At 63.5% G+C, this 55,985-nt stretch carries 57 protein-coding genes and 7 pseudogenes; 30 read left to right on the top strand and 34 right to left on the bottom strand.

Going from position 1 to position 55,985, the window contains the following annotated elements:
• The first annotated feature begins 259 nt into the window (after positions 1-259).
• The 7 genes and pseudogenes from FHJ30_RS17640 (at position 260) to FHJ30_RS17610 (ending at position 6,231) form a co-directional block, all read left to right on the top strand.
• Positions 260-700 (top strand): hypothetical protein, encoded by a 441-nt coding sequence (locus tag FHJ30_RS17640; protein ID WP_139030549.1) that lies wholly within the window; start codon positions 260-262, stop codon positions 698-700.
• 168 nt (positions 701-868) lie between these two features.
• Positions 869-997 carry a hypothetical protein gene (locus tag FHJ30_RS21890; RefSeq protein WP_257223682.1) on the top strand — a complete coding sequence of 43 codons (129 nt, stop codon included), beginning with the start codon at positions 869-871 and terminating at the stop codon, positions 995-997.
• Positions 998-1,116: 119 nt separating this feature from the next.
• A complete protein-coding gene (locus FHJ30_RS17630; RefSeq protein ID WP_139030548.1) occupies positions 1,117-1,449 on the top strand; it encodes a hypothetical protein in 333 nt (110 codons plus the stop codon).
• 19 nt (positions 1,450-1,468) lie between these two features.
• A pseudogene (locus tag FHJ30_RS21770) lies at positions 1,469-1,654 on the top strand (hypothetical protein); the annotation flags it as partial.
• 94 nt (positions 1,655-1,748) lie between these two features.
• Entirely contained in the window at positions 1,749-2,942 is a 1,194-nt protein-coding gene (locus tag FHJ30_RS17620; RefSeq protein WP_139030547.1) for a tyrosine-type recombinase/integrase, read from the top strand.
• Positions 2,939-5,650, top strand: coding sequence for a site-specific integrase (locus tag FHJ30_RS17615; protein ID WP_139030546.1), 2,712 nt, complete (start codon positions 2,939-2,941; stop codon positions 5,648-5,650). The genes FHJ30_RS17620 and FHJ30_RS17615 overlap by 4 nt, the downstream gene beginning before the upstream one ends.
• A complete protein-coding gene (locus FHJ30_RS17610) occupies positions 5,647-6,231 on the top strand; it encodes a hypothetical protein (protein WP_139030545.1) in 585 nt (194 codons plus the stop codon). Before FHJ30_RS17615 ends, FHJ30_RS17610 begins: the two co-directional genes overlap by 4 nt.
• Before the next feature lie 40 nt (positions 6,232-6,271).
• On the opposite strand, the gene FHJ30_RS17605 is transcribed toward FHJ30_RS17610, so the two are convergent.
• The 11 genes and pseudogenes from FHJ30_RS17605 to FHJ30_RS17555 form a co-directional block, all read right to left on the bottom strand.
• The gene (locus FHJ30_RS17605; RefSeq protein WP_139030544.1) at positions 6,272-6,748 is read right to left on the bottom strand and encodes a universal stress protein; all 477 of its coding nucleotides are present in this window, start codon (positions 6,746-6,748) and stop codon (positions 6,272-6,274) included.
• A gap of 160 nt (positions 6,749-6,908) precedes the next feature.
• A pseudogene (locus FHJ30_RS17600) lies at positions 6,909-7,329 on the bottom strand (low molecular weight phosphatase family protein).
• Positions 7,326-8,000 (bottom strand): arsenate reductase ArsC, encoded by a 675-nt coding sequence (locus FHJ30_RS17595; RefSeq protein WP_139030543.1) that lies wholly within the window; start codon positions 7,998-8,000, stop codon positions 7,326-7,328. The pseudogene FHJ30_RS17600 and the gene FHJ30_RS17595 overlap by 4 nt, the downstream one beginning before the upstream one ends.
• Positions 8,001-8,033: 33 nt before the next feature.
• A pseudogene (locus tag FHJ30_RS17590) lies at positions 8,034-8,986 on the bottom strand (FAD-dependent oxidoreductase); the annotation flags it as partial.
• 42 nt (positions 8,987-9,028) lie between these two features.
• Complete coding sequence (locus tag FHJ30_RS17585) at positions 9,029-9,406, bottom strand: helix-turn-helix transcriptional regulator (RefSeq protein ID WP_139030542.1); 378 nt, start codon at positions 9,404-9,406, stop codon at positions 9,029-9,031.
• A complete protein-coding gene (locus tag FHJ30_RS17580) occupies positions 9,390-10,652 on the bottom strand; it encodes an MFS transporter (protein WP_139030541.1) in 1,263 nt (420 codons plus the stop codon). Before FHJ30_RS17580 ends, FHJ30_RS17585 begins: the two co-directional genes overlap by 17 nt.
• 320 nt (positions 10,653-10,972) lie before the next feature.
• Positions 10,973-12,472: a multicopper oxidase family protein gene (locus FHJ30_RS17575; protein WP_139030559.1), complete on the bottom strand. Its 1,500-nt coding sequence runs from the start codon at positions 12,470-12,472 to the stop codon at positions 10,973-10,975.
• Entirely contained in the window at positions 12,472-12,735 is a 264-nt protein-coding gene (locus tag FHJ30_RS17570; RefSeq protein ID WP_043471836.1) for an SHOCT domain-containing protein, read from the bottom strand. Before FHJ30_RS17570 ends, FHJ30_RS17575 begins: the two co-directional genes overlap by 1 nt.
• A gap of 100 nt (positions 12,736-12,835) precedes the next feature.
• Complete coding sequence (locus tag FHJ30_RS17565) at positions 12,836-13,162, bottom strand: hypothetical protein (protein ID WP_139030540.1); 327 nt, start codon at positions 13,160-13,162, stop codon at positions 12,836-12,838.
• A 17-nt stretch (positions 13,163-13,179) separates the two neighbouring features.
• The gene (locus tag FHJ30_RS17560) at positions 13,180-13,596 is read right to left on the bottom strand and encodes a DUF302 domain-containing protein (protein WP_139030539.1); all 417 of its coding nucleotides are present in this window, start codon (positions 13,594-13,596) and stop codon (positions 13,180-13,182) included.
• A 58-nt stretch (positions 13,597-13,654) separates the two neighbouring features.
• A complete protein-coding gene (locus FHJ30_RS17555; protein ID WP_014923376.1) occupies positions 13,655-13,912 on the bottom strand; it encodes a metal-sensitive transcriptional regulator in 258 nt (85 codons plus the stop codon).
• Positions 13,913-14,043: 131 nt separating this feature from the next.
• On the opposite strand from FHJ30_RS17555, the gene FHJ30_RS17550 reads away from it, so the two are divergent.
• The 9 genes from FHJ30_RS17550 to lgt all read left to right on the top strand — a co-directional run bounded on the left by FHJ30_RS17550 (position 14,044) and on the right by lgt (position 21,051).
• Entirely contained in the window at positions 14,044-14,664 is a 621-nt protein-coding gene (locus FHJ30_RS17550) for a rhodanese-like domain-containing protein (RefSeq protein ID WP_139030538.1), read from the top strand.
• Complete coding sequence (locus tag FHJ30_RS17545; RefSeq protein WP_139030537.1) at positions 14,661-15,419, top strand: sulfite exporter TauE/SafE family protein; 759 nt, start codon at positions 14,661-14,663, stop codon at positions 15,417-15,419. The genes FHJ30_RS17550 and FHJ30_RS17545 overlap by 4 nt, the downstream gene beginning before the upstream one ends.
• A gap of 45 nt (positions 15,420-15,464) precedes the next feature.
• Positions 15,465-15,806, top strand: coding sequence for a rhodanese-like domain-containing protein (locus tag FHJ30_RS17540; protein WP_139030536.1), 342 nt, complete (start codon positions 15,465-15,467; stop codon positions 15,804-15,806).
• 30 nt (positions 15,807-15,836) lie between these two features.
• On the top strand, positions 15,837-16,133 hold the full coding sequence (locus FHJ30_RS17535) for a rhodanese-like domain-containing protein (protein WP_014923372.1): 297 nt from the start codon (positions 15,837-15,839) through the stop codon (positions 16,131-16,133).
• A 64-nt stretch (positions 16,134-16,197) separates the two neighbouring features.
• On the top strand, positions 16,198-16,560 hold the full coding sequence (locus tag FHJ30_RS17530) for a co-chaperone YbbN (RefSeq protein ID WP_139030535.1): 363 nt from the start codon (positions 16,198-16,200) through the stop codon (positions 16,558-16,560).
• A gap of 112 nt (positions 16,561-16,672) precedes the next feature.
• On the top strand, positions 16,673-16,918 hold the full coding sequence (locus FHJ30_RS22045; RefSeq protein ID WP_373683156.1) for a hypothetical protein: 246 nt from the start codon (positions 16,673-16,675) through the stop codon (positions 16,916-16,918).
• A 150-nt stretch (positions 16,919-17,068) separates the two neighbouring features.
• Positions 17,069-18,472 carry a rhodanese-like domain-containing protein gene (locus FHJ30_RS17520; RefSeq protein WP_139030534.1) on the top strand — a complete coding sequence of 468 codons (1,404 nt, stop codon included), beginning with the start codon at positions 17,069-17,071 and terminating at the stop codon, positions 18,470-18,472.
• Positions 18,473-18,564: 92 nt separating this feature from the next.
• Positions 18,565-19,851: an MFS transporter gene (locus FHJ30_RS17515; RefSeq protein ID WP_139030533.1), complete on the top strand. Its 1,287-nt coding sequence runs from the start codon at positions 18,565-18,567 to the stop codon at positions 19,849-19,851.
• A 243-nt stretch (positions 19,852-20,094) separates the two neighbouring features.
• The gene (gene lgt, locus FHJ30_RS17510; protein WP_139030532.1) at positions 20,095-21,051 is read left to right on the top strand and encodes a prolipoprotein diacylglyceryl transferase; all 957 of its coding nucleotides are present in this window, start codon (positions 20,095-20,097) and stop codon (positions 21,049-21,051) included.
• Positions 21,052-21,160: 109 nt separating this feature from the next.
• Here lgt and FHJ30_RS17505 read toward each other — a convergent pair whose 3' ends face one another.
• The 5 genes and pseudogenes from FHJ30_RS17505 to FHJ30_RS21765 all read right to left on the bottom strand — a co-directional run.
• Positions 21,161-21,571, bottom strand: a complete 411-nt coding sequence (locus FHJ30_RS17505) for a four-helix bundle copper-binding protein (RefSeq protein ID WP_139030531.1) — start codon at positions 21,569-21,571, stop codon at positions 21,161-21,163.
• Positions 21,572-21,693: 122 nt separating this feature from the next.
• Positions 21,694-22,566: a F510_1955 family glycosylhydrolase gene (locus FHJ30_RS17500; protein ID WP_139030530.1), complete on the bottom strand. Its 873-nt coding sequence runs from the start codon at positions 22,564-22,566 to the stop codon at positions 21,694-21,696.
• 82 nt (positions 22,567-22,648) lie between these two features.
• Positions 22,649-23,287: a DUF305 domain-containing protein gene (locus FHJ30_RS17495; protein WP_139030558.1), complete on the bottom strand. Its 639-nt coding sequence runs from the start codon at positions 23,285-23,287 to the stop codon at positions 22,649-22,651.
• 156 nt (positions 23,288-23,443) lie between these two features.
• Positions 23,444-23,914 carry a hypothetical protein gene (locus tag FHJ30_RS17490; protein WP_139030529.1) on the bottom strand — a complete coding sequence of 157 codons (471 nt, stop codon included), beginning with the start codon at positions 23,912-23,914 and terminating at the stop codon, positions 23,444-23,446.
• Between the two features lie 84 nt (positions 23,915-23,998).
• Positions 23,999-24,254 (bottom strand): annotated as a pseudogene (locus FHJ30_RS21765) (heavy metal translocating P-type ATPase); the annotation flags it as partial.
• 5 nt (positions 24,255-24,259) lie between these two features.
• Between FHJ30_RS21765 and FHJ30_RS21760 the strand changes: the two are divergent.
• Positions 24,260-24,442, top strand: a pseudogene (locus FHJ30_RS21760) (GNAT family N-acetyltransferase); the annotation flags it as partial.
• 212 nt (positions 24,443-24,654) lie between these two features.
• On the opposite strand, the gene FHJ30_RS17475 reads toward FHJ30_RS21760, so the two are convergent.
• The 6 genes from FHJ30_RS17475 to FHJ30_RS17455 form a co-directional block, all read right to left on the bottom strand.
• The gene (locus FHJ30_RS17475) at positions 24,655-25,170 is read right to left on the bottom strand and encodes a hypothetical protein (protein WP_139030528.1); all 516 of its coding nucleotides are present in this window, start codon (positions 25,168-25,170) and stop codon (positions 24,655-24,657) included.
• A 65-nt stretch (positions 25,171-25,235) separates the two neighbouring features.
• Positions 25,236-25,382 (bottom strand): hypothetical protein, encoded by a 147-nt coding sequence (locus FHJ30_RS21435; protein ID WP_171059115.1) that lies wholly within the window; start codon positions 25,380-25,382, stop codon positions 25,236-25,238.
• 9 nt (positions 25,383-25,391) lie between these two features.
• Positions 25,392-26,108 (bottom strand): SOS response-associated peptidase, encoded by a 717-nt coding sequence (locus FHJ30_RS17470; RefSeq protein ID WP_139030557.1) that lies wholly within the window; start codon positions 26,106-26,108, stop codon positions 25,392-25,394.
• A gap of 403 nt (positions 26,109-26,511) precedes the next feature.
• Positions 26,512-29,073 (bottom strand): DEAD/DEAH box helicase, encoded by a 2,562-nt coding sequence (locus tag FHJ30_RS17465; protein ID WP_139030527.1) that lies wholly within the window; start codon positions 29,071-29,073, stop codon positions 26,512-26,514.
• On the bottom strand, positions 29,073-31,193 hold the full coding sequence (locus tag FHJ30_RS17460; RefSeq protein WP_139030526.1) for a DNA methyltransferase: 2,121 nt from the start codon (positions 31,191-31,193) through the stop codon (positions 29,073-29,075). Before FHJ30_RS17460 ends, FHJ30_RS17465 begins: the two co-directional genes overlap by 1 nt.
• Before the next feature lie 159 nt (positions 31,194-31,352).
• A complete protein-coding gene (locus FHJ30_RS17455) occupies positions 31,353-31,673 on the bottom strand; it encodes a hypothetical protein (protein WP_240793751.1) in 321 nt (106 codons plus the stop codon).
• A gap of 121 nt (positions 31,674-31,794) precedes the next feature.
• On the opposite strand from FHJ30_RS17455, the gene FHJ30_RS17450 reads away from it, so the two are divergent.
• A complete protein-coding gene (locus FHJ30_RS17450) occupies positions 31,795-32,640 on the top strand; it encodes a hypothetical protein (RefSeq protein ID WP_139030525.1) in 846 nt (281 codons plus the stop codon).
• A 495-nt stretch (positions 32,641-33,135) separates the two neighbouring features.
• Here FHJ30_RS17450 and FHJ30_RS17445 read toward each other — a convergent pair whose 3' ends face one another.
• Entirely contained in the window at positions 33,136-34,077 is a 942-nt protein-coding gene (locus FHJ30_RS17445) for a toll/interleukin-1 receptor domain-containing protein (RefSeq protein ID WP_139030524.1), read from the bottom strand.
• A gap of 200 nt (positions 34,078-34,277) precedes the next feature.
• On the opposite strand from FHJ30_RS17445, the gene FHJ30_RS17440 reads away from it, so the two are divergent.
• The 3 genes from FHJ30_RS17440 (at position 34,278) to FHJ30_RS17430 (ending at position 37,538) form a co-directional block, all read left to right on the top strand.
• On the top strand, positions 34,278-35,162 hold the full coding sequence (locus FHJ30_RS17440) for a GIY-YIG nuclease family protein (RefSeq protein ID WP_139030523.1): 885 nt from the start codon (positions 34,278-34,280) through the stop codon (positions 35,160-35,162).
• Positions 35,163-35,261: 99 nt separating this feature from the next.
• Positions 35,262-36,101: a GIY-YIG nuclease family protein gene (locus tag FHJ30_RS17435; protein ID WP_139030522.1), complete on the top strand. Its 840-nt coding sequence runs from the start codon at positions 35,262-35,264 to the stop codon at positions 36,099-36,101.
• Between the two features lie 819 nt (positions 36,102-36,920).
• On the top strand, positions 36,921-37,538 hold the full coding sequence (locus FHJ30_RS17430) for a hypothetical protein (RefSeq protein ID WP_171059117.1): 618 nt from the start codon (positions 36,921-36,923) through the stop codon (positions 37,536-37,538).
• Between the two features lie 199 nt (positions 37,539-37,737).
• On the opposite strand, the gene FHJ30_RS17425 is transcribed toward FHJ30_RS17430, so the two are convergent.
• The 4 genes from FHJ30_RS17425 to FHJ30_RS17410 all read right to left on the bottom strand — a co-directional run bounded on the left by FHJ30_RS17425 (position 37,738) and on the right by FHJ30_RS17410 (position 39,646).
• Positions 37,738-38,367 (bottom strand): recombinase family protein, encoded by a 630-nt coding sequence (locus tag FHJ30_RS17425; RefSeq protein ID WP_171059116.1) that lies wholly within the window; start codon positions 38,365-38,367, stop codon positions 37,738-37,740.
• Positions 38,330-38,755, bottom strand: coding sequence for a DsrE family protein (locus tag FHJ30_RS21755; protein WP_240793750.1), 426 nt, complete (start codon positions 38,753-38,755; stop codon positions 38,330-38,332). Before FHJ30_RS21755 ends, FHJ30_RS17425 begins: the two co-directional genes overlap by 38 nt.
• A 182-nt stretch (positions 38,756-38,937) precedes the next feature.
• Positions 38,938-39,354: a DUF302 domain-containing protein gene (locus FHJ30_RS17415; RefSeq protein ID WP_109864065.1), complete on the bottom strand. Its 417-nt coding sequence runs from the start codon at positions 39,352-39,354 to the stop codon at positions 38,938-38,940.
• A 34-nt stretch (positions 39,355-39,388) separates the two neighbouring features.
• Positions 39,389-39,646 (bottom strand): metal-sensitive transcriptional regulator, encoded by a 258-nt coding sequence (locus FHJ30_RS17410; RefSeq protein ID WP_109864066.1) that lies wholly within the window; start codon positions 39,644-39,646, stop codon positions 39,389-39,391.
• Positions 39,647-39,855: 209 nt separating this feature from the next.
• Between FHJ30_RS17410 and trxA the strand changes: the two genes are divergently transcribed.
• From trxA to FHJ30_RS17380, 6 genes are all read left to right on the top strand, one after another.
• The gene (trxA, locus tag FHJ30_RS17405; protein WP_109864071.1) at positions 39,856-40,218 is read left to right on the top strand and encodes a thioredoxin; all 363 of its coding nucleotides are present in this window, start codon (positions 39,856-39,858) and stop codon (positions 40,216-40,218) included.
• Positions 40,219-40,224: 6 nt separating this feature from the next.
• Positions 40,225-40,680 (top strand): rhodanese-like domain-containing protein, encoded by a 456-nt coding sequence (locus tag FHJ30_RS17400; protein ID WP_139030520.1) that lies wholly within the window; start codon positions 40,225-40,227, stop codon positions 40,678-40,680.
• A gap of 48 nt (positions 40,681-40,728) precedes the next feature.
• Entirely contained in the window at positions 40,729-42,135 is a 1,407-nt protein-coding gene (locus tag FHJ30_RS17395; protein ID WP_139030519.1) for a rhodanese-like domain-containing protein, read from the top strand.
• An 87-nt stretch (positions 42,136-42,222) separates the two neighbouring features.
• On the top strand, positions 42,223-42,492 hold the full coding sequence (locus FHJ30_RS17390; RefSeq protein ID WP_306669392.1) for an SHOCT domain-containing protein: 270 nt from the start codon (positions 42,223-42,225) through the stop codon (positions 42,490-42,492).
• A complete protein-coding gene (locus tag FHJ30_RS17385) occupies positions 42,489-43,979 on the top strand; it encodes a multicopper oxidase family protein (protein WP_139030517.1) in 1,491 nt (496 codons plus the stop codon). Before FHJ30_RS17390 ends, FHJ30_RS17385 begins: the two co-directional genes overlap by 4 nt.
• 291 nt (positions 43,980-44,270) lie before the next feature.
• Positions 44,271-45,479, top strand: coding sequence for an MFS transporter (locus tag FHJ30_RS17380; RefSeq protein ID WP_139030554.1), 1,209 nt, complete (start codon positions 44,271-44,273; stop codon positions 45,477-45,479).
• Positions 45,480-45,579: 100 nt separating this feature from the next.
• On the opposite strand, the gene FHJ30_RS17375 is transcribed toward FHJ30_RS17380, so the two are convergent.
• The 6 genes and pseudogenes from FHJ30_RS17375 to FHJ30_RS17350 form a co-directional block, all read right to left on the bottom strand.
• On the bottom strand, positions 45,580-46,191 hold the full coding sequence (locus FHJ30_RS17375; protein WP_139030516.1) for a recombinase family protein: 612 nt from the start codon (positions 46,189-46,191) through the stop codon (positions 45,580-45,582).
• Positions 46,192-46,292: 101 nt separating this feature from the next.
• Positions 46,293-47,495, bottom strand: a complete 1,203-nt coding sequence (locus FHJ30_RS17370; protein WP_139030515.1) for a TniQ family protein — start codon at positions 47,493-47,495, stop codon at positions 46,293-46,295.
• Positions 47,492-48,400 (bottom strand): TniB family NTP-binding protein, encoded by a 909-nt coding sequence (locus FHJ30_RS17365; protein WP_139030514.1) that lies wholly within the window; start codon positions 48,398-48,400, stop codon positions 47,492-47,494. Before FHJ30_RS17365 ends, FHJ30_RS17370 begins: the two co-directional genes overlap by 4 nt.
• 2 nt (positions 48,401-48,402) lie before the next feature.
• On the bottom strand, positions 48,403-50,091 hold the full coding sequence (locus FHJ30_RS17360; protein ID WP_139030513.1) for a Mu transposase C-terminal domain-containing protein: 1,689 nt from the start codon (positions 50,089-50,091) through the stop codon (positions 48,403-48,405).
• A 194-nt stretch (positions 50,092-50,285) separates the two neighbouring features.
• Positions 50,286-50,780, bottom strand: a pseudogene (locus FHJ30_RS17355) (AAA family ATPase); the annotation flags it as partial.
• Between the two features lie 390 nt (positions 50,781-51,170).
• Entirely contained in the window at positions 51,171-52,112 is a 942-nt protein-coding gene (locus FHJ30_RS17350) for a GlxA family transcriptional regulator (RefSeq protein WP_087136509.1), read from the bottom strand.
• 107 nt (positions 52,113-52,219) lie between these two features.
• Here FHJ30_RS17350 and FHJ30_RS17345 point away from each other — a divergent pair, with 107 nt between their 5' ends.
• The 3 genes and pseudogenes from FHJ30_RS17345 to trpS form a co-directional block, all read left to right on the top strand.
• Positions 52,220-52,531, top strand: coding sequence for a putative quinol monooxygenase (locus FHJ30_RS17345; protein WP_033107114.1), 312 nt, complete (start codon positions 52,220-52,222; stop codon positions 52,529-52,531).
• Between the two features lie 107 nt (positions 52,532-52,638).
• Positions 52,639-53,949, top strand: a complete 1,311-nt coding sequence (locus FHJ30_RS17340; RefSeq protein WP_139030512.1) for an ISL3 family transposase — start codon at positions 52,639-52,641, stop codon at positions 53,947-53,949.
• Positions 53,882-54,597: pseudogene (gene trpS / locus FHJ30_RS17335) on the top strand (tryptophan--tRNA ligase); the annotation flags it as partial. The gene FHJ30_RS17340 and the pseudogene trpS, both read left to right, overlap by 68 nt.
• A gap of 66 nt (positions 54,598-54,663) precedes the next feature.
• On the opposite strand, the gene FHJ30_RS17330 reads toward trpS, so the two are convergent.
• Entirely contained in the window at positions 54,664-55,857 is a 1,194-nt protein-coding gene (locus FHJ30_RS17330) for an alcohol dehydrogenase catalytic domain-containing protein (RefSeq protein WP_026821179.1), read from the bottom strand.
• Between the last annotated feature and the right edge of the window lie 128 nt (positions 55,858-55,985).

Here is a 55,985-nt window from a genome sequence, read left to right as displayed (position 1 = left end):
ACCACAGCAACAAAGCCATACCCGCCTCCCCCGGGTAGCCACGACCCTACAACGGCCACGGAACCACCCGTCAACACCATAAGGACAGCAGCCAAAAACGTCGTAGACAAGACAGGGCCAGGGGTCCGGAGCTCTGCGACGGCACGCCCTGGACCCAACAGCCGGCCGCGCCAGCGGACGCCCATATGGGGGTGAGCCCTGGCGAACATCACCCGGACTTTCGCATTCAGTGTCCGGCCCTTCTGGTAGCTTGCGGGGCATGGAGCTGAAACATCTGAAACATTGCGGAGCTTGCGGTGAAATGGTCGATCCCAGCGCCGGCCCTCACACCCATGAGATGAAAACATGCAAAGGGAAGTGCGGAAAGCTGAAGCCGGCAGATGCTTTTGGGCTCCATCAGTCCAGCACTGACGGACGCCGGCACGTCTGCCTCGAATGCGTTGCCGACTCATCCGCGGCGGGCAGGGTGCATCGGGCTGTCGAAAAGGACAAGCAGTTCCGCGATGACAAGGAAAAGCTCAAAGAACATCGCTACCGTTGGGCGCGGAGGGTCGTTCAGCCCGGACCTGATCCTGTCTTTCGCTGGGCGTTGCTGGATCCGCAGGGGCATGAGGTAACAAAGGAACAGGCCCTGCGGGATATCGAGATTGCGGAGAACCCTGAGCCCGACGACTACCCGATTCACTACGAGGAGACTTAACTTTGGGACTGCGCGAATTTTTTGGTCGGCGACGGACACCAACTGCGGCTGAGTCCTTCTCTGCGGCCTCGGCCACGGAGACGGAGCGCGCCGCCGCTGACACCGGCCGAGCTGGCCGATCTGGAAGAGGCTTGGGTAGAGCTCCGACAGGCTTCCCAGGAAGCCGGCGTGAAGTCATTTCGTGCTTGTACGCGTGACGGCAGCCGCTGGGAAGACAACCCGGAGTCGGTGCGGGCCATGACGCGCATGATCAAGGACACGCATAAGTACACAGTCGAAGGTCCAAAGGACGTGTAGGGACTGAGGGGGCAAGTCCTATCGGTAACCCCCCTCCCCCCAAGATAAAAAGGATGGCGGCCGTTCCTGGCCGCCACTTTTTGGCGTGTCTATTCGAATATATATTCTAAGGTTATGGTATATCCTCCGAAGAGTTTGCGGCCGCGCTCCAGGCGCAGTACGCGCGGCGGGCCGGCCCGATTGGGTTGACCGTGGAAGAGCTTGATTTCGAGCACTTCCCAGCCAAGAACGGGTATCCGGGGATCCCGGTGAAGGCGTGGATCCGGTTCCCGAACTGCGCCGAGCTGGTGGACGGCGAAGTGTTCGCCTGGACAGCGAAGGCAGCGGAAGTGACGTGGAAGGACGGGCCGGTCACGTACCGGACCTGGGTGTGGAGCTCGGCGGTCACCCGCCGGGAAGAAATGATGAACAGGAATTTGGGAGAGCGGACCCGTGGCAAGAACAGCAACTGACAAACCCTTGGACGTGCCGGTGCAGGTGCGGTTCACCGCGGCCGGCACTCCCCTAGCCGTCAGATATGACGGACGGATCTGGGCCGTGGCCGCCGAGCCGGTGCGCTGGTTTACCCGCGCGGACTGGTGGAACACCGCCAAACGAGCCCCTGTCGGCTGCGGGGACCTGGTCAGTATTGAGCACTGGCAGGTCCAAGTCCGCCTTATCTGCCCGCAAGTGGGGTTCACAGGCATGTAAGTTTTGAACTAGGGTCGTCTCGGAACGCACGGATTATCTACCCTTGACGAGGTACGTCCGCATGGCGCAGTCACCGGTCCCGTTTCCGTCAACCTACCAACCGAATCCCTCGATTTCGCGGCAGTGGATCGCGTTCAAGGTCATCCATAAGACCGGCGGCCCCTCCTGGGCCGTTGTGGATGCTTTCACCTATGATCTGCACCCTGAAGCCAGCTCGTACCTGCACTACCTCTTCGGCTCTGCCCGCTCTACGAACACCATCAGGGCGTACGCTCAGCGTCTGGCCGCTTTCTTCACATGGCTCGGTCCGGCACGGTTGAACTGGGCCGATGGCGTGCCCGTCGTTTCTCGGTTCATTCGGGAACTGGCTGTTTCTGCCTTGCCCGCATCTGAACAGGACACGGCATATCGTGAACCGCGCTACCGGAGCGGGAAGACATTGAACCAATACGCCGCAGCCCTGACCCAGTTCTATATGTGGGCCGCGCGCAGCGATCTGATCAGTGAGAAGACTGCCGCGGGCTTCTATGAGACCCGGATCGCGTATGGCTTTTCCGGCGACAGGCTCCTACCGGGCAAGGTTTCCAGGTCACGTGCAGTACGAGTCAAAGAAGTCGAAGAAGCCCCCAAGTTTCTCGATGAAGAGGGTGCCGGGTCACTGCTGGCGGCCACCGCGAACCGCCGCGATCGTTTCCTGGTGGCGCTGATGCTTGAAACGGGCCTCCGGATCGGCGAGGCGCTGGGGCTGCGGACCGAGGATCTGCATCTCTTTCAGGACTCGCGCGCCGTCGGGTGCGCGACCGCCGGACCTCACATCCATGTTCGGCGGCGCCAGAACCCCAACGCCGCCCTGTCCAAGTCCGCCACTCCGCGCAGAGTCCCGGTCACTGAAGCAGTGTGCACCCTGTACCACCTGTACGTTGAGGACCGGATCGACCGCTTGGCCGTGGACTCCAGCCCCATGGTCTTCGTCAACCTGTACTCCCGGTCCCACCTCGGGGAAGCGCTGAAGTACTCCAACGCCATCAAAATGTTCTACCGCTCTTCGACCCGTACCGGCCCCCGGGTTAACCCGCACATGACACGGCACACCGCGGCGACCCGATGGAAACGGGCGGGAGTGCCGGGACCGGACGTGCAGGAACTGCTCGGGCACCGAAGTGCCACATCGCAGCACGTGTATGAGCACGCCACCGACCAGGACCTTAGGGACGCCATCGAGGCTGTCCGCCCCATACCGAGAGGGCAATTATGAGCCGTGGACAAGCACTGGCCAGTGATGAGGCCGGTGTTCCGGCGTCGGCGGAACCCGTCGACCCGTCCCTTGACCTCTCCGCATTCCAGCAGTGGCTGGCCCGGGAGATCCACGATGACTGGCGCCCGAACGAATGGGACAGCGCGGCTTGGGTTTTCACCGGCACTCCCGGCCATCTGGGCACCCTCGTTGACGCATGCAGATTTCCCGGATGCTCCGGCCCATCCTTCACGCGCAGCAGCGGACTGTGCAGTGTCTGCCACGGACGCTATTCCCGGCACACCAAACGCATCGGTGCCATGAGCGCCGAGGACTGGATTGCCGGAGCAGTCCGGCTGCAAGGAACGAACTGGACACCGCAGATCGTCCCGATCCTTTGCTCAGTGACGAACTGTACGAACCGCAGTAAAGGCCTGGGTGTGCCCCTGATGGCTGCTACGGAGGGGAACCCGAGGAGATGGCATCAAAAGAAAGCACGGCTGCCTCCGCTGTGTCTGGGTCATCATCCGATCCGCACCGTCGAAGACATTGCCGCGTGGGTGGTTGCCCAGGAGGCTAAGCCTGTTCGGGCGCCAGAGTACTGTTCCGTTCCCTGGTGCGGCTACAAACGGCACCCCGGTAACGGGATCGGGATCTGCCGGCTGCACGCCCAGCTCGTCATCGACCGCGCCGAACTGGCCCTGCACTTGGAACGGGAAGCAGTCGTTTCACTCGAGCCCGACGGCTACCGGGAAATCCACGCTCCCCCGGCCCGAATGGGCAGGTACGAACTCAGCTTTGCCCCGCTGCGCCGGCGGCAGCCAGGACTTGCCACGGAGCTGCTGTGGGCACTTCAGCACCAGGACCGTATCGGCTTCCCGATCAACCTCGTCACGACCAAGACGCTCATCCAGTCAGCGCTGAATTTCCCGCCAGGCACAAGATCCTTCCTAAACGCCGACACTCGGGCACTCACTGCAGGCAAGGTCATGCGTTCGGCTAATGCCTGGTCGATGTTCCGGGTCGTACGCGCACGACTGCTGGAACGCTACGTCCCCTGGTCCACCGGGGGCGATCTTCTCAAGTCAGACCTCATTCCCTTTGGCCTGCTGACGACCTCGTCGAACAGATCGGGCTCCGCCCGATCAATGGCTGCCCTGGACTTCCGACCCATCCCTTTCGAATGGGCACGACAAATGACGAAGCTATGGATTCTTGAAAAATCCACCACGGAAACTTCCTCGACCACGCTCATCACCCACATCGCACGGCTCTGCACCGGCTTCAGCATGCAATGCACCGCCCGCTCGCTTTCCCTGCCAGCCGATGCTTCCGCACTAACCCGCGAACATGGCAAGGTGCTGGCACAGGCCCTGGCCGCTCTGACCAGGATCGACGGCAAGCCCCTCCCCAACGATTACAAGCGCTTCCTCGGATCGACCGTGGCGGGAATGATCGACTACGCCCGGAAGCGCTCGGACCTGTTCGAGAAGACAACCCTCTCCTTCTCCCTCGACTATGACCTGAACATCCCCATCGAAGATGCCCCGGGAACAGATGAAGACGACGAAACTGGTAGGGCAATTCCCGAACCTGTCATCGAGTACCTTTTCTCCCGGTTACCCACGGCGCATGTCTCCAGCCCAGTTTCAGCCGCAGTCCCAAACGGCGTCTACAAAGCAGCCTTCACCTGCTACATGACGCTTTTGCGGGACGCGGGGAGACGGCCCAGTGAGATAGCGAAGCTTGGACGCGAGTGCCTTAGCTACGACCACACCGGTCAAGCCACCCTGTTGTGGCACAACGACAAAGGCAGGCGCAGGGGCAGGCGCCTCCCCATTTGGGCTGAAACTGCCGAAGCTATGGAAACGTGGTTTGCCGTCCGGGACCAGCACATCCCTGCCATGCCAGCAGGTCAGCAGGACTGGCTCTTCCCCACTTTCCGTTCCCGTGCCAGGGACAATCACTTAAAGACCATTTGGTTCAACCAACGGCTTAGGGACTGGATAGATCTCCAGCTCCCGGACCTGCCCGGACCGACCGACGGTCCTGGAGCAGGAAGCGCGTTCGACAAGAGGAATGTCTTCGCGTACGCCTTCCGACATTCCTACTGCCAACGGCTGGCAGATGCAGGAGTTGCCCAGGAAACCCTGCGCCGCCTCATGGATCACCGCTCCGCGGACACCACGGCGAGGTACTACACGGTGACCAACGCACGAAAACGCAAAGCCATCGAATCGGTCAAAAGGTTCTCCTTCGACATGCAGGGCACCCACGCCCCGGTGGCCGAAGACCTGTACTCCATGGCGGCCGTGGCCGTCCCGTTCGGCAACTGCACCGAACCGGCCAACATCAAAGCGGCAGGCAAAGCCTGCCCCGCCCGTTTCCAATGCGGCGGCTGCACATTCTTCAGATCCGACCCTTCCCACCTTCCTGACCTCAAGGCGCATCTGGAACGGATGAAGGAAGACCTCGCCTGGCAGGTCGCCCAGAACCTACGGCCCTCACTGATTGCCGACACGCAGAATGAGATCGACGCGTTTACCGCCCTCATCACCGCCCAGGAGTCGCGCGTGGCCGACCTGCCCGGCAGCGAAAGAGAGTCACTGGCCGAGGCAGCTGCGGTGCTGCGCCGCCTCCGCGCCAGCGTCCCGACCGCTGTCGAGAAACCCTTCATTCCGGTCGGAAGCCTAAAAATCAGGACCGACACAACAGGGGACCAGATGTGAGCGCGGGTTCAAAAACGGCGGCGATGGTGCAGCAGAGGAAGAACGACAGCAGTGCCAAAAGACGGGCAGTCCTCGCCACCATCCAAGCAATGAAAGCGACCAATACTCCGATTACGGTTGCGGAGATTGCGCGTCGCGCCCATGTCAGCCCGTGGCTGGTCCGCCAGCAACCCCTCCTTGAACACCTCAGGAAAGCGCAAGCCTGCCAGCTCGCAGGCGCCCAGGGGGGCGAGATACCCGCGAACTCAACCGCGGGCTCGCTCCTGGTCGAACGCGATCTTCTGCGCAAGGAGAACCAGCGGCTCCGGCACGACCTGCAGAACCACCGACGCCGCATCTCCGAATTGCTCGGGGACCAGATAGACGGCACCGACGCCCAATCACAAAGCGTTCGCGTCCAGGAACTGACGGATCAAAACTCCATCCTTGCGGGGCAGGCCGGCGATGCACTTCAACAGGTGCACCACCTTCGCCAGAAGACAGATGAGCTCGCATCCGACCTGGCGGCAGCCCACCGGGTCAACCGTTCCCTCATGGCAGAACTCAACCGCACTAAAGGACACCTGCCCAGCCAATCGTGACTTCCAGAGCGTCCCCCACGGCCGGTCCCATCGGACTTCGCTACCTTTGGTCAGGAACGATGAGGACCGGACGTTGTTGTCTGTGAGTCAGGAATGATGAGACAGATCCTGCAAGGAACCTGTCCACCCTTGCCAGGGGTCCGGGGCGGTCGGCTCCAACGATGATTAATGAAGCCCCGGTGTTTTCGGCCAGACGGCACAGCGCCTTGGGAACGTCTCCGTTAAGCACGCGGAAGGACCACTGCTTTCCAGGTCGCCCCAGAAGCGCTTCGCGGCGGTGAAGCAGTTCATCTGCCGGGTACTCCGCTTCTTCATTGGTGGCCGGATCGAGCGAATGTGCGTCCCGCGACGTGTCCGGTTCCCATTCTGTGAGGTACCCGGCCGGGTCCACGAAAGCGCAGACCAGGTGTTGTCCCAGGGCGGTCGCGAGCTCCGCTGCGGTACGGATCAGATGTGGTGAGAACTTCCACTCAACACCGAGCACAATCGGGCCGGACGTCCATCCTTTAGTGGGCATGTGGGACTTTCGGCCGATGCGGCGGTAGCCAGCAGCGCGTAGTAGAGCACGCCCCAACCGGTGATTTGGATGATGCACAGCGTGGTGAGTCCATTGCGCGGTGCACCCTCCGCGGTGCACCCTCCGCGGCCAGTGTCGTGACGGCGCCGGGGCGGCATGGCTAGTTCCCGGTGAGCTCCGTGTAGAGCGTCTGGACCCGGGCCTTGATGTCGTCCCGGACCAGGCGCATCCGTTCCATCCCTTCGACCCCGCGCTCGGAGGGCTCGTCCGTTTCCCAGACCTCGAAGCGTTTGCCCTCAACCGGTTCCAGCTTTGCCTCTGTGCCAAGGACGATCACGGCATCCACGGTGTCCAGGACCTCGTCGGTAACTGTTTTGGGGTATTCGCCGGTGACGTCGATACCCAGTTCGGTCAGGGACTCCAACCGCCTGCGGGTTCAGGTCTTTCGCCGGCTTGGTGCCGGCGGAATAGACAGCAATTTTGTCTCCCGCGAGGTCGCGCATAAGTCCTGCGGCGAGCTGGGATTTGCCGCCGTTCTTGCTGCAGACGAACAAAACGGACGGAGTCGTTTCCTGGGTCATGAGGAGGTTGTTTCCTTTTCGGGTGAGACAGCGGTCAGTGAGGCGACGAGGGTTTTGACCCGTTCGTGGATCTGGTCCCGGATGTCCCGGACGGTGTCGAGGGGCTGGTCGGCCGGGTCGGGCAGGTCCCAGTCCTCGTAGCGTTTGCCGGGGTAGATGGGACAGGAGTCCCCGCACCCCATGGTGATGACGACGTCGGATGCGCGGACGACGTCATTGGTGAGGGGCTTGGGGTAGTTCTTCGTCAGGTCCAGGCCCATTTCAGACATCACGGTCACGACGCCGGGGTCCAGTTCGGCCGCAGGCAGTGACCCAGCGGACCTGACATGGATCCTGCCTTTGGCTTCGACGGTGAGCAGCGCTGCTGCCATTTGGGAGTGTCCGGCGTTCTGCACGCAGACGAACAGGACTTCGGGAACTTCTGACCCAACGGCTCCCTTGGACCTGACAAGGGCTGCCAGCCGATCGTTCGCAAAATGCTCGGTGGTGGCGGGCAGGTACGCGCTGATTTTCGCGGTGCGCGCCAGCGCCGTGTAGGACTCGAAGACGTTGCGTTCGACGGTTTCGGCGGCGAAGATCCCGGCGAACCGCTCGGCGAGCCGTTCACTGATGCGGTGCAGGAGCTCGGTGTTGTCCCGCAGGCCAAGGCCGGTATCGCGGTGTTCAGTCATGACAGCTCTCCACTAAGGGGTTCGTTGACTGCTTTAGGAGTTGTTGGCGCCGGAACGGCCGCGGGCAAGGCCTGTGGGGAAGCCCACCAGCACGGGTTCTGGTGCGGCGCAGCAGCCGGATTCTGCAGGTACGGTTTCCGCTGCTGCGGATGAGGCGACTGGGACGTCGCAGCTGGTGCCGGCGTCGGTGGAGCAGACCCCGGTCACGGGAAGCTCAAGGTACACGGTGTCGGCGGACTCCTGGTCACCGGCGAGGGCGCAGCGACGGAGCGGACCTGCTCGTAGCCGGCGGCCAGCAGGAAGGTGGGGGCGCGGCCGTAGGACTTCATCCCCACAATGTAGAAGTCCTTGTCCGGGTGGGCGAGGAGTTTGGCGCCGTGCGGCGGGACAGTGCCGCAGGAGTGGAATTCGGGGTCGATCAGCGGGCCCAGCTCCATGGGCGCTTCCACTGCAGAGTCCAGGTTGAGGCGGAGCTCGCGCAGGATGTCCAGGTCCGGGCGGAAACCGGTGCAGGGAATGACGACGTCGGCCTCCATGGTCCGGCCATCCACGGCTTCGACCGTCACTCCGGAATCGATGCCCTCCAGGGTGCTGATGCCGAAGCCGGTGTGCAGTTGGATTTTTCCGGCTTCCACGAGCCGCCGGACCCGGGCCCCGAGCTGGCCACGCGCGGGCAGCCCGTCCAGGTCCCCACCGCCGTAGACTTTCGCGGCCGAGTCGCCCCGGACGGCCCACAGGATCCGGGTGTCCGGCTCCTCCTTGGTGAGGTCGGCGAGGTTGATGAGCGTGTTGGCGGCGGAGTGCCCGGCACCGACCACCAGGACCCGGCGCCCGGCAAACGAGGCACGGTCACGGCCGGTGACGCCGGGCAGCGGAGCGGAGATGCGCTCCTGTGTTGCTTCTTCGCCGATGGCTGGCAGCCCCGAGGTGCCCAGCGGGTTGCGTGTGGACCAGGTGCCCGAGGCGTCGATGACTGCGGCCACGGTCGCCTTTGGGTAGTGGACGTTAGCGGGCATGGGGAGGGGATGTCAGTCGTGGGTGGGTTCTCCGGTGGTTCGGTGGTCGGCGTGGTTGATGGTTTCGCGGATGAGCCGGATCAGGTGCCCGTCGTGGAGGGAGTAGATGACGTGCCGGCCGTCCTTGCGGGTGTCCACGAGGCCGCTGAGCCGGAGTTTGGCCAGATGCTGGCTGACCACGGTCCGGGCAGCCCCGGACGCGTCGGTGAGTTCGGTGACGGTTTTCGGGCCGTTGGAGAGCTGCCAGAGCAGGTGCAGGCGGGTGGGTTCGGCGAGCATCCGCAGCGTCCGGGCAGCTGTTTCGAGCAACTGCGGGCCCGGGGTGACCGGGTGGACCAGGGAAGGCTCCTGGGGGATGGTGCTGAACGCGCTGCTAGGACGGCTGCTCAACGTTCTGCTCCTCTTTGGTGGGTTCCTGGGAGGCCGCGGCGGTGTGCCTTGGCCAGGACAGGAATGCCGCTGCACTGCCTATTATCGCAATGATTGTCAGGGCAAGCGCGGCCCAGCCCAGTCCGGCGGCGGCTCCGATCCAGCCAGCCAGCGGGTAGGTCAGGATGTAGCAGGCGTGGGAGAGGGAGAACTGCGCGGTGAAGACGTAGGGCCGGGTTTCCTCGGTGGAGGCATCGCGCAGCAGCCGGGACGAGGGCGTGAGGATCGTGGAGTTTCCCGCGCCGAGCAGGAACCACAGCCCCAGCAGCAGCCACCACCCGGACCCACCGGCCCCCAGGATGGTCAGGAGTGTGGCGCCGGCCAGCACGGCAGGGATCAGGGCGGCGCCGGTGAGCATCACGGCACGGTCCCCGAACCGGTCCAGGACCCGGGGCGCTGACAAGGCGACGATCATGGACCCGACTCCGAAGCAGGCCAGGGCAAGGGCCAGGTCGGTGTCGGGGCGGTGCAGGACGTCGCGGACGTAGACCACGGTGTTGACGAGCACCAGGGCCGTCGGTGCTGCGACCACGAGGTTCAGGGCCAGCAGGGACCGCAGGCGCCGGTTGCGCCAGAAGATCCGTGCACCCAGGGTGGTCCGGTGCCACAGCGACGTCTGCGGCCCGGCCGGGGCGGAAGGCCGGGGCAGAACCGTGATGGTGACCATGAAGGCCGAGAACAGGAACCCGGCGACGGTGCCGATGAACAGGTTGTTGTAGCTGATCAGCGCCAGCAACAAAGCCGCAAGGGCCGGGCTGACCAGGGCTTCCATGTCGTAGGCCAGCCGGGAGAGGGACAACGCGCGAGTGTAGTCCCGCTCGTCCTTCAAAATGGTCGGGATCAGCGACTGGAACGCCGGGGTGAAGGTCGCGGAGGCGGACTGCAGCAGGAAGATCACGACGTAGATCTGCCAGGTGTCGGTGATGAACGGCAGGCACAGTGCCATCGCCGCCCGGATCAGGTCCGCCCCGATCAGGACCGGCTTTTTCGGCAGCCGCGCCACCAGTGCGTTGATCAACGGGGCCAGACCCACGTAGGCGAGCATCTTGATCGTCAGGGCCGTTCCCAGTACCGCTCCGGCGTTCCGGCCGGCCAGGTCATAGGCCAGCAGGCCCAAGGCCACCGTGAGCAGTCCGGTGCCGATCAGGGCCACGATCTGTGCGGCGAACAGCCGCCGGTAGGTCACATTCCGCAGAACCGCTAACATCAGTCCAACTCTCATAAGTGCATACGTGCGCGTATCTGCACTAATAGTAGTCGACTTTCGTCCTGCCCGTTCGCCCATCGACGGGCCAGACCGCAAGAGGTGTCTGCCTGGAGCTGATCCGCCGAAGCCTAACGGCCGTCTCAATGCCGGCGTCCGGTGCCGGCCGGAGGCATGCATCTCGTTTCGCTGCCTCGTCCCGGCACTATGGGAGCTCCTGCATTCGCCGGCGGGCCTACGCGTATAGCCGTGGGCTCGGCCAGGCCCGTGCTTCAGGCAGTATGGCCTTTCGCAGTGGGTTCGAGGCCCGGGAGGACACCGGGTCACCGGGCCTCGATCAGGCCCATCATGCCGCTGTCCTCGTGATCCAGAATGTGGCAGTGATAGACGGTTTTGCCGGTGAAATCATCGAAGGCGATCCGGACCCGGACATTGCTGCGGGCCGGGATGTCGACCACGTCCTGCCATCTGGGAGTGTCCACGGGCTGGCCTGCCTGCTCAATGATCTGCATGGGCCAAACGTGCAAGTGCATCGGGTGGTCCATCGGGCTCGTGTTCTTCAGCGTCCACTCTTCGACAGCACCGGCCGGAACCGTGGTGTCGACCCGTGCCGGGTCAAACGGTCTGCCGTTGATGGTAAAACTCATCATCCCTGAACCCTGTCCCATGCCGTCGCCCATGCCTGCGCTGCCGCTGCTGTTATTGCCCATGCCCATGGCGAAGACCAGTTCGCGCCGGGCGGTGACCGGCTCAGCGCGAAGGTCCCGGGGCGCCGGCTGCTCGGGGACCGGCGCGAGGGCGGCGCCGGGTGCGCCGGCGACGGTGAAGGTCGCCAGGGCGGTACCGTCGGGACTGGCCGGAGACCGCGTGGTCCCGTTGCCGCCCATCATGGACCCCATGCTGCCCCTGTTCACGGGCAGGGCGCGCAGCACGGACGTCCCCACCTCGGCGGTAACCAGCAGGTCCGCCCTGTTGCCGGGAGCCAGCAGCACCTCCTCGACGTCACGTGGGGTCCGGTGGCGGCCGGAGTCCAGGCCCAGCAGCTGCAGCTGCTGGCTGTCCAGTCGAAGCCTCAGATACCGCCCGGTGCAGGCATTGATGATCCTCCACCGTTCACGCTCGCCCGGCCGGGCGGCCAGGCGAGGATTCAGCTGCCCGTTGACCAGCACGAGCTCACCTTCCCGGCCCATCATTTTCTCCATCGCCGACACCGCGGTTATGCTTCCGTCTGCGTTCAGGGAAATGTCGGAAATCACCAGGACCCGTTCCCGGCTGGCAGGGATGGGCCGGGGATCCTGGACGACGATGGCTCCGTACAGCCCGCCGAAAATCTGGTCGGCGACCATACCGTGACGATGCGGGTGGTACCAGAACACGCCCGGCGGGTGGTTCGCCGGCAGCCGGTACTCATAATCAAAGGATGTTCCCGGTTCAATGGAAAGCAGCGCATTGTCGCTGTTGCCCTGCGGGGAAACGTGCAGCCCGTGGACGTGCAGATTCGTCACCTCCTCCAACCGGTTCTCCAGCGTCACGTTCAACCGGTCTCCGGCCTGAAGGAACAAGGTGGGTCCGGGAAGGGACCCGTTATAGGACAGCGCCGTGGCATCCCTGCCGGCGATCCTTACCCGTCCCGGGGCCGCTGAAAGCTTCAGCTGAAGCAGGCCACCGGCGCTGTGCAGGGCCTGGGGTTCGTTCAGGTCCTGCCCGCCGGCAGCCTGGAACCCGGCGCCCGGACCCCACAGCAATCCTGCCGCGCCCGCCGCGGCGGCCGCCGCCCCGGCGCCTCCCAGGAGCAGGGCACTGCGGCGGCTGAGAGGTTGCATCATGTACCGTCCCCAAGGACTTCCAGCCTTTCACGGTATTCCTCCGTGGTTATGTCGCCCCTGGCGTAGCGTTCATCCAGGATCCGCCGGGCAGTACTCACATCCGCAGGTCCGGGCCCGCCCGGGCCGGAGCCCTCGCCCCGGTTAGTCCTGCCGCCGGAGAAAGCCCGTACGGCAAGGATGCCCAGCAGGACGATACCGATAATCAGCAGCAGCCAGAACAGCCACGCCCATCCCATCATCGAACCATATCCGTCCATCATTTTCGCTCTCCGTTTCCTGCGGCATCGGCCGCTGTCCTGCCGGCTGCACTCCGCACCGGGGCCCGATCAGGGTCCAGCGCCGGCCGGCAGCGTCAAGGGCTCAGCGGATGTACGCCCAGCCGTCCCATTGACGTTGTGCACGTGCCCGACGGCGGCGGGAACCGTTCCGACCCGGCGCCAGGTCGGCTGCTTCCAGTCCGGCCGAGCGCATGCTGTTTTCGCGGGCCAGGATCCTGACGTCGTCCCGGAGCAGGCCTGGGAGGGACCCGGCGAGGTCTGTCCCCGGGCCGGGGCTGCCACCGCGGCCACCCTGGACGATCACTTCCAGCCGGACGCCCGCACCAAGTGCCCCGACTGCGTTGGCAGCGCTGTGCGGCACAGCCGGCAGATCAGAGGACGGGCCTGTGTGCAGGACTAGTCCGGGCATCGGGTTTCCTGACCCGCTCACGATGCGGAGCCGTCACCATCGGCGATCCCGGCCAAGGCGGCACGCAGGCGGGTGCCGGCGTCGTCGGCGATCTCCTGGACGGCCGGGGTGCCGCTGAGCTGGACCATGGTCTGGGGGTCGATGGCCTGGATGGTGGTGACAAGGGCGTCCTTGCCGCGACGGACAACGACATTGCATGGCAGCAGCGTGCCGAGCTCCGGTTCGGCCGCGAGGGCGCGGCTGGCGAGGGCGGGGTTGCAGGCGCCGAGGATCACATAGTCGCCCACGGCGCCGGTTCCGAGTTTGGCCTCGAAGGTGGCGCGGACGTTGATTTCCGTGAGAATTCCGAAGCCCTGTTCATTGAGGGCGTCGCGGGTGCGCTGTACTGCTTCGGCATAGGAGAGCGGGACGGTGACGGTATGCGTATAGCTCATGCGGGACTCCTTGTACTCGGTTACGGGTGCTCGGCCGCGGGATTGGGCGTAACTTGGTCTAGGCGAGGGAGAGGAAGAGTTTCTCCAGGTCCTTCTTATTCATGCTCATGTCTTCCCGGACGATGCACTGCTCCAGGCCGCTGGCGATGATAGCGAAGCCGGCCCGGTCCAGGGCCTTGGAGACGGCGGCGAGCTGGGTGACGATGTCCTTGCAGTCCCGGCCCTCCTCCAGCATGCGGGTCACGGCTGCCAGCTGGCCCTGCGCGCGCTTGAGCCGGTTGACCACGGGGGTCAGTTCTGTTGAATCCAGTTGCATGCTGAGCTCCAAATAATGGGGTTTATGCATGCAATCATATACCCCCAGGGGTGTGTTGACTACCCCCAGGGGTATCTGAAATACTCGGTGGGGTATTCGTCTGCACCAACGTTTCGTCTGAGAGGACATCCATGAATTCCCCTTCCACATCAGTTTCCGCCGTCACGTCCCTGGCGCCGGAGACCCTGCGCAGCTGGGTGAACGAGCACCAGGACCTTCTCGTGATCGATGTGCGTTCCGCGGCCGAATTTGATTCCCTGCACATCCGTGGCTCCTACAACGTTCCCCTGCCGCTCCTCTCGGGGCACACCGAGGAGCTGGCCGCCCGGCTGGGCAGCCGCGTGGTCCTGGTCTGCCACTCCGGCGCACGGGCCGAGCGGGCACGCCAGCGCCTCGGCACAGCCGGCATCGACACCGCGTACGTTCTCACTGGCGGGGTTCCCGGCTTCGCGGCCGCCGGCGGGGACGTTGTCCGGGGCAAGAGCCGGTGGGATCTCGAGCGCCAGGTCCGCCTCGCCGCAGGTTCCCTCGTGATGCTGGGGCTGGCCGGAGGCAAATTCGTTTCCCCCAAGATCCGGATGCTCGCCGGCGCGATCGGCACGGGCCTGACCCTCTCGGCCGCAACCAATACCTGCGCGATGGGCCAGGCGATCTCTGCGATGCCGTGGAATAAAGCTGCCAAGGAACCCACCCGCGAAACCGCCATCCTGCAGCTGCCGGCGGTCACAGCCAGGCAGACCCCGGCAGCATGATTCCGGCCCTGGCGCTGGGCCTCTTCGTCGGGATCGTGCTCGGCGTCGTGGGGGGCGGAGGGTCAATCATCGCCGTCCCCGCCCTGGTCTATGGCCTCGGCATGAGCCCCGCCGAGGCCATCCCCACGTCCCTGCTGGTGGTCGGCGTCTCGTCGCTGGCGGCCCTGATCCCGCGGCTCCGCGAGGGCGTTAACTGGCCCGTGGTCCTGCTCGTCGGGGCGGCCGGCATCCCTGCAGCATGGGGCGGTGCTGCGGTAGGCCGGCTCCTGGATCCGGACATCCTGATGCTCGCCTTCGCGGCCATCATGGTCTTCGCCGGGATCCGGATGCTGGCCCGCACCACCGAAACCGAAGGCTCCTGCAGCACCGGGCACAACCGTGCCTTCCGCACCTGCGCCCCCAAAGCCGTGGGAACCGGACTCCTGGTGGGCTTCCTCACCGGACTCCTGGGCGTCGGCGGCGGATTCCTGATCACCCCGGCCCTCACACTCTTCCTGGGACTGCGCACGAAACAGGCCATCGGATCATCCCTGGCCATTATCGTAATCAACTCCGCCGCAGGCTTCGGAGCCCACGCCGCCGGCTTCACCATCGAATGGCCCACCGTCCTTGCCTTCGCGGTCCCTGCGCTCCTCGGCTCGCTCGGTGCCGCCCGCCTCGCCCGGCGCCTCACAGACAAGCACATCCGCATCTCGTTCGCGGTCCTGATTTTCGCCGTCGCGGCCTGGGTCACGGCCAGTACCGTCACCGCCTGACAGATCATCCGCACAGACATCCCGCACAAACCAAGGAGAACACCCATGGACCTGATCAGTTCCCTCAGAAAGGCCTTCAGCAAGCCCTACAACACGATCACCGTGGCCGAAGCAAAGGACCTGTTGGCCTCCGGAGCCACCCTGATCGATGTACGTTCTGCCCAGGAATGGCGGTCCGGGCGCGCACCGCAGGCCAAACACGTCCCCCTGGACCGGCTGCAGACCAGCACCGCCGGCATCCAGAAGGCGCGTCCCGTCATTGCCATGTGCCAGTCCGGGGTCCGCTCGGCCTCTGCGGCCCGGATCCTCGCCGCCCAGGGCTACGAGTCCTACTCCCTCCGCGGCGGCATGGGCGCCTGGGGCCAGGCCGGCGAACCCGTCCGCTAACAACACCCAGAACTTTCTAAGGAGAACCCCGTGGCTGAAATCACCGTCACCGAAACGGACCAGCGCCGCAACCAGGCCCGGATCCTCGATGTCCGCGAGGACTTCGAGGTCGCCGAAGGCATGATCCCCGGCGCCCTGCATATCCCGATGGGACAGCTGCAGACACGCCTGTCCGAGCTGGACCCGGCCGTGCCCGTCATCGCAGTGTGCCGCAGCGGCAACCGCAGCGCCCAGGTTGCCGATGCCCTCAACGGCGCCGGCTACACCGCGGACACCATGGCCGGCGGCATGATCGCCTGGACCCGCGCAGGACTCCCCACCACCTGACCTTCCTGCCGGAGGGCCTGCACCACTGACCGCTTTTATACGCACCCGGAAGGACACGAACCTGATGGCAACCATCGACATCACCCAACAGACCCTCGCTGAGACTTTGGAGAACAACGACGTCGTCTTCGTTGACTTCTGGGCAGGCTGGTGCAGCCCGTGCCGCATGTTCGCCCCCACCTACCAGGCGGCGTCCGAAAACCACCCGGACATCACCTTCGCCAAAGTGGACACCGAGGCCGAAGAGGCCCTCGCCGCGGCGGCCGGCATCACCTCAATTCCCACCCTGACGGCCTTCCGGAACAAGACCCTGGTCTTTTCCCAGCCTGGCGCCCTTAATGCCGCCGGCCTGGAGCAGGTCATCCAGGGTGTAAAGAACCTGGACATGGACAAAATCCGCGCCGAAGCCTCACAGCAGCCGACCTGAAACCGACCTCGAAAGCGGAATCAATGCGCACCATAACGGCCGATGACCTCGCCGCCATCTATCCCCGTGCCGTGAGGAATACGCCACCGCCCACGTCCCCGGGAGCCGGAACATCCCGCTGGTTGAACTGTCTGTCCGTCTCAACGACCTCCCCGCCATAACCCTGCATCTCCTCTGCAGCTCCGGCAAGCGCAGCAGCCAGGCCACCACGATTCTCTCGGGACGCGGTTACGGCGCAGTGAACGTCGCCACGGCGGAATCACCGAGTGGTACCGCAACGGCCACCCTGTTACCTACGCACCCCTGCCGACGGAGCACCTCCGGCCCGGACGCCGGCGCTTACCTGCGTCACTTCTGACCCGGCTCCTCACTCACCGCAGGGGCGTCACCTGAACCCAGGCAGCACGGCCCGCACCCGCTTGCGATATACCCCCTGGGGTATTAGTATTATTTTCAGAACGACGGGGACGGGTTCCCCTCCACACCAGTTCACGAAGGAGAGCACCAGATGCTTATTGAGCGTATTTACGACGAAGACCTCGCCCAGGCCAGCTACCTGATCGGCTGCCAGGCGAACGGAACCGCGGTGGTGGTTGACGGCCGCCGCGACATCGCTGTCTACCAGGATCTCGCCGAGAAGAACGGCATGAAGATCGTGGCCGTCACCGAGACCCACATCCACGCTGACTACCTCTCCGGCACCCGCGAGCTCGCTGCCGCGACCGGAGCTAAGATCTATGTCTCCGGCGAAGGCGGGCCCGACTGGCAGTACGAATTCGACGGCGAACGTCTCTACGACGGCGACACGATCACCATCGGCAATATCAGCATCCGGGCCCTGCACACCCCCGGACACACTCCCGAGCACCTGTCCTTCCTGGTGACCGACGGCGCGTTCAGCGACCGGCCCGGTTACCTGCTCTCCGGTGATTTCGTCTTCTCCGGCGACCTGGGACGTCCGGACCTGCTGGACGAAGCAGCCGGCGGCCTCGACACCCGCTTCGAGGGCGCCAAGCAGCTCTTCGCGAGCCTGCGCGATAAGTTCCTCACCCTGCCCGACTACGTCCAGGTCCACCCGGCCCACGGCGCAGGCAGCGCCTGCGGCAAGGCCCTGGGCGCCATCCCCTCCTCCACTGTCGGCTACGAGCGGCTGTACGCGTGGTGGGGTCCCTACCTGGCTGCCAACGACGAGCAGGGTTTCATCGACGAGCTCCTCGACGGCCAGCCCGATGCCCACGCCTACTTCGGGCGGATGAAGCGCGAAAACCGGGTTGGTCCGACGATCATGGGCGAACGCGCCCCGCTGCAGGAGCTGGACCCCACCGCCGTCACCAAGGACCTCGCCGAGGACAAAGTGACCTTCGTTGACACGCGTCCCAACACCGAAGTCCACGGGGGCACGGTCACCGGTTCCGTGAACATCCCCGTGGGCAAGTCCGTGGCCAGCTACGGGGCCTGGGTTGTGAACCCCGAATCCGACAAGAACCCGCTGGTTCTGCTCGCCTCCGGTCAGGAACAGGCCCAAAAAATGTGGGACCACCTGGTCCGGGTCGGTATCGACAACGTCGCCGGGTACGTCACCGGCTTCGAGGGCTTGCCCACGTTCACCCCGAGCGTGATCCAGCCGGCGGAACTGGCCGGCTTTGACGCTGCAATGGTGCTCGATGTCCGCAACCGCTCTGAGCACACCGCCGGACACATCCCGGGATCACACCAGCTCAGCGGCGGCCGCGTCATGTGGCACCTCGACGAGCTCCCGGCCGAAGGCCCCATCGTGACCTACTGCCAAAGCGGCGTCCGGAGCTCCGTGGCAGCCAGCGCCCTGCGCCGCGCCGGCTACGACGTCGTGGAACTCGACGGCAGCTACGCCGCCTGGGACACCTTCCAGCGCTCTATGGCCTCCGCCGGCTGACCCGGCAGCGCCGAAAACAGTTCCACCCATAATCGGCGGCGGCCCGGAAAACCGGACCGCCGCCGATAGCAGTCCCTCCACAACGGAGCGCAATGATCTCAGGCAACACCCCCTCCCGCCACCAGCACAGGACAACAGACAGCTTCAGACTGGGTCTGCGGCAGAACCTGGCCCAGTTCATGCTCCTCGTCGCCGCCAACGCCCTCGTCGGCGGAACCCTCGGCCAGGAACGCACCGTGCTGCCGCTGCTCGCCGGGCAGGTCTTCCACCTTGATCAGTACACGTCCGCGCTGACCTACATCCTAGCGTTCGGGCTGGCCAAAGCCGCCACCAACTACTTCGCCGGCACCCTCTCGGACCGCTACGGCCGCAAGCCCGTCCTCGTGGCCGGCTGGCTGATCGCGCTGCCCGTTCCCCTGATGCTGATCTTCGGCCCGTCCTGGAGCTGGATTGTCGCCGCCAACGTTGTCCTTGGCGTCAGCCAGGGCCTGACCTGGTCCACCACCGTCATGATGAAGATGGACCTAGTGGGCCCCGAACGCCGGGGACTGGCGATGGGCCTCAACGAGGCCGCCGGGTATCTCGGGGTCGCCGGCACCGCCTTGACCACCGGCTACATCGCCTCAACCTACGGGCTGCGCCCCGGCCCCTTCCTCCTCGGCGCAGCCTTCATCGCCGTCGGCCTCGGACTCTCCATCCTGACCATCCGCGAAACGCACCAGCATGCCAAAACCGAAGCAGCCACACACAGAGCCGCTCACGCCGGAACCCACGCGGGGCTGAGCAACAGGCAAATCTTCACCCTGACCAGCTTCCGCGACAAATCGTTATCCTCGGTCAGCCAAGCCGGGATGGTGAACAACCTCAACGACGGCCTGGTCTGGGGACTGTTCCCCGTCCTCTTCGCCGCCGCAGGGCTGAGCATCGAACGCATCGGCATCCTCGCCGCCGTCTACCCGGCAGTCTGGGGAGCAGGGCAACTCGTCACCGGTGCCCTGTCCGACAGATACGGGCGCAAACCGCTGATCGCCGGAGGCATGCTCGTCCAGGCCGCAGCCCTGGCCATAGTTGCTATCGGAAACGGCTTCGGAACCTGGCTCGCCGCGGCCATCCTTCTCGGGGCCGGCACCGCCATGGTCTACCCCACCCTGCTGGCCGCCATCGGCGACGTCGCCCACCCCGCATGGCGCGCACGCTCCGTCGGCATCTACAGGCTCTGGCGCGACGGCGGATTCGCCATCGGCGCCCTGCTCTCCGGACTCCTCGCCGACGCCTACGGCGTCCCCGCGGCCATCGCCGTCGTCGGCGCCCTCACGGCAGCATCCGGCATCATCGTCGCCGTCCGGATGCGTGGCAGGGACCACAAACCCGCCATCTAAGGAAGCAGCGCCGCGCGAATTCAGGCAGAGGTTACAACATCCACGGGATCCATCGAGCCTGGCCAGGGAGGGGCGCGTTGCAGATTCTCCCGCCGGAATCCTCCCAATGATGCCTGCAGTAAGCCGGGGACACCCGCCCCGGCAACACGGATCAACGTGTACCGATCAAGCATCCGCTGCCTTTGCGATTACGATCAAGAAGGGCGTGATGGCCCTCTTCTCCTTAATAAGGGACAGATTCCCATGCAACCTTCAGTACTGCCCGGCTTCTTTATTCCGTCGCCGACGCTCAGCGCCGTCCAAGTCGGGCCGCTGACGATACGTTTCTATGCCCTCTGCATCCTGGCAGGCATCGTCATAGGCGCCTGGCTGACAGCCCGCCGCTTCCGGGCTCGGGGCGGCACGACGGCGCAGGCCATGGACATCATCATGTGGGCGGTTCCATTCGGCATCGTCGGCGGCAGGCTTTATCACGTCATCACAGACAACCAGCTGTACTTCGGGCCCGACAAAGACCCGTGGGGCGCTTTCCGGATCTGGGAGGGTGGTCTCGGGATCTGGGGCGCCGTCGCCCTCGGTCTGGCCGGCGCCGCTATTGGGGCACGGCGCACCGGCGTGCGCCTGGCAACATTCGCCGACGCCGCCGCACCCGGCCTGCTCCTGGCCCAGGCGATGGGCCGCTGGGGCAACTGGTTCAACAACGAACTCTACGGCGAGCCGACAAACCTGCCCTGGAAACTCCAGATCCACAACATGAACCCGGCCACCGGCCAGGCCGTAGTCACCGCCGACGGAACACCGGAAATCCTCGGATACTACCAGCCGACGTTCCTCTACGAGTCACTGTGGTGCCTGGCCGCCGCAGCGCTGCTGGTGTTCCTGGACCGCAGGTACAAGCTCGGGGCCGGCTCCGTATTCGCCCTCTACGTCGTCCTGTACACCGCCGGCCGTTTTGTCTTCGAACTGATGCGCTCCGACTACGCCAACACCATTCTGGGTCTGCGCGTGAACACCTGGGTTTCCGCTCTGCTCTTTCTTGCCGCCCTCGCTGTCTTCCTGGTCCTCAGATCCCGTCCGCGGTCCGGATCAACGGCTCAAAGCGCCGGTTCCGTTGATGGCTTCGATACTCGCGCAAACGGGCACGATCCTGGGAAGCACGACGAAACGGACGGCAAAGGGAATCGCCACCACGTGCCGTGAGGACCACATGGTGCCGCTGATGGCGGTCCTGCCTTCACCTTGGTCGCCCGGCGCTAAGTCGCCCGGCGGGTTGGATCCGCGCAGGCTGCGATGGTGCGCCCGAGGGGTCTTAGACCATCGAGTCGAGCAGGGCTGCGCAGGCGTTTTCGCAGCGGTGGCAGGCTTCCGCGCAGATCCTGCAGTGCTCGTGCATCCCGGCATGGCGTTCGCATTCCTCGGCACAGACGGCGCAGGCGGTCCGGCAGGCCTGAAGCGCCTCCCGGGTCAGGTCGGTGTTGGTGCCGGTCAGCCGGGTGAGGACGTTGCCGGTGGCGGCGCAGATGTCGGCGCAGTCCAGATCGGTGCGGATGCATACCGCGAGGTCGGCGACCATGTCTTCACCCAGACACGCATCGGCGCAGGCCGTACAGGTCTGGGCACACTCGAAGCAGGCAGCGATACATTCGGCCAGCTTCTCCTTGTCCAGGCTGCCCGTCCCCTTCGGATGCGCGCCGATCATTGCACTGATGTGGTGGGTCATGATCCTGCTCCTGTCATCGGTGACGGGGGGCCGGCTGTTACCGGCCCTCCGGCCCTACCCTAGACCGGTGGAGGCCACGTGTCTGCCCCTCCGTGGCCTCCGCCCGTCCCCGATGTCAGGAGTCAGGATGCGTTGGCGGACCTGAAGGTGGCCCCGCCGTCAGTGGAGACGAGGACTCCCTCGGCGGTGGCTGCCCAGACCGAGAGCTTTCCATCGGCGCCCTTGGCGGCGGCTATGGCCTGCACCTGGCCGTCGATCCGTCCTTTCCGTGTCCACGTCGCGCCGGCGTCGGAGGAATAGTGCACGGTGCCATCCGGTTCAACGCCCACGGCTTCGGTGGGGCGGGGAAACGTGGCGAACTGGATGACCGGGGCCTGCTTCTGCAGGGTCCAGGTGTTGCCGCCGTCGGTCGAGCGCTGCACTCCTTCCTGGGTGGTGGCCAGCACGGTGTCGCTGTCGGGGTGCCCGGCCAGGGCGGCGGGGGCGAAACCGGCGGCGACTGTTTTCCAGGTCTTCCCGTCGGGGCTGGTTCGCAGTTCCGCATCGGAGGCGATGATTCCGGACCTGGTTGTGGTGAGGGCGTGGAAGTCCGATTCGCCCTGCCGGGAGAGCGGTTCCCAGGTCTTGCCGCCGTCGCTGGATTTCATCAGCCCGAGAGGCTCGGGCAGGTCTGATCCCGGGCCGGGGTGGCCGGAGGCGTAGAAGGTGCCTTGGTCCTTGCCGGGGGTGAAGCCCATCAGGTCGTTGGTGGCGCCGATCTTCGTGGCCGGTTCCTTGGTGACGTCGAACAGGCCGTCGTGGGTGGCCATCAGCACCTGGCTGGTGTCGCCGCTGATGGTCAGGCCGTGGATGTGGGTGCCGGGCAGCCCGCTTGTTGCCGTCGGGGGTGCCTCGGTCGAGGGGGCGTTGGGCGGGGTGCAGGCGGCCAGGGCCAGGACGAGGGCACCGGCCGTCAGGGCTGCGGTGAATGAACGGTTGGGGATTGGGAAGGGCATGGAAACTCCAGATGTCGGGAGGAGATGGGGCAGGCACCGCGGCCCCGGAGGGCCACGGTGCCCGGATGCTGATCAGCGGGAGTCAGAGACCTACCAGCAGTTGCCGCATTTCCTGGATCTCGGCTTCCTGCGCTGTGACGATGTCCTTGCTGAGCTTGACCGCGTCGGCGTTCTTGCCGTCGGTGGTTTCGGTCTTGGCCATCATGATGGCCCCTTCGTGGTGGGCGATCATTTGGGTGAGGAAGAGTTTGGCGGCCTCGGTGCCCTGTGCGGCCTCGAGTTTGGTCATGTCCTCCTGGCCCATCATCCCGGACATGCTGTGCGCGGAAGGCATGTTGGTGGGCATCGCGGTGGGCTGTCCCCAGCTTTGAAGCCAGCCGGTCATCTTCTCGATTTCCGGTCCCTGCGCGTCCTTGATCTTGGTGGCCAGCTCCGTCACGGCGGCGGGAATGCCTTCTTTTTTGAGCATGGTTTCGCTCATCGTCACGGCCTGCGTGTGGTGCGGGATCATCATCTGCGCGAACATGGTGTCCGCGTCATTGAACTCAGCGGAGGCGGTCGAGGTTGCCGATGCTGAACCCGAGGGCATTGCCGAGCCGCCGTGGTTCATGCCGGGCGTGCTGCTGGTCGCCGGGCTTCCGGTTTCAGTGCCGGCGGCGCAGCCGGCGAGGGCGATTGCTGCTGCGATCGCGGCAGCGGAAATGGTCAGGGTCTTTTTCATCTTCATCATGGAAATCAGCGTCCTCAAAAGTATCAGCGGCGCGTGGCGCCCTTGGGATTGCACGCAGTGACGGTCCCCTGAGCGGGGGCGGCCTGTTTTATGCGTGCCGATGTAGCTCGAAGCCGCGCCGGTAAGGACACGGCGCGTCGTGCCGGTTTACGTCCGGCTGATACAGAGGTCACCGGGAGAGGGGCTGCCCGGTGAGTAGGAATAGTTCGTGCTGGCTGCAGCCGCCGCACCGAAGTCCGTTAAGGCATAGGGTGCTGTTCCCGGCGCCGGGGCTGAAAGCGAGGTGCTTCCGGGGGACAACACGCAGGCATTGCCGCCTGCGGACATCTCCGGGCAGGACCCGTCAGGGCCGCAGGAAGAAGACCAGCCAGCTGCCGCGGTGCCAACTGCCGCGCCGTCCGTGGATTCGCCCGGTGCATCGGAGTGCCCGGTCGGCATACTCTGCAGTTCCAGCGACGGCCCGGCGGCTGCTGCCGGCATGCTGTTCGCTGCGCTCATTTGGTGTGCGCCGGTGATGATGTGCATGCCGAAGATACCAGCAATGATGGCCAAGGCCGCGGTCAGGAAGCCTGCACGAAGGAAGAACGCGCTGAAGGGTCCACGAGATGGTGAGCTCACAACATTTCCCTCCCTTCCGTGCAGGTTGTTCAGAGCCTTAAGCCTACCGGCAGGGGTTATCCCTGCCGGATCAGAGCCTCTTGTTCAACGTGGCTGGGAGGGATTGAGTTTCAGCCTCCGCAGCAGCTGGGCGTTCAGAGCCACCACAATCGTGGACACGGACATCAGCACCGCCCCTGCTGCCGGGGACAGCACGACCCCGGCGAAGGCCAAGGGCACCGGCCGCCAAAGGAACCGCGAGGACGTTGTAGACGGTGGCCCAGATGAGGTTTTGCCACATCTCGGCGTAGCTGGCCCGGGACAGGTCCACCATCGACACCACAGCCCGGTGATCGTTCCCGTCGGCGCGGGATCTGGACCATCCAGGCCAGCGTCTTCCCCGAGAACGAAGCAAGCCTCAAGCTCCATCTCGCCCACGGCTACGTCATCGTCGGCCGCCGGCAACGCATCGCCAAGATGGGCCACGGACCCCTCAGCGGCACATGGCGTGACACCCTCCTGATCGAACGCCGCTCCCCCAACGCCTGATAGCGTACGTGCCTTACGTGACTCGCTTCCCGGCTCTGCGCTGACCAGCCAATACGCTGGGAAAGGGTAGATAATCCGCCTGACCTCTACTTCGGCGCTGCGCACGTTCGAGCTGCGCCGCGACCCACTGTCAGAACAGTGGCTGCTGGAGAGCATCACGGACTCTGGCGCGGCCGCCGCCTGACACATAAAAGCTGGGCCTCCGCGGGGGGCTAATCAGTCGGCAGGTTGAGATACCCCCAAAGGTCCTCCGAGACGTCGAAAAGTCGCGCTCCAATCTCGTCAAGCTCTTGCTCTCTCAGCGAAGTGGAAAACCAGCCAGGAGCCTCCCCTGCCGGTCCAGATCCCTTTTTCCGCCGATGGAAGAATGTTGTTTTGCCTTCAAACATGAGTTCTCCCACCCGCCCGTGCAGGATCTTGTTGCGTTGCTCTAGGGCTGCTTTTGCTTCCGTGAGCATAACCAGGACTTCCGCCTTGTCCTCGTCGCTGACCGTCTTTGAGTCAGTCAACAATTTCCTTGCAAGCAGGATGATCGATGACGCACTCATATTGGCAGTAACCGCGTAGCCAACTTCGGATTTGCCGCTGTTGATCAATCGCACGCACAAGCTCTCAAGGTTCTCTTCCACGGTTGCGGCCCAGATAGCGATGCGACCAATAGCGGCTTCACCTTCAGAGGTCGTGCCAACGTATGCGCGGTGCCCCTGCACTTCCGTGTCCTCTTCCATTCTTGTCAGCCTATTCCGCCCTGCAGCGTGCGCGCATGACTGAGGACGTGCCGCCTTCAGGCGGGTTAGCGATCCGTGCGGATCACTATGAGGTTTTGGCCCTCTTCCAAAAGCGCGTAGAGGTTTTCCCGCGCTTCTTCATAGCTATCGCCTTCGGCCTCGATGTGGTTGTAGCTGCCGTCCGGGTTGGTGACGGTGCCGGTGAGTATCACCGCAGGAGCCTATTTCGCTGCATGCTCGGCCGGCTCAATAAGCTCCGGCCCGTTGTTGCGGACACTGTTGACCCGGGAGCTGACAATCCGAGGTGTCAGCGTCGGTTCCGGCAGGGAGTTCAGTAAGTGCTGGATGTCATTCTTGTCGGTCAGGTCCGGGTCGAGCCATTCCGCGAAGCGGTCCCGCGGGATGATGACCGGGGAACGGTCATGCACGTGCCCCAAGGAGTCCTGGGTCGTCGTAGTGAGCACTGTGCAACTGAGCAGCCACCTTTCCGGATCATCCTCAGGCAGAGTTGGGTCAGCCCACCATTCATAAAGACCGGCGAAGCCCAACAAGGACTCCTTCTCCGAGTACAGGTAATTCGGGATTTTCTTCCCGTCCTCGGTCTTCTGCCACTCGTAATAACCCTCGGCGGGCACGATTGCACGACGCTTCACAGCCGCCTTCCGGAAGGACGGCTTCTCCAATATGCTCTCGCTGCGGGCATTGATCAGCTTGGAGCCGATCTTGATGTCCTTCGCCCACGACGGAACCAGACCCCAACGGGCAACGAGCAAATGCCGGTCAATCGTCCCCTCATCCAGACGTTCAGCCACGATCGGCACGCTCTGGGTCGGCGCCACGTTCCAACTCGGCGACGGCGGGCTACCCTCAACCTCTTTGGCCTCAAAGTGGCTCAAAAGATCGCCGGTGGCCTTGGCCATAACGTATCTGCCGCACATGTTTGCCATTCTGCCCCACCAGCCCTGGCCAACAGTCATATCGTTGGAAAGTGTTGTTAGGCTTCCGGTGCAATAACTGGAGGTCGTTCCCTCGAGTCACGAAGCCACCCACCGCGGGCGCGCCTAGCCAGCTCCTCAATGAGCACAGCACTTGAAAATTCGGCGAGCCGCACTGCCGGAAGGGCTTCTTCAATGGGCCTACTCGGATCTCCACCGTGAGCTAATCTCTGCAGCTCCAGGCGCTTATCCTCGGGCATTATGCCCTCACGCTCCCAGCGACGCAGACTGGCTACGCTGGTGCCGATAGCGGCCGCTACTTCCTGTTTCCTTAGCCCAGTTTGCTCCACCATGTTCTGAACGTCACTTCCTCCCATGCGCAACAGCCTACCTAGGCAGCTTCCACTCAGTACGCCACAGCAGACTCACGGTAGGCGGAGTCTGCGTCGATTGCGTCCAGCACGATCTTCCGCACTTCAGGCAAGGTGAAGTCGAGGACTCGCAGTTCACCGTCGATCCGAGAAATTGACTCGATGCGGTGGAAGCTCTCGCCATACGCCTCCGCGAATCGCGCCATGCCTCGCAGCTTTGGCAGGGCATCAGGTAGCCACGATCCGTGCGGATCGACGATGTTGGCTCTTACACCGTCAGCGCCGGCGACGAAGAAAAGGAAGTCGGGTCGGAGTGTCCGCCAAGATCCGTGCACGTCCTGGTAGGCGATGCTCATGGAGTCGCGACCGCCGGTGGGGTTTCGGTACCAGGCGAGCAGGTCGCCGCGTTGGATTTCCGTGTCGAGAACCTGGACCTCATCCGGGTTGAGCTTTCCGACTGGGAACATGCCATCGTCGTCCGAGAGCAAGTGGAGCGGGCGTTGATCGAGTATCTGGGTGGCGTCCCCAATGGCCCTGCGAGTCTCTTCCTGACGGTTCTTGGGCAGCGCCATGGAGATCAGTTGAGGGTCCGTGCTCATGGCAGTGATTTCCGCATAAAGGCTTTGACGAGACTCGGACAGCGTCTTGATCGCTACTCGGTGCTTGCCCAGCCACTCGGACGAGAGCGCATCTGCCGCTGCATCGAGTGATGGCCGAGTCTGCGGCAGCGTGGCAAGGCCTGCCACGCGTACATGGGCGTCACGGAGAACGTCCTCATCATCGGCTTCTGCTGCAAGGTGGTCTACGTAGGTGCGCGCGATGTCGGGAGTCACCGTTCGTGTGGCATGACGAAATGCTTCCTGGATGGCTCGGTCATCTGCGGCCTCGGTCCAGGTCTCGTCGGCCCGTAGACCATACCGGGCGTGTCCGCGGACTGTGCCACCGGCCACGGTCCGCACGTCCGACTCGGCTTTCTCGAGCTCGCTCCGATATTGCGCGGAAAGCCCGTTGAGGACGCCGTGTAGGCGTTCATGTGCGATTCTTCCCGCTTCTGCCACCAGGCCGTCTGCCGCAAGCGCGTGCGCGAGAGAGGTCAGGCGTTTCATTGGGTTCGCATGCTTACGCGGCAAGGTTTCAGCAGGAAGCTCAGTGAACAAGGCCCATACTGAATCCGGAACCCGGTTATTTGGTGTCATGAGCTGCGGGTCGATCAACACACGCTGACCGGTTCCAGTCCCGGTTTCGGTGAGGTCGTTACCCATGATCTGTTCAAGCACCCGGCTGGCGGTGGCCTTGTTGAATCGTGGAAGGATGCACTCGACGCTGTTCAAGACGTCGTCACCTTCGACTCGGCGCGCGAGAGGCGTACGGATCATACGGCCCAATAGCTGAGTGATGTGTGTTTCATCCTCGGCTGGGCGGAAGGAAACCATCACCTCTGCACGCGGGCAGTCCCAGCCTGTGCTGATAGCGTCCTTCGCGAGTAACACGCGAATGTATGTGGCATCCTGAACCCGCTCGGGAGAGATATACGGAACGCTATGTGCACCGAAAGTTTGAGGGCTATGTTCCCCAAAGACGTGCGCGAACGCCTCGGAACCGATCTCAGGCCATTCGTTGCGAATAACGTCGATGGCGGAAGCCACCTCCATGGGCGACGGCTTGTTGGGTACTTGCAGAACCAGCAAGGGCGCGATTGGGTCATGGTCGTTCTGCGCAGCGGCGTATGCTGCCCAGGCTGCCGACATCTCCTTCACTTTGCGAACGCCTCGCCGCAGGAGAACGGTATTGAAATCACCCGTCTCCGCAGGAAAGTCGAGGACGATGTCATCTTTCAGGAGCCCTGACTCCTGGATCCTTACCGGGTCCACGGTTATCGTCCGCACGTGCACTCTGTTGTCCTGCACTTCCGCAGCGGTCATGGCGTCCTCGAACCGCTTTACCGTCGCAGAGATACCCCAAACGATAGGAACAGGCGGAACGGAGCTATGACCGTTAATGAGACGCTTCACGATAGTAGGCGTGTCGGATGATGCTCGCCGTCCCATGCCTCGGTGCGCCTCGTCAAGCACCATGTACAAGGTAGTGCTTTCATCCTCGATGGTGTGCCGCAGCGTGTCCCAGAATGTGAAAGGCACGGTATCCGGGTTCGACTCCATGCCGGGCAAGGCATCAGCAGCATCGTGGCCCCTAACCAGCAGGCTGTTCCGCGACAGCTTCGAGGTATTGAGGAAATACACGTGGCCAGGCTGGAGCTTCCGATACCGGAAGGGGTGTTCAACCGTGACGAGGCGATTACGCAGCCGGTCGGATGCTTGCTCCAGACGGTGCCGTGTCTGTTGGTTAAGCGAAGGATCGTCGCTGAACCAAAGGACGATTGCTCCTGGGTCAGCGACCGTTTCAAAATCTTCGCTGCCCCAGAAAAGCGCTTCGATCACTCCCGCAGCCATGACGGTCTTGCCTGCACCAGTGGTGGCCGTAAGAGCCACGGACGTTACTCGCTTACGCGCACCATGGTAGAACTCACGTGCATCAGCAAGCTCCGCAAGAGTGTCTCCCACTGCATCTGCTTGATAGTCCTTGAGTGTGAAGCGCACTAGAAATCACCATTGCTTTCGCAGTTCCGGAGGTAGTCCTCGTAGAGACGAACCGTCTCGATACCTGGGATCTCGTTGGCGATCTGCTGATAGCGGCCCTCGTCGTCAGTCACAATGAACGCAACACGGATGTCTTGTTCCAGCTGCAGCGCGGTAATGAAGTCAGTTGAAAGATCGAGGTCCTTGATGACGCCATACGCCTCGGTAACTGCCCATCCTTTTGAGAGATCGTCTATCCGCTGTCCTCGCGCGCCTGCGCGCAGCCATAACATCGGGGCGATGGCCGCAAAGGCGCGGTCTGTGCTGACTCGCCAAGGAGATTCGTAGGTCAACGTGAAGAAAGCTGCGTTCTCCTCGAATCCATCGGCCATCGGAAACTCGTCGTTGAATTTGTAGTCGCCTTTGATAGGCCGGCCGTCGGGCGTCAGCCCGGTTATAGCGGCTTGGATTCGAGGCTTTGTAATCGCCTCACAGATACCATTTTGCTCCCACTCCGCGTCTCCCGGGCGGAGACCCGACAGTCGTAGGGTGCGCTGCTCGTCAGCCGACACCTCGTTGTTAGTTACTAGGACTGCCTGACGAGAGCCGCCGTCTTGCTTGTTCAAACGCATAACGGCGTGAGCGGTCGTGCCGGACCCAGAGAAAAAGTCCAAGACAACCGCATTCGGCTTGTCGATGAGGAAGAACCGAAGGCTGTCCTCGACGGCGTACAGCGACTTGGGGAACGGGAAATCAGTTCCAGGCAGGAAATCATTGAGGAGGTCAGTTCCGTAAGTGCCGGCGTTATGCGCCTTCAGGTACCAAACCGTCTTTGGAGTTCTACCTCTCGGGTTGTCCGGGTCATTAGACAGCACCAACGCCCCTCGCTCGTCCTTCCCGTCGACCAGGATCTCACCAGACTGGATCCGGTCAATTGTGCCCGTCCTGATGTATGTAATAGGCCACCGACCTTTTCCATCTCTGCGACCGACCCGGATGTAGCCGTTTTCAAGCCGAGATAAGAATTCTGGACGCCCCATCTGCCAGCGTCCCTCAACTCCTTCTTTGCTGATTGGCCATACCGCAACACATCCTTCAGGCGGGGGCGGAGCCTCACTCGGGTGCTGCTCCAGCGGTATAGGGTAACCGGCGCCGATGATCCGCCCGGAAGAATCATCAACGTAGATAGGGAAGAAGCTCTCATTCGATTTCCCCCGAACCCCGGACTTCCCGCCCCTGATGAGCGGGAACCAAATCCTCTCCGCGCCGACTTGAGATTGGCTGTCATCAGATTGAAGAGTCTCCAGTGCAACTGGCGAAGGTTTCGCTTCACCGAAATAGACGAAGTATGCGTACTCATCTACCCGTGACATGGCCATCTTTCGTGCTGAGCCCTGGCTGTTGATGACAATGCTGACCATCTGGATACGCGCTTCCGGAAAGGTTTGCTCAAGGAGTAGTCCCAGCCGCAAGTACTCCTTCTCGTCAATCGTCACGATCAACACCGAATTCTCTGGCTTCAGCAGCTTCTTTGCGAGCTTGAGCCTCCGCTCCATGAAGGCCAACCACTTTGAGTGTCGATAGAGGTCGTCATCCTCGACGTAATCGTTGTTGTACTTCCAGTCACGAGCGCCAGTGTTGTAGGGCGGATCTATATAGATGGCGTCTACGGCTCCTTCGTGAGTGAAAGTCAGCTGTTCAAGTACATGAAAGTTCTCGCCGTTAATGACTGTATGAAATGGCTTGTCCCCACCCCGCTCGACAGTGCCATCAGGGCGCAGACCGGGGTAAATCCAATCACGGAACTCTGAGACCAAAATAAGGTCATCGACCTGTGCGGTCTGAGCTTCATCCGCGGAACTGTCCAGGGGTGATATTTCGGCAGCATCGCCGATGACCCTGTTAACTCGCCACAGTCGTTGGTCCCCACGAGCAGTCGACCCTCGGGGTGGCAGAACCCGGACCTTGCTCCCCTTGCGAATTTTGTGACCGGCCAGCTCTACTGCTTCGGGTGCATGCCGTTCAAAATTGAGTCCAAATGGCAGGCGCTTCTGCAAAGGCTGGATTTCATCTTCCAAGTCCTTGCCTAGCTGCGGGTCAAGCTGCTTGGCAGCGCGCAGAAGGTCCGTGAGCCGCGACATTCCCCATCCTTACTGTGACATGAGTGAGTCCACGTCATGCTCAAATTTGCCTGGCGCGAACCCGACTCCAACCCTACCCGCGCGGCTTGGGTGGTTCAGACCTCACTGGCTGGGCCTAAGGAATATGTCGAAGCGGAGGTTCAAGGCGAAGAAAATCCGCTAAAGCTTGTCGATCCAGGTGTCTTCTTCGCGGTTATCCCAGGCCGATCCCGTGCTTGTTGGCCTGGAACTTCGCAAGCCCTGGATGCGCTGAAGAATCCTGCGAACGTCCACCGCTCGAAGCTCGCGGAGGCTAGATACTTCACGAACGACGACCGCTTCGATCAATGCCTTGCGATCGACCTGTCCTAACACCCCAGCCTTCTCGAAGGCATCACGGATCTCTTGTATTTGCTCTGTCTTGATCGGAAGCGGAGCAATGACATTGGGAGATTTTGTAGGCTCGTCGATCTCAAAAAGAGAGGAAGCTTCGTCGTACACAGGCATCGATACTGCCACGTAGACAGCGCTTGGGCCAGCACCAGGCCGGTCCAGCCGAGCACATCACGCACCTGATTGAGCGATAGGCTCGGACCTGCTTACAGACGAATAGGCTCATTCAATGCGCGCTGATGACTTTTGGATCGACAACCCTTTAGAAGGGTTCCGAACCTTGAACCGAGAAATGATCGAAGCAGTCCTGACCGGCTCCCTGGAGGGAGTAACGGACGTCGACGCAGCGGTCGCCCTGGCTCGCCTCGTCCACGATGAATTCGAGTCATTCGGAACCGGCGGCAATCCCCACGCTGACGAGCGAATGGATGAGGACGACTCCGCCCGGGCATTGCTCGCGCTGCGACAGGTTCTAAGGCGCCTCCGAATCGAGTTCGCCCCGCCTTTCCGGGATTTCCGTACCTTCCGCCAATTTTGGATCAGGGAGGGAGCCGCAAACAGCTACCAAGCCCGCCGTGACATCTTGAACGGCCTCTTCGACAACATCCACGAACGCCTGGTCGAGTTGGAGCTCTCGACGATCGCGTCAACGCTGAGTAACCCAATATCTCCCCGACGAACAACCGGGTGGCCTCGCATCGATGAAGAACTAGCCGAACTACGCCGGCACTTCGGTCAGGCCCGCTCTGAGCAAGACTTTCGCAACGTCGGCAATGACTGTGTCATTGTTCTTGAATGCCTGAGCGCGGCCGTCTACAGCGCGGACAGACACCTCCGTGAGGGCGAAGCCGAACCGCCAGTCAGCAATACAAAGCAACGGCTCGAACGTTGCATCGAGGTGGAACTTGAGGGTGCCGCCAACAGCGAGCTTCGCAAACTGGCTAAAGCCACCATTGAATTTGCCCAAGCGGTCAAACATCGCGGGAGCGGGTCTCGAAGGGATGCCGGCATCGCCGCCGATAGCGTGATCCAGCTGGTCAATATCATGCGACGTATCTCCCCAGATCTCGCCTAGCCAGCTACCAGCCCTACTAGCCGGAACGGTGCCGGCCTAAACTCGACCGACGGATATGGCGCCGTCCAACTAGATATGTGGCAACCGTTGCCAGGATGGGCACCAGTAGAAACGTTAGAAACCCGCTCCCGCCGCTGATGAAACCGCCCACCTTTATATAGCCAGATAGGCCGATCCACCAGCAAAGAAGTGCGATGAAGCCAGTAATAACGACAAGGGCACCCCGAAGGTCCTTGAGTTCAATCAAAATCAAGCGATCTTGCTGCTCCCTCATGCCAACTCCTCTGGTGTCACTCGCTGGCTAACTGACATTCAGGACAGCACGGATCTGCTATTTTGGCGAGGCTCAGTATGCGCAAATGCCCATACAGCCCGGCTCCGCCCGGCCTGTCCCACTAGAAATGGGACCTCCCATTGGGACACTCCCCCGCGGGCTTGGAAGCACTGCGAATTCGTGTACAGCAGGGGTGTCCCATCAGCAACATCGGTGCGCAACTATGAGCGGCGGACCATCCGGGTCGCCTCAGCCGATACGTTGTGAATAAATACGTGCCCGCTCATCATCCTTTGGGTCTTGATAAGCCCACGGGATTCCAGAGAATCAATCAGAGCATCTGTAACCGCTCTTGGCTGACCCTCGAAGGATGTAATGGCCTCCTGGGGGTTGTTAACAATGCCCGCCAGCAGCCGCATCTGCAGTCCTGCGACGTCCATCCCTCGAGCGGACAGGGCTGGCAGCAGCGTCCTGCTCTTGACGTCTGTAATGAACCAATTGCCACCCAACATCTTCTGGCGCTTGATTCTTCTCTCCGCCTCGAAGATATCCACGCTTTCGTTCATCGCACCAGCCGACACATCAGTTCCTACCAGTCGTTCCAAGAGGGACTGATCGCTGATGGTGTTGGCCGAGTCATCCAGGTGAAGGTCGATGATGGCGTTAAAAACGATGTTATCCACCGGGTCGGGAAGCACCCGAGGAAGTTCGGCGGCGGTGGTGTAGGCCGGAGGCGAACCAAGTGGAGGCCTATTGTCGACCTCAAAAATAGAGTGCAGGGCCTTTTCGATTACCTTCTCTAGCCCATCCTTGGGCACCGAGAGGTACAGGGTGTGCTGGAGCGACACCGGGACCTCTACATCGTCGAGAACGATCGGGATGACCTTCGCTTGTCCGGATATCCGGCGCATAACTCCTGCATCCAGTTCATCCCGTACCCAAGGCTTGGCCACACTAGTCGAGGACAGGACGACGATGAAAACTGAAGCTTCCTTGATACCAGACTCAAAGATGCGGTCTACGAGAGATTCACCAGCCTTGATTTCCCACTGGTCCACCCACGCATCCACACCCTTTTCGCGAAGTTTTGTGGCGAAAGGGACAACGAAAGTGGACTTGTCTTCAGTCGCGTGACTAATGAATGCCTTGGGCGCAACGATCATGGTTCAAGGCTATCTGTGGCCACTGACATTCCCTCGGCGCCTGATGCACCGCCGTCCCACTTCCTTAGAACCGGGACATCGATCAAGGGGACACTCCCCTGTGAACTTTGCCGATGATTGGCGGCGTTCTGTGATCGCTTGAATGTCGCATTGGCGGTGCCACGTGACTGTCCTTTCGCTGCGCTCATTAGGATTCGAGTATGTCTCCGAGAACGCCGCTGCCCCAGACCATCCAGATCTACCTCCCCCAGGGTGACCCGGCCGGCATCCGGATGGCCGAGATCACCACGCGTACGGTGAGGGTTTTCGAGGTACCACGACCACTACTGAGGGACTTCCGGGACATGCCAGAATCCAAACAGGTCGCTGTCTACTTCCTGTTCGGATCTTCATCGTCTGGGCTGCCATCTTGCTATATCGGCCAGACCGGCAGCGTTGGTGACAGGCTCAAGCAGCACTCGGACAAGAAGGACTTCTGGGACCGTGCCCTGGTTGCTGTTTCCCTGACGAACGCTTGGACGAACACGCACACTGGCTACATGGAGTGGCAGGCGATCCAGAACGCCGCGCAGGCTGGGCGGTACGAGCTGCACAATGGCAACGAGGCATCAAACCCGCACACTCCTCCGCCACTCGAATCCGACTGCCGGGAGTATCTGGAAACCATTTCCGTTCTCCTAACCACTTTGGGTTACCCGGTCCTGGAGCCGGTCCGCGAAATCAGTCTGGCTGGAACTCTTGGGCGAGGGGACGCTATTGAAACCCTGTTCTTCAGGGAAAGTGGCACCGACGCCCGCGCCAGGCCGACCACGGAAGGTTTGCTCGTCCTTGCCGGCTCTGTCGGTAAAGCAATAGCCCGCCCCTCCCTCTCCGCCTCGTTGGCGCGCCGCCGTGTGGCTCTAGTCGAACAGGGCATTGCCGCGGTCCGCGGCGAGGACTATGTCTTCGTCAAAGACCACCTTTTCAGCAGCCCCAGCACGGCTGGCGCCATCGTCGTCGGCGGCAACATCAACGGACGGATTACCTGGAAGACCGCAGACGGGCGGACCTTCCAGCAACTGGAAGATCAGGCCCTGAGTGCTTAAAGCGGATAATGGACACCCTGTCCTCTCCCATTCACCGACGTTGTCTATTAAGAAAACAACAAGTTTTGAGGCCGTTGGCGGGCAGACAGAAGGCAATGCATGAATGACATCTCGGGTGGCTTGAGCCTCGCAGATCTCTTCCAGGCCACCGGGTTGGCACCGCAGGAGCTGCTGGTCATCCGGCACACACTCAAGCCCGACGGTCTACGAACCCGGGCAGATGCGATGGGACCTAACCTCCTGCCGTACGTGCGAGAACAGGGCATCCAAAACAGTAAGGTCCCGGCAACTCCGCCCCGGTTTTGGTTGAATTTCCTCGCCACAACCGGCCGACGCGCTAGGTTCATCATTGCGCACGAGAACCATGGTGAAGTGCTCGCGGAGCGCACTCAGGATTGCCGCTTCTTTGACCTCCAGCCCAGCCCGGTGTTCGCGGCCCTGGCGGACCGCCTGGTAATCGAGTGGACCAAGGACGCGGTGAACTGGGCCAAAACAGGCGACCAGGCAACCTCCATGACGGTGGTAGAGATATCCGATCCGTCCCACGTGCCGTTCCCAGGATTCGATTCGCTGCTTGTGAGCTTTGAAGAGCTCCAGGCCGTCATCACCGACGATCGATACGGCCAATGGCGGACAGCCCTCAGCTCCGTGCAGGGCATATACCTCATTGCCGACACCAGCACCGGCCGGTTGTATGTGGGCAAGGCCGACGGCGCGGAGCGTTTCCTGGGCCGCTGGAGCGAGTACGCCAGAAATGGCCACGGCGGTAACGTCGCACTCCGGGAGTTGGCTACCGCCGACGCCCGGCACCGGCAGCACTTCCAATTTAGTATCCTGCAGGTCTTCTCCCCGAGCGCTCCGTCCGCGCAAGTGGACGCAGCCGAGGCCCATTTCAAGCGGGCGCTCATGACCCGGCAGTTCGGCATGAACCTGAACTAGGGCAGCCAGGCACAGACGAATGGCAGTATCCCTTCCTTGGTTGTGCGACCGTCCTGTCCGTTGGAACAAGCGAAAGTACGTGCGGGCAATCACAATCGAGCGTTTGAAGCTAGAGTCAGTTCAAACGCGAGGGGGAAGTGGTTGGAAACTGGCAGTGGCCACTCTGGGCTGAGTTTAGCCTCACCTATAGAGGTGTTGAGGAACTACTTTGGGGAACTACCTGGGGAAAGGGTGCTTGCCTCTCTCACCGTTGCCGGGATGGAGGAGCTAGGACAGCTCTTGGTCCAGTCTGCCGAAGCCTCTATCTCCGACCCTGTACCTCCTGGCACCTACTACCCTGGCGGATGGCTAGGAGCAGGCTGGAACGAGCCCATCTTCACGCCAGATCTCCATGTTGCCCTCCTGTACTACCCCCGGCTCCTTGTTCACGATCCCCTCAGCGGCTACTTCTTCGATCGGTTCGATGACCTTCCCAAGATGAAGGAAATCCGGATGGTCAATCACACGAGCCGTTCACACATTGCAGCCATCTACAGTGGGCCTGACGTATTCGCCCGGCATGCGGTCTATCTCACGGATAAGAGCGACCCGACCCAAGCCCTTGACAGGTTCACTCGACTCATTAGAACCGTAGTTTCATTCGCCCCACTCATTGACAGAGGGATTTTGATACTCCGGCCACAGTGGCCAACCATCCTGAATCGGCGGGAAGCGCTAATGTCTTCCGTCCGCCACGATGTGCGCTCCCCCGAGATGCAGGCCGCGGCTGAGAGTGACCCTGCAGGCGTAAGCCGTTGGGACAACATCCGCGGAGGGAAGGTGACTGCAGGTACAGGTGTCCCTCATCCTGCGGACGCTCCATGGCAAAATCAGGATGAGTTCTTCTACCTCGCCAAAACACTTGCAGTCGCAGACCATGCCGGGGCCACATACGTTCCACCTACAGACGCGGACTTTGAAATGGTGCGAGCAAAGGCGGCAACCGGCGCCTCAAGAATCAAGGGTATCGAGCAACAACCAACAAAACTTCTGGAAGAAGTCGCCCGACTCGTCGTTCCACAACTCAAGATCGATCCGAAGACCACCATACGAATCCGCCAAGACGACGAAAGTTTCGATTCATGGAGACGCGAACTTTCCCTTTTGGCCCGCGACAGCAAAAATGACGACGCCGAAGCACTGGCCGGACGCATCGATGACGTACTGATCCCGCGTATTCGGGACATCAATCGCAGCCTGAAGAGAAGTCGACCACTTCAAGACAACCTAATTCCTGACGGTGCGGCGATTGCGATTTCTGCTGGCATTGGCTTCGTGGCGTCCGGGCCGGCAGCGGCTGCGGCAGCCCCCGGGGTCATCGGCTGGCTGTTCAAGGCGTACCAACGCCCAAACCTCAGCGGCTCCGACACGGTGCTCGCACGCCTGATCCAAAAATAGATTCTTTCAGTGTCCGGTTCCCCCGTTCCGGGCCGGCTTTGGGATGTCGGAGTGGAAGCTAGGGATGCACTCTGAGCGACCGATATTAGTGCGCGCTTCCTATGTATCCTCAAAGATCCATTCAGACCATTCCAAGTGCGCCGGAAGACAGCTTCCGTAATCTGGGTGTCCCAGAAGCTATTCCGAAACCACAGGAACGCTACGCGGCTGCAGCTGCGAATTCTGGGACGTCAGTCCGGCTAAGGGCCCGAGTCAGCGATGAAACGCTGACGCTGAGAATCTGGGCTATCTCCTTCAAGGTTTTCCCCTGGCTGCGCAGCTGCCGGGCAGCCTCTGTCTTGGACGGAGTCATCGTTCGAGGACGGCCGCCGAGCCGCCCGCGAGCTTTCGCCGCCGCCAAGCCAGCTTTCGTCCGTTCAGACAACCGGGACCGTTCGTACTCTGCAAGGGAAGCGAACATGTCAAAGATCAGCTTGCCGTGTGCGCTGGTCGTATCAAGCCACGGTTCTGCCAGGGACCGGAACCCTATCCCCCGCTGTCCCAGCACCGTCACAATGTCAGCCAGGTCTGCAGTGCTGCGGCCGAGCCTAGTCAGATCAGCAACCGTCAGAACATTGCCTGGCTGCAGGTAGTCCAGGCATTCCTTCCATCGCGCCCTCGCCTGGGTAGCGCCGGAGGCGTACTCCTGAAATACGCGCATGGCCCCTGCAGCGACGAGCGCGTCAACCTGGGAATCCAGAGATTGCCCCCGGGTACTGACCCTCGCGTAACCAATCACATTGCCAGACACGTCAAAAAGCCTCCGCTTTAGGTTTTGACCAGCTTTCATTTCGAGAACCAGTTTTGACCAACGATAAGAGGACTTTTTCGAAATTTTTTGTTGTCAGTTTCAGAAGTCGTCTGCACAGAATGTCCGAAGTCATCTGCACTGGATGTATGTCGGCACGCAGAAACCGCGCTTTCGGCGGTGGCCGGTGCGAGGGCGCAAGCGGCCGGGAGCCGCCTGGTTTTAAAGCCTGGCGTAGGCCCAGCCGCCCCATTGGCCGCCGGGCAAGGTGGGCGATGGCCGCGGGAACCATGCCAATGCCGGGCGCAGGGTCCTTTTCTTCCAGGCCGGCGGAGCGCATGCTGTTGCCGCAGGCGAAGATACGCACGTCCAGTTGCCGGGCGCTTTTGACGGCTTCGGTAGCGGGTGAGTTTGTGGCCAGGAATTTCACACCCGGGCCCCGGACAACCACTTCAATCCCGGTTCCCGGGGTGAGTGCGGCGCGGGCGTTGGTGGCGCTGCGGAGGATGCCGGTCAGGGCGTCCTGCTCAAGCGGCCCGACGGTGTGAATGACTAAGCCCCTGCCGCCGCCGTCGTTGGCGGTTTCTGCGGGCGGCCCTGTCTATGGGCACATTACTCGGTTGTTTCACTCAGCCCGGCGAGGGCCGTGCGGAGGCGGGTGCCGGCGTCGTCTGCTATTTCTTTGACGGAAGGGGCGCCGCTGAGCTGGACCATGGTCTGGGGGTCGATTGCTTCCACCGTGGTCACGTCTGCATCCTTGTTCCGGCGCACCACGACATTGCACGGCAGCAGGGCGCCGATTTCAGGTTCGGCGGCAAGGGCGCGGCTGGCAAGAGCCGGATTGCAGGCGCCGAGGATGACGTAATCCCCGACGGCGTCTGCTGCTTCAGTGCCAAGCTTGGCTTCAAAGGTGGACCGGACGTTTATTTCCGTCAGGATTCCGAACCCCTGCGCCGCAAGGGCCTCGCGGGTGCGCTGCAGCGCTTCCGCCCAGGGAAGGGAGACGGTGGTGGCCAGGGTGTACGTCATGATGCTCCTCGAAGTTGCTCGACCGGTCCGCTGATTAGGCAAGGGAGAGGAAAAGCTTCTCCAGGTCCTTCTTGTCCATGGTTCCATCTTTTTGGACAATGCACTGCTCCAGCCCGGTGGCAATGATGGCGAAGCCGGCCCGGTCAAGGGCCTTGGACACAGCGGCCAGCTGGGTAACGACATCCTTGCAGTCCCGGCCCTCCTCGAGCATCCGGGTGACGGCCGCGAGCTGGCCCTGGGCGCGCTTGAGGCGGTTGATCACGGGCGTGAGCTCGGTTGGGTTCAGTTCCATAAGGGGGTCTCCATCGATAAGGTGCTACCCCCAACTATATACCCCCACGGGTGTTTTGACTACCCCCGGGGGTATCTGTAATACTCGGTGGGGTATCCACCCGACCCCTTCCGAGAGGCCACCGCCTGGACCCGCGCCGGACTCCCCACCACCTAGGCCCCAGCCGCAGGGCACTTACCCCTAGCCCGACCGAAAGGACACGACAGATCATGGCAACCATCGACATCACCGACCAATCCTTCGCCCAGACCCTGGAGGACAACGACATCGTCTTCGTCGACTTCTGGGCAGCCTGGTGCGGCCCCTGCCGCATGTTCGCCCCCACCTACGGCGCCGCCGCCGAACGGCACCCCGACATCACCTTCGCCAAGGTGGACACCGAGGCCGAACAGGAGCTTTCCGCCGCAGCGAACATCACCTCCATCCCCACGCTGATGGCGTTCAAGGACAAGACCCTCGTCTTCTCCCAGCCCGGAGCACTCAATGCCACCGGACTGGAGGAAGTCATCCAGGCCGTGAAGAACCTGGACATGGACAAACTCCGCGCCGAAGCCGGCCACCAGCACGCCTGACACACCATGGCGGGCCAGCACGCTTTCCGTACTGTCACGGCAGAAGAACTCGCCAATGTGTGGCCCCGTGCCGCACTGGTGGACGTCCGAATCCGGGATGAACACGCCACCGCGCATGTTCCGGGGAGCCTGAACATTCCCCTGGATGAACTGCCCTCCCGGCTCGCGGACCTGCCCAACACCACCATCCACCTGCTGTGCGGATCAGGGAAACGCAGCAGCCAGGCCGCACGGATCCTCCCCGACCGCGGATACACCACGGTCAACGTGGCCGGCGGAATCACCGAGTGGTACCGGGCAGGCCACCCTGTCACCTATCAACAAAGCCCCCGAAGACCAGCCTCCAGCGGCCAGGAGCCGTGTAGTCACAGGCCTCCTGCACCTGTTCCGAAGGCCGTTCCACAGGAAAACAAACTAGGCCGCAGTGCACTTGCGAGATACCCCCCGGGGTATCTATACTGATTGCGGAACAACCTTCCAATCCCCTTTCACAATGAAGGAGAGCACCAGATGCTTATCGAGCGCATTTACGACGAAGACCTCGCCCAGGCCAGCTACCTGATCGGCTGCCAGGCCAAGGGTGAAGCGATCGTGGTGGACGGGCGCCGCGACATCGCCGTCTACCAGGACCTTGCCGCGAAGAACGGCATGAAGATCGTGGCCGTCACCGAGACCCACATCCACGCCGACTACCTCTCCGGCACCCGCGAACTGGCCGCCGCCACCGGCGCCAAGATCTACGTTTCCGGCGAGGGCGGACCGGACTGGCAGTACGAATTCGAGGGCGAGCGGCTGTACGACGGCGACACCATCACCTTGGGCAACATCAGCATCAAGGCCGTCCACACCCCCGGCCACACCCCGGAGCACCTGTCCTTCCTGGTCACCGACGGCGCGTTCAGCGACAAGCCCGGCTACCTGCTCTCCGGAGACTTCGTGTTCTCGGGCGACCTGGGCCGCCCGGACCTGCTGGACGAGGCCGCTGGTGGCATCGAGACCCGCTTCGAGGGTGCCAGGCAGCTCTTCGCGAGCCTGCGCGATAAGTTCCTGACCCTGCCGGACTACGTCCAGGTCCACCCGGCCCACGGCGCGGGCAGCGCGTGCGGAAAGGCCCTGGGCGCCATCCCGTCCTCCACGGTCGGTTACGAACGGCTCTACGCCTGGTGGGGCCCTTACCTGGCCGCGAACGACGAGACCGGCTTCATCAACGAGCTCCTCGATGGCCAGCCCGACGCCCACGCCTACTTCGGCCGCATGAAGCGCGAAAACCGTGAAGGCCCTGTTGTCATGGGTGAGCGTATCCCGCTGCCTGAACTGTTAACTGAGATCGTTGCCGCCGGCCTGGCGGAGGACACCCTGACCTTCATCGACACCCGCCCTAACAGCGAAGTCCATAAGGGCACCGTGGTCCGGTCCCTGAACGTTCCGGCCGGCAAGTCCGTGGCCAGCTACGGCGCCTGGGTGGTGAACCCGGAAACCGATCAGAACCCGTTGGTACTCCTGGCCAAGGACCAGGAACAGGCGCAGGACATGTGGGACCACCTGGTCCGGGTCGGCATCGACAACGTCGCCGGCTACGTCACCAGCATCGACGGGCTGCCCACCTTCACGCCGAAGCTGATCCAGCCCGAAGAACTCGACGGGTTCGACGCCGCCATGGTCCTGGATGTCCGCAACCGCACCGAGCACACCGCCGGGCACGTGCCCGGCTCGTACCAGCTCAGCGGCGGTCGCGCCATGTGGCACCTGGATGAACTCCCCGCCGAGGGCACCATCGTAAGCTACTGCCAGTCCGGGGTGCGGAACTCCGTCGCGGCCAGCGCCCTGCGCCGGGCGGGGTACGACGTCGTCGAACTCGACGGCAGCTACGCCGCCTGGGACGCCTGGCACAACTCCCGCCAGTCAGCCAAGGCCTAGGACCACCGCCCCCGCACGGCCCCCTGAGAACGCACGGTCAGGCACGGCCTCGCCGTGCACGACAAGAGATAAGGAAACCCTTTGATGATGAACGGCTTTGATATGGGCGGGATGGGGCTAGCCTGGATCTTCTGGATCCTGCTGATCGCCGGCGTGATCCTCCTCGCCGTGGTGCTGGTCAAAGCCTTCACCCGCAACGCCGGCGGCAACGCCCCCACCGATGGGCAAGGACCACCACGGCCGGGTGCGGGCCCTGCCCGGGCCCGGGAGATCCTTGAGGAGCGTTACGCCCGCGGGGAGATCAGCACCGAAGAATACCAGGAACGGCGTCGGATGCTGGAGGAGGACGGGCGGTGAGGCCGCTGACACGCCGCCAGCTGCTGGCACTGGGTGCGGCCGGGGCCGGCGCCACGGCTGTCGGCGGCGCCGGGCTGTGGTTGACCACCGGCCCCGGCACCGGATCCGGACACACCGGGGGTGAGGACCTGACCGAACCCCAGTTGCTGGCCAGCCGCGACCGGGTGCTGGAACTGGACCTGACCGCCGCGCCGGCACGGGTCCGGGTCGGCGGGCAGGAGGCCAACGTCCAGGCATTCAACGGCTCCCTGCCCGGGCCGACCCTGCGGGTCCGCGCGGGCGACACCATCCGGATCACCATGCGCAACGGGCTGCAGGCTCCCACGAACCTGCACGTGCACGGACTGCACGTCTCCCCCCAGAGCAACAGCGACAACCCCTTCGTCAGCATTGACCCGGGCGGGTCCTTCGACTACGAGTTCACCCTGCCCGGCGCCCACCCGCCGGGTACCTACTGGTACCACCCCCACCGCCACGGGCACGTCGCCGGCCAGGTCGCCGCCGGCCTCTACGGGGCCATTGTGGTGGAGGATCCCGACGCGGTCCCGGTCACCCGGGAAAGGGTGCTGGTGGTCTCCGACCTGTCCCTTGACGCAGACGGCAACCTTGCCCAGCCGGACCGGATGCAGCAGATGATGGGACGTGAAGGGCAGATCGTCCTGGTCAACGGCCAGCTCCGCCCGCAACTGCGCGCCGCGCCCGGAGAACGGGAGCGGTGGCGGATCATCAACGCCTGCTCCTCCCGCTACCTGCGCCTGGCACTGGACGGACAGCAGCTCCGGCTGCTCAGCCGGGACCTCGGACGCCTGCCGGTCCCCGAGGACGTCACCGAAGTGGTTCTCGCCCCCGGCAACCGCGTAGAGCTGCTCGTGGAAACCCGCGACGGATCCTCCACCCTCACAGCGGCACCCGTGGACCGCGGCAGCATGAACGCCATGATGGGGGGTGGCAACCAATCCGGTAGTGGCCCGGTCGACCTGCTCTCCCTGGCCGTGTCGGGAAGCGCGGGCACTGACCCCGGGCCCGTGCCCGAAGGCCGGCCCCTGCGCGATCTGCGGAACGAACCGGTTACAGCCGCCCGCACCCTGAACTTCGCCATGGGCATGAACGCAAACACGGGCATGAACGGAAACATGGGCTCGGGCACGGGGATGGGCAGCATGATGGCCTTCACCATCAACGGGCGGAAGTTTGATCCCGAACGGGTCGACGAGACGGCAGCGGCCGGGACCGTGGAGGAGTGGACCCTGACCAACTCCAGCCCCATGGACCACCCCATCCACCTGCACGTATGGCCCATGCAGGTCATCCAGGACGGCGACCGCGACGTAACCAAACCCACCTGGCAGGACGTGGTCAACGTCCCCGCCCGCAGCCGGGTGAAAGTCCGGGTAGCCTTCAACGACTTCCCCGGCCGCACCGTGATCCACTGCCACATCCTGGACCACGAAGACCAAGGCATGATGGCCACCGTCCAAGCCCGCTGACCAGCCAGCGACCGGGCGAAAAACCCCATCACCGCAACACATGGCTCTGCAACCGTTGACTCTGGACCTCCGGTGTGGCGATGCGGGACGGGCCGGTGCAGGTGCGTTCAGAATCAACCGGCTCCGGGCGGGTGAACGGCCCGCTCCACTGGGGGCACCGCCGTCGGATCAGCCCGATGCCCGCACCCCTAAGACCGACAGGACCCGCCAGTGATCTCAGGCAACACCCGCCGGCAGCCTCGAACAACAGAGGCCATCACGCTGGGACTGCGGCAGAACCTGGCCCAGTTCATGCTCCTCGTCGCCGTCAACGCCCTCGTGGGCGGCACCCTCGGCCAGGAACGCACCGTCCTGCCGCTGCTCGCCGAAAAGGTCTTCCACCTCGATGAGTACACGTCCGCGCTGACGTACATTCTGGCGTTCGGTCTGGCTAAAGCCGCCACCAACTACTTTGCCGGAACCCTCTCGGACCGGTACGGCCGAAAACCGGTCCTCGTCGCTGGTTGGCTCATTGCCATCCCTGTCCCGGTGCTGCTGATCTTCGGGCCGTCCTGGGGTTGGATCGTCGCTGCCAATGTGGTGCTCGGGGTCAGCCAGGGCCTGACCTGGTCCACCACCGTCATGATGAAAATGGACCTCGTCGGCCCTGAGCGCCGCGGTCTGGCCATGGGGCCGAATGAAGCGGCCGGTTACCTGGGGGTCGCGGGCGCGGCGCTGGCTACCGGCTACATCGCCGCCGCGTACGGGCTCCGTCCCGGGCCGTTTCTGCTGGGGGCTGCCTTCGTCGCGGTCGGCCTCGGCCTGTCCGTGCTGACCATCCGCGAAACACATCACCACGCCAAGGCCGAAGCCGCCGCCCACGTTCCGGTCCATGCGGGCAGCCACGCCGGGCTGAGCAACCGTGCCGTCTTCATCCTGACCAGCTTCCGGGACAACTCCCTGTCCTCCGTCAGCCAGGCCGGAATGGTGAACAACCTCAACGACGGCCTCGCCTGGGGACTTTTCCCCGTCCTGTTCGCCGCCGCAGGGCTCAGCATCGAACGCATCGGGATCCTCGCCGCTCTCTACCCGGCCATCTGGGGCGCCGGGCAGCTGGTCACCGGCGCGCTGTCGGATCGGATCGGGCGCAAACCCTTGATTGCCGGCGGCATGCTCGTCCAAGCCCTGGCACTGGGCATGGTCGGGTTCGGGCATGACTTCGGCACCTGGCTCGCCGCCGTCATCCTGCTCGGTGCCGGCACTGCCATGGTCTACCCCACACTGCTTGCAGCGATCGGCGACGTCGCCCACCCCGAATGGCGGGCACGTTCAGTCGGCATCTACCGGCTGTGGCGCGACGGCGGGTTTGCCGTCGGCGCCCTGCTCTCGGGACTCATCGCCGACGCCTACGGCATCCCGGCAGCCGTATTGACCGTCGCCGGCCTGACTGCGCTCTCCGGCTTCATCGTGGCCATTCGCATGCGCCCCGCTGACCACATATCCAGCCGCCCCACAGGCTGACCCAGAGAGGATTAGGACAGCGGCGGGGACAAGTAGCCGCCCCACGGCGCTGAACCGTAGGCTTAGGCCCCTTCCCGTTTCCCATTCACTGCCCGGCAGACTATCTGGAAAAAAGTTTCTCACCGTCCGGACGCAGTTCCCCTGTGGGTGAGACGTGCCGGTACAGGGTCTGGCGGGTGATCCCGAGTTCGGTGCAGAGTTCGCTGACCTTCGTGTTGGGTTGACCCATGGACGCCAGGGCGAGACGGAGTTTGGCGGGAGTCATCTTGTAGGGCCGCCCGCCGTTCCGGCCGCGGGCCCGTGCTGAGGCGAGGCCGGCGAGGGTGCGTTCGGAAATGAGTTCGCGTTCGAATTCAGCGAGGGCGGCGAAGATGCCGAAGACGAGTTTTCCGGAGGCGGTGGTGGTGTCGATGGCGGCGCCCTGCCCGGTGAGTACCTTCAGTCCGATGCCCCGTTCGGTCAGGTCGTGGACGATGTTGACCAGGTGCCGCAGGTCCCGGCCCAGCCGGTCGAGTTTCCAGACAACCAACGTGTCGCCGCGGCGCATGGCTTTGAGGCAGGCAGCCAACTGGGGCCGGTCATCTTTCTTCCCCGAGGCCCTGTCCTCGTAGAGGGAGTCCGGGTCGATGCCCGCGGCCAGCAGTGCGTCGCGTTGCAGATCGGTGGTCTGGGAACCGTCGGCCTTCGAGACCCGCATGTATCCGACCAGCACCGCAATTCTCCTCTGTCATTTATACGTTCGTTTAAGTGACGGCAGGATTCCCTTCCGATGCGAACTGGAAAGATGTCACTTAATCCGTTACTTATTCTACGTCAGGCAAAGGGTCTACCTCCTTCTGTTTGTGACAGAAAGTCGAGGGGTATCTGAAGCTCGGCGAAGGTGTCCCGAAGACCGCGGAGGGATTCTTCACTGCGGCACCCGCAGCGTGCGAAGTCGAAGAGGTGCTTCGCGACCACGGGATCCGTTTTGGCTGCTGCGATGCACGTGTCCAGGGTTGTGGTCACCTGGTTCCAGAGCTCGTCCAGTGTCGGCTGCTTCTGTGCACCGGCGGCGCCTGTCAGTGATCCCGGCGGGGTTCCATCGCTGATCGGTGCCTTCGGTTCGGGACGCAGAAGGTGCCCGGAGGTACCGAGGGCTGTCAAAGAGCCGTCTTCGATCATTTCCATCGCGGCGGCAGCGGCTTCGAGCAGTTGCTGCTGTCGGGTCCAGTGGAGGGTCTCGAACGGTTGCCATGAGTGCAGGCCGGCTCGGAACGGGTGGCCGCAGTGGTCCCAGACCCGCCGCACGTCCTCCAGCTGCCGGCCGTATCGTCCCTGGGCCGTGGTGAGTTCATCCAGCAGGGTCCGCAGCAGCCGAAACCATACCCCGGCGTGCACCGAGCGCCCGGGAAGGTCCACGAACCCTGTAGTTATTGCCTGCCAGGTGCGGCGGTCCAGGACGATTAGCGATTCCGGAAGTTCCCGCTGGTCATCGGCGGGAGTTGCCCACCTGATGTAGTCCGCGGGGTGTCCTTCGTATGTCTCCAACCTGCGCCGATGTGCCGGGCAGCTGGCCATGAGCGGCAGTTGCCAGAAGAGCAGTATCGTCGGGCCGGACTCCAGGCATTCGCGGCATCCCAGTCTGATCCCGCTTGTTGAGAGCCAGGGAACCCAGTTTCGAGGAGCATAAACAATGCGGCGCCCGGGTGGCAGGAGCAGCGAGAACTGGTGCACGTAAGTTTCGTAGGTGTCGGGTACAGGGGTGAGGGAGTCGAAGAGCCATGGCACCCAGGCAGCCATGGTCATGGCGCTTACGCGGCGCTGGTCGAGGCCCGCGCGTTTGGCGAGTTCGTCGAGCAGGTGCGGTGGCGGGTTCAGATCCAGCTCAGCGTCGTTGAGTTCCCGGTGACCGAGTCCGTGTTCGAGCAGCTGGTGGGAGTACATGCCGTAGCTGGCGGCTGTCCGCCGCAGCCAGGAGGATAACGACTCCGTTGCTGCAGGTGCCGGATGCAGGGGCCAGCGCTCCGGGGGTCTCACATCAGTTCGCGTTCGAACAAGCGGCGCCGTTCCGTGGGTCCTGCATAGTCGGCCATGACCAGGGTGCGGCGATTGATGCGCTCTTCACCGCTTTCCACCGCGGCGATCGCCGCGGTCGTCAAGAGCCGGGCGAGTTCGCCAATGGTTCCCTCACTTCGGGCGAGCAAGTACTGCGCCATATCGGCGGTAGCAATGTCCGAGGGGCGCTGCAGGGGCAGGGCGGCCGCGAAGCTGGCCAACAACGACAGGGTGTCCGCCCCGGTGTTCCACAAGGGAAGGACGATGGGTTCAAACCGGTTCTCCAGCTGATCATCGGAACGAACCGCAAGATATGCCTCCCGGGTGCCAACGCCGACGATCGGGATGCGCAGCTCGTTGCCCAGGAATCGCAGGAGATTGAGGAACTCCCGGCGGCTGTTGCCCTGTCCGGCGAGGACATTGTGCAGCTCGTCGATGACGAGCATGCGCACGCCCGTTAAGCGCAGCAGTTTCAGCGAGATCTGCTCCACGTCAGCCAGGCGCCGCCGTGGTTGAAGAGGCGCCCCAAGCGCCGCCAGGAGCGCGATGTAGAAGCGCAGCACGGAAGGCTCAGACGGCATCTGCACGCACAACACCGGAATGCTTTCCCGCTCTGGCTCGGCCACGGCCGGGTGCCCCCGGCGAAACTTTTCCACGATCATCGACTTGCCGTTGTTCGTCGGCCCGATCAGCAACAGGTTCGGCATCCGCTGTTTGTCCGGCCAGGACAGCAGGGACTCCAGGCGGGTCACCGCTTCCACCGCGCGCGGGTAGCCGATCCACCGGTCGGCGCGAATCAATTCAACCCGCTCGTTCGCAGGCAACCGTGCCGCGTCCCGCACACCCGGGTGCAGGTGGGACAACTCCGGTGCCTCGTACTCGGGCATGGTCACCACTGCTCGATCTGATCGAAAAGCGGCACCCGGGCCGCATCCGCGACCGTGTCCGATGCCTGCTCAGCAGTGGCTTCCGGCGGGAGTAATGGGGCCGGTGTCCCGGCCCGACGCGGCGTCACTGCATTGCGGCGCTCGGCGTCGCGGCGCATGCGCTTGGTAGTCTTCGAGGCAGTTCTTGCGATCTCCCGCATTTGCCCGATCGTGCGGAACAACGCCGCCTCATCCACTTGCGCTACGCCGCGCTCGTGTAGCCGCGCCAAGGCGTGCCGGTGCTCCCACAGGCTCACAGACGGGTTAGCCATCGTCCGGTAAGGAACCTCCACATAGTGAGCCCCCTCCGGTTCCAACACCCAGATTCTGCTGATGTCCCTGGGATCCCGGCGGATGAGGAACGGCCCAAGCGTTTCGCGCCGGCTGATCCACGGTTTCAGCGCATTCGAGAAATAGTGGACATGGTCGATGACGAAACCCGTCCTCGTCAGGGTACGCCGCACGACGGGAAGGAAATCGACAAGGAACGCTGTCGGGTTCGTGGCAACCGGCGGCCGCCCCGTCACCGCCGCCCCTTCTGCCCACCGTCCAGCCGGCGTCTGCCCCAGCATGCTGTGCATGGTGCCGTGGTAGCTGGTGACGGCAAGGGCCATCCATTTCTCCAGCTCACGCAGGGTCAACGCCGCCTCTCGGTCCGAGTCATAACGGCCCCGTTCGCTGGGGTTGGAAAAGGTGGTCCCGGGAAGTTCGTGAATCTGCTTCATGGCAGTGCCGATCAGGCGTTCCACGATCCCGCCATAATGAGGCCGGCCCAGCGGACGGTAGGCCAGCTCGATACCGTGCTGATCGCATCCTCGCCGGAGCGCCTCGCTCTTGAATTCGCTGGCATTATCTAGGTAAAGCAGTCTCGGCTTCCCGCTCATGGGCCACCCCGCATCAATACCCAGACCTTCAAGCCATGGTCTTTTGTCAGTCCCGGCATGCGCCAGGCACAGCCCGACCGACACCGCGGAGGGCGCCTCCAGAGTCACAACCATGCCTATGATGCACCGACTGTAAACATCGATCGCAACAGTCAAATACGGACGACCAATCGGTCGCCGCTCCCGCTCGTCAACAACGACCACGTCGATGACCGTGTGGTCGATCTGCACCCGCTCCAAAATCGTGCCGACGACCGGCACCTCGTCCCCAGCAGACTGCAGCGGCCGCACCGCATCGGGCCCTCCCCTGCGCCGGCCTACCTCAACCGGATTCAACGCCCGGATTCGCCGTTCCACCGTGTTACGGGCCGGGACAGGAAGCTGCCGTGCGCGGCAGGCCGCAGCAATATCCCGATACACCACCGCCAAAGTCCGCCTCTGCCGCGTCAGGAACTGCTTCCGCACCATCACCCGGACGAGGTCTTCGACCTCCTCTGACAGCCGTACAGTCCCTTTCCCTCCGGAGGAACGGCTAGGAGCCAAATCCGTCAACAAACCAGAACCACCGCGATGGCGTCTGATCAGCACGTACACCTGGCGCCGCGATACGCCCAACGCCGCGGCCGCAGCATCAACCGCTGCCCTGCCAACAACCGTGCGCGCAGCCAAGGGCCCGATCACGGCCGAAACCGACTTCGTCCGATCCCAGAGAACATCCGGCATCGTCAACGTTCCCGGCTCACGAATCGGCGCCGATTCCGCATCCACTCCGACACCTCCCTCGGCGTGCAGAGGAGTAGTAAGCAAAAACGACCCTAGTGCAGAGGAGTACGGAAAAACCAGTGCTCAACACCCGCCTGCACAACCGCGAAAACAGGCTGCCCGCTGTGCACGCGAGTATGGAAAATGACATTTGTGGATGTTGGCGTTAGGTGGCGGCTTTTTGTGTTCGCTCTGTGTCGCTAGTTGCCGATGACGAGGATGCTCGCTGCTGCTTCTACGACGTCGTCGGTGATGGTTTTGAGTTGGTTGATTTTTAGGACGCGTGTGATCTGTGGGAATAGCCGTTCGAGGAGACGGAAGTTGCCACGGGTGATCCGTTCTACTGCGGCTATTGCCTGGGCGTCGGTGAAATCATCGGGGTCGAGGGTCCGTCCGAGGCGTTTCCAGTGTCGGTCCAAAACGAAGAGGAGTTCATCTCTGCCGAGGGCGCGGTACCGGTGGGAGAAGCCGAGGCGGCTGTATAGCTGGGGGTAGTGCCGGAACCGTTGGTCTATGCCGGGCATGCCGATGAGGATCATCGGCAGGTGGGTTCGGTCGTGGTTGTCACGGAGGAGTTCAAGGGCTGTGGCGTTGAGCCGTTCGGCTTCGTCGATGATGAGCTCCACGAGCGTGGTGACTCTGTTCATTGAGCGTGGTGCGGCATCGAGTTTGTGCAGGTGTTCGTCAATGCGGCTCTTCCCAGATGAAGGTGTAGGTCGGCCGGGCGCGTCGGTCCGCAGATAGACGTCGAGGTCTCCCGACGATGGAGGTTCCTACGCCATCCATCCGAAAGACCTCGACGTGCCCGACGCTACCCCGCCGGCCGGCTTCGGCCGCCCTGACCTAACCGCCTTCGCGGCTCATCCCAATCGGCTCTGATCGGGTCTGCTGACCCTCTCGACGAGAACGCAGCGACATCACAGCCACCCAACCCCGACCGTCCGGGAAGCCGGGGCACGTCACATGGGCTGTGCTGCGGGCGTGTCGAGTGGGTAGTCCAGGGGCGACGCAGGAGCGTCGACGCGACGTGCTGAGAGGTGGTTCCAACCGAGCGCTAGGACACAAGCTACAGGCATGGCGATAGGTCAGGAACGGCGTCGCTCCCTGCGCAGGAGGGAGCGCAGAGTCTCGGCGTTTGCGTAGCCGACCCGTAGCGCGATCTCGGCGGAGGTGAGGTCCGTGGTTGCTGAGAGGTGTCGAGCTCGTTCGGTGCGAAGCCGTTGGACGAAGCCGAGCGGAGTGAGGTTTAGCGCCGCACGGACTCGTCGTTCGAGGGTGCGCCGGCTGGTGCCGAGCGACTGCGCGACGAAGGCGACGTTGAACGGTTCGTCCAGGCGGGCGCGCACGAAGCGTTCGAACTCGACGACGATCGGGTCCTCGTGCCGGAGATGTTCGTAGGCGACGAAAGCCGCCTGCGACGGGCGCTCGTCGATGATGAGGAGCTTGGCGACATGTTGGGCCAGGTCGGGGCTGATCGATCGCACGAGTGAGAGCGCGAGGTCGATGTGGGCGAAGGCGGCGCCGGCGGTGACGAGGTTCCCGTCGACCACGACCATGGTGTCGAGATCGAGGGCGACGGTCGGATAGCGCTTCCGGAACTCCGGCCCCAGGAACCAGCTGGTCGTCGCCCGCCGATGATGCATCCGTCCTGTCTCGGCGACGGCGAACACGCCGGTGCACGCCGCGGCGATCCGGGTGGTCGCGTCGTCGAGGCGCCCGAGTGAGGCGATGACCGAACGAGCATCTCGACTCTGGAGGGCGTCGTGGGTCGCGGCGGCCGTGAGGGTTCCAAGCGCAGGGACGACGACCACGTCGAACTCTCCGGACTCCGGCAGCGGGTGGTCCACCGACAGGGTCATCGATGCCGTCGTGGTCACTCGCCGTTTCGGTCCGAGGATGGCGAGTTCGATCGGGTCGATCCGCGGGTCGACGTCGCCGCGGGCTCCGTCGGCCACCCGCACGATGTCGATGATCGACGCGATAGCCGAACCGAAGCAGCCGTCGATCGCGATCAGTCCGATACGCATGACGTAAACAATAGCAATACTGCCGTATACGCCACTTCCCACCGGCCCTCGCTCGTCATACGCTGAACTCGTCCCACGAAGAACCCCGACGTCAAGGAGAGTCCCTCATGTCCACACCCGCATCACTTCCGTATGCCTTCGTCGCCAAGATCGTCGCGGCCGATGGACAGCACGACGCGGTCGCCGATCTGCTCGCCGGCGCTGTCGCACTCGCCAACGAAGAAGTAGGAACGATTGTCTGGTTCGCGGTCAGGACCCACGCCGACACCTTCTGGATCTTCGATGCATTCCCCGACGAAGCCGCTCGCGACGCCCACGCCAACGGCGCCATCGTCGCAGCCCTGATGGCCAACCAGCACCTCCTCGGCGCAGCACCCGAGATCCTGGCGGCCGACGTCCTCGCGTCCAAGCTCCCGTAGTCCGCCAACGCACGAGACGATCGCGCCCCGCCGAGTCGGTCCGCAGATAGACGTCGAGGTCTCCCGACGATGGAGGTTCCTACGCCATCCATCGGAAAGACCTCGACGTGCCCGACGCTACCCCGCCGCCCGGCTTCGGCCGCCCTGACCTGACCGCCTTCGCTCGACTCGACGGCCTCGGTCTGAGCGTGATCGGGCAACGACTTGAACCGGATCGTGCGGTCCTCGCGTGCCGCGTGGTGGAACCAGATCAGTGGTGCCGACGGTGCGGCAGCGAAGGCGCTGCTCGTGACACCGTGATCCGGCGGTTGGCCCACGAGCCGCTGGGCTGGCGACCGACCGTGCTGGAAGTTGTAGTGCGCCGCTACCGCTGTGCAGACTGCGGACACGTGTGGCGCCAAGACACCAGCGCCGCGGCGGAGCCACGCGCGAAGCTCTCGCGCACCGGGCTGCGGTGGGCGCTGGAAGGGATCGTGGTCGCACACCTCACCGTCGCCCGTGTCGCCGAGGGACTCGGGGTCGCGTGGGACACCGCCAACAACGCGGTCCTGGCTGAAGGCAAGCGGCTGCTGATCAACGACCCCACGCGGTTCGAGGGCGTGAAGGTGATTGGCGTCGATGAGCACGTCTGGCGCCACACCAGGCGTGGCGACAAGTACGTCACCGTGATCATCGACCTCACCCCGGTCCGCGATGGCGCCGGCCCAGCAAGGCTGCTGGACATGGTCGAGGGCCGGTCGAAGGCGGCGTTCAAGACCTGGCTCGCCGACCGCGACGACGCCTTCCGTGACGCGGTCGAGGTGGTCGCGATGGACGGCTTCACCGGGTTCAAGACCGCCGCTGCGGAGGAGATCCCGGACGCGGTCACGGTGATGGATCCCTTCCACGTCGTGCGCCTGGCCGGTGACGCCCTCGACAGGTGCCGGCGCCGGGTCCAACTCGCGATCCACGGGCACCGTGGGTTCAGGGACGATCCGCTCTACAAGTCGCGGCGCACGCTGCACACCGGCTCGGACCTGCTCACCGACAAGCAGAGCGACAGGCTACGCGCGCTGTTCGTTGATGACGCTCACGTCGAGGTCGAGGCGACCTGGGGTGTCTACCAGCGGATGATCGCCGCCTATCGCCACGAGGACCGGCAACGTGGCCGCGAGCTCATGGAGAAGCTGATCACCGACCTCAGCGCCGGCGTCCCCAAGGTGCTCACCGAGCTCACCACCCTGGGCCGGACCCTGAAGAAGCGAGCCGCCGACGTGCTCGCCTACTTCGAACGACCCGGCACCAGCAACGGGCCGACCGAGGCACTCAACGGACGGCTCGAACACCTGCGCGGCTCCGCACTCGGGTTCCGCAATGCATCTCGGTCACTACTTCGGCACTCTGCAGAACCGGGTCCTCCTGCAGGATCTTGGCGTTGAAACCTTTGTGCTCATTGCAGATTTCCAGGTCCTGACCGACCGTGACGTTGCCGACCATTTACTCGAAACCGTTGAGGACCTGATCCTGGATTATTTGGCGGTTGGCCTTGATCCGAAACGATCGACCATCTTTGCCCACAGCGCCATACCGGCGCTCAACCAGCTGCTGCTTCCCTTTCTCAGCCTGGTCTCGGTTGCAGAGTTGGGACGGAACCCCACAGTAAAGGATGAGATCGCACATTCGCGGCAGTCCTCCGTCAGCGGCCTCATGTTTACCTACCCAGCCCACCAAGCAGCTGACATCCTATTCTGCAAAGCAAATCTGGTTCCGGTGGGCCAGGATCAGCTGCCGCATCTTGAACTCACACGGACTATCGCCCGCCGCTTTAACGGGCGATATGCCAACGGTGCGGACATATTCCCCGAGCCCGAGGCATTCCTGTCTGCCGCCCCTTTGTTGTTGGGCACGGACGGCACAAAAATGAGCAAGAGCCGCGGAAACGCGATTGCCCTCTCTCTCATACCGCTGATGAAACCGCGCTGCTTATCCGTGGCACCAAAACTGATTCGCTCCGCCACATTACGTACGAGCCCGCCACCCGCCCCGAGGTCTCCAGTCTCGTCCTGCTGCGGCACCGCGCACCCCACTTTGGCGGAGTGCGCGGTGCGGTGGAGAACCACCCAGACTGAGCCTGACGAAACAGGCGGCGTCGCTCAGCGGGCGATCATCCCGTGGGGGTCGATGACGAACTTCTCCACGGAGCCCTGGTCGAACTCCGCGTAGGCCTGGGGTGCCTCGTCCAGGCTGATCACGCGCGGGTTGACCATCTCCGTCAGGTACGGCATCCGGTCCCACAGGATCGACATCATCAGCTGGCGGTTGTAGCGCATGATGGGCGCCTGGCCGCCGATGATGTGGGGCGACTTGATCCAGGCCTTGCCGAAGTCCACCGGGAAGGTGCCCTCCTGCTCGGCCTTCGTCTCCGCGATCGGGTCCGGCCCGTAGATGCCGATGATGCCCGTGGCTCCGCCCGGACGGGTGATGTCCAGGACCTGGTTCACGGCGGCGATCGGCTGCATCTCATCGGCCGCGGAGCCCAGGCCGTGGGCCTCGGAGCCGACGTAGTCCACCGCGCAGTCCACCATCGGCTCGCCGAGGATGTCGTTCACGGCGTCCTGCAGGTTCTCCGTGGCGGAGAGGTCGATAGTCTCGCAGCCGTGCTTGCGTACCAGCTCCAGCCGCGAGGCATCCTGGTCGCCCACGATGATGCACGAGGCGCCCAGCAGCCGAGCGGCAGCCGCGGCGCACCGGCCCACGGGGCCGGCCCCGGCGATGTAGACGGTGGAGCCGGGCTTGGCGCCGGCCGCCATGAGACCGTGGAACGCCGTGGGGAGGATGTCCGAGAGCACGGCCAGATCCAGGATCTTCTCCATAGCCTGCTCCTGGTCCGGGAAGCGCAGCAGCTGGAAGTCGGCGTACGGCACGAACAGGTACTCGGCCTGTCCGCCCTGGAAATCGCCCAGATTGAAGCCGTAGGCGGCGCACGCCTGCTCCGGGTTGGCGGTCTCACACACCTCGGTGCGGCCGGCGCGGCAGTTGCGGCAGCGGCCGCAGGCCACGTTGAACGGCACGGAGACGAGGTCACCCTCCTTCAGGAACTGGACGTCGCTGCCGACCTCCAGCACCTGGCCGGTCATCTCGTGACCCAGCACCATGCCCTCGGGCACGGGGAAGGACCCGCGGTAGATGTGCAGGTCGCTGCCGCAGATGTTGGTGGCGACGATCTTGAGGATGACGCCGTGCGGGGCGGCGGAGCCGTCGGGCATCTCCAGCTTGGGGAAGTCCAGCTCGTCGACGCGCACGTCCTTGATGCCGTGGAATGCCACGGCGCGGTTCTTGGTGGTCATGGAAACTGTTCCCTTTCTGTCTCCAGCGCGGCCCCTGACGGAGCGGGAGGAGGGGCGAACCCGAGGGGGAGTCCCGGTCACGGGCTATACGGAAACACTAGGGCGTGTCTGACAAAAAATCCAGGGGC

This window comes from Arthrobacter sp. BB-1, from assembly GCF_006151685.1.
Taxonomy (GTDB): Bacteria; Actinomycetota; Actinomycetes; order Actinomycetales; family Micrococcaceae; genus Arthrobacter.
This window is presented reverse-complemented; position numbering and strand designations above follow the sequence as displayed.

Bases quoted from the DNA above. Each gene is read 5' to 3' on its own strand.
- FHJ30_RS17475 (WP_139030528.1), bottom strand. From the start codon at position 25,170: ATGGAAGAGGACACGGAAGTGCAGGGGCACCGCGCATACGTTGGCACG.
- FHJ30_RS17395 (WP_139030519.1), top strand. From the start codon at position 40,729: ATGCTTATCGAGCGCATTTACGACGAAGACCTCGCCCAGGCCAGCTAC.
- FHJ30_RS17350 (WP_087136509.1), bottom strand. From the start codon at position 52,112: ATGCGTATCGGACTGATCGCGATCGACGGCTGCTTCGGTTCGGCTATC.
- FHJ30_RS17495 (WP_139030558.1), bottom strand. From the start codon at position 23,287: ATGAAAAAGACCCTGACCATTTCCGCTGCCGCGATCGCAGCAGCAATC.
- FHJ30_RS17460 (WP_139030526.1), bottom strand. From the start codon at position 31,193: ATGTCGCGGCTCACGGACCTTCTGCGCGCTGCCAAGCAGCTTGACCCG.
- FHJ30_RS17330 (WP_026821179.1), bottom strand. From the start codon at position 55,857: ATGACCACCAAGAACCGCGCCGTGGCATTCCACGGCATCAAGGACGTG.
- FHJ30_RS17415 (WP_109864065.1), bottom strand. From the start codon at position 39,354: ATGACGTACACCCTGGCCACCACCGTCTCCCTTCCCTGGGCGGAAGCG.
- FHJ30_RS17580 (WP_139030541.1), bottom strand. From the start codon at position 10,652: ATGTTAGCGGTTCTGCGGAATGTGACCTACCGGCGGCTGTTCGCCGCA.
- FHJ30_RS17515 (WP_139030533.1), top strand. From the start codon at position 18,565: ATGATCTCAGGCAACACCCCCTCCCGCCACCAGCACAGGACAACAGAC.
- FHJ30_RS17520 (WP_139030534.1), top strand. From the start codon at position 17,069: ATGCTTATTGAGCGTATTTACGACGAAGACCTCGCCCAGGCCAGCTAC.
- FHJ30_RS17410 (WP_109864066.1), bottom strand. From the start codon at position 39,646: ATGGAACTGAACCCAACCGAGCTCACGCCCGTGATCAACCGCCTCAAG.
- FHJ30_RS17400 (WP_139030520.1), top strand. From the start codon at position 40,225: ATGGCGGGCCAGCACGCTTTCCGTACTGTCACGGCAGAAGAACTCGCC.
- FHJ30_RS17615 (WP_139030546.1), top strand. From the start codon at position 2,939: ATGAGCCGTGGACAAGCACTGGCCAGTGATGAGGCCGGTGTTCCGGCG.
- FHJ30_RS17575 (WP_139030559.1), bottom strand. From the start codon at position 12,472: ATGCAACCTCTCAGCCGCCGCAGTGCCCTGCTCCTGGGAGGCGCCGGG.
- trxA (WP_109864071.1), top strand. From the start codon at position 39,856: ATGGCAACCATCGACATCACCGACCAATCCTTCGCCCAGACCCTGGAG.
- FHJ30_RS17505 (WP_139030531.1), bottom strand. From the start codon at position 21,571: ATGACCCACCACATCAGTGCAATGATCGGCGCGCATCCGAAGGGGACG.
- FHJ30_RS17380 (WP_139030554.1), top strand. From the start codon at position 44,271: ATGCTCCTCGTCGCCGTCAACGCCCTCGTGGGCGGCACCCTCGGCCAG.
- FHJ30_RS17470 (WP_139030557.1), bottom strand. From the start codon at position 26,108: ATGTGCGGCAGATACGTTATGGCCAAGGCCACCGGCGATCTTTTGAGC.
- FHJ30_RS17605 (WP_139030544.1), bottom strand. From the start codon at position 6,748: ATGCCCACTAAAGGATGGACGTCCGGCCCGATTGTGCTCGGTGTTGAG.
- FHJ30_RS17440 (WP_139030523.1), top strand. From the start codon at position 34,278: ATGTCTCCGAGAACGCCGCTGCCCCAGACCATCCAGATCTACCTCCCC.
- FHJ30_RS17345 (WP_033107114.1), top strand. From the start codon at position 52,220: ATGTCCACACCCGCATCACTTCCGTATGCCTTCGTCGCCAAGATCGTC.
- FHJ30_RS17500 (WP_139030530.1), bottom strand. From the start codon at position 22,566: ATGCCCTTCCCAATCCCCAACCGTTCATTCACCGCAGCCCTGACGGCC.
- FHJ30_RS17620 (WP_139030547.1), top strand. From the start codon at position 1,749: ATGGCGCAGTCACCGGTCCCGTTTCCGTCAACCTACCAACCGAATCCC.
- lgt (WP_139030532.1), top strand. From the start codon at position 20,095: ATGCAACCTTCAGTACTGCCCGGCTTCTTTATTCCGTCGCCGACGCTC.
- FHJ30_RS17365 (WP_139030514.1), bottom strand. From the start codon at position 48,400: ATGCCCGAGTACGAGGCACCGGAGTTGTCCCACCTGCACCCGGGTGTG.
- FHJ30_RS17570 (WP_043471836.1), bottom strand. From the start codon at position 12,735: ATGATGGACGGATATGGTTCGATGATGGGATGGGCGTGGCTGTTCTGG.
- FHJ30_RS17565 (WP_139030540.1), bottom strand. From the start codon at position 13,162: ATGCCCGGACTAGTCCTGCACACAGGCCCGTCCTCTGATCTGCCGGCT.
- FHJ30_RS17555 (WP_014923376.1), bottom strand. From the start codon at position 13,912: ATGCAACTGGATTCAACAGAACTGACCCCCGTGGTCAACCGGCTCAAG.
- FHJ30_RS17530 (WP_139030535.1), top strand. From the start codon at position 16,198: ATGGCAACCATCGACATCACCCAACAGACCCTCGCTGAGACTTTGGAG.
- FHJ30_RS17450 (WP_139030525.1), top strand. From the start codon at position 31,795: ATGCGCGCTGATGACTTTTGGATCGACAACCCTTTAGAAGGGTTCCGA.
- FHJ30_RS17435 (WP_139030522.1), top strand. From the start codon at position 35,262: ATGAATGACATCTCGGGTGGCTTGAGCCTCGCAGATCTCTTCCAGGCC.
- FHJ30_RS17445 (WP_139030524.1), bottom strand. From the start codon at position 34,077: ATGATCGTTGCGCCCAAGGCATTCATTAGTCACGCGACTGAAGACAAG.
- FHJ30_RS17560 (WP_139030539.1), bottom strand. From the start codon at position 13,596: ATGAGCTATACGCATACCGTCACCGTCCCGCTCTCCTATGCCGAAGCA.
- FHJ30_RS17550 (WP_139030538.1), top strand. From the start codon at position 14,044: ATGAATTCCCCTTCCACATCAGTTTCCGCCGTCACGTCCCTGGCGCCG.
- FHJ30_RS17540 (WP_139030536.1), top strand. From the start codon at position 15,465: ATGGACCTGATCAGTTCCCTCAGAAAGGCCTTCAGCAAGCCCTACAAC.
- FHJ30_RS17545 (WP_139030537.1), top strand. From the start codon at position 14,661: ATGATTCCGGCCCTGGCGCTGGGCCTCTTCGTCGGGATCGTGCTCGGC.
- FHJ30_RS17425 (WP_171059116.1), bottom strand. From the start codon at position 38,367: ATGAAAGCTGGTCAAAACCTAAAGCGGAGGCTTTTTGACGTGTCTGGC.
- FHJ30_RS17595 (WP_139030543.1), bottom strand. From the start codon at position 8,000: ATGACTGAACACCGCGATACCGGCCTTGGCCTGCGGGACAACACCGAG.
- FHJ30_RS17640 (WP_139030549.1), top strand. From the start codon at position 260: ATGGAGCTGAAACATCTGAAACATTGCGGAGCTTGCGGTGAAATGGTC.
- FHJ30_RS17390 (WP_306669392.1), top strand. From the start codon at position 42,223: ATGAACGGCTTTGATATGGGCGGGATGGGGCTAGCCTGGATCTTCTGG.